Origin of the sequence: Pseudomonas putida, from assembly GCA_041071465.1 — a bacterium.
GTDB classification, from domain to species: domain Bacteria; phylum Pseudomonadota; class Gammaproteobacteria; order Pseudomonadales; family Pseudomonadaceae; genus Aquipseudomonas; species Aquipseudomonas putida_P.
This window is the reverse complement of record CP163498.1, coordinates 5,057,775-5,115,445: the sequence shown is the minus strand read 5'-3', so window position 1 is coordinate 5,115,445 and position 57,671 is coordinate 5,057,775. Positions and strand designations below refer to the sequence as shown.

Below are 57,671 nucleotides of genomic sequence, written 5' to 3'. Positions count from 1 at the left end.
AGTGACCATTTCAATTCATCTACCGGCTGAGCGAAACTTAAATCGTGAACGCTGATTATGCCTTTTTAGACATGATCATTGAGCAAACTACCAGAGCTGCTCCGACCCAGATATACCATTGCATGCCAACCTGGAGGTAAAGCGCCAGGAAGGCAGTAGAAAGAACAGGCGTAGCGTAACTGAGAACAGCAACTTGCTCATGGCAAGCTTTCTTCATCGCATGATCCCAGACATAAAACGCTCCTCCCATCGGCCCAATGCCCATGTACAGAATCGCCCAAAACTCGCTCGTGGTGAGCGAGGGCCAGTCAGCACCCGCTCGATACAATGCCAAGCAAACTGCGCCAGAAACAATGCAGAAAAGACCGACAGACACGCTTTTTACATTCGGATATTGCTTTGCCAGCAAAGAGTACACAGCCCAGAGAATTGCTGACACGAACGCGAGGAGGTACCCCAGCCAACTGCCTGCACCTACGGCATGATCTGGGTTGCAGCTGATGATGGCACCCGCGAAGCCAATAGCACCAGCCAGTATTGACTTGGCCGTCAGCTTCCCAGTGGAAACAAACAACGGTGCCAATACAACTATCAGCACAGGCCACAGATAGTGCAGCAGGCTCACGCCGATAGGATCAGCCAGCTGGAGCGCATAAAAATAAATAAGGTGATAGGCAAGCATGCAAAGCGTGCCCCACACAAAAAGCCGCCGCGGCATGCGCCAGAGCTTGATCCACGGCAAGCCAATTACTCCGCCAATGAATAGCGCGGCACCCGTAATAAACATAGGAGAGACGTCGCTGCAAAATGTGACGCTGACAGCAAGCGTGCTCCATATGATCACCGCCAGAACAGCAGGGATCATCGCGGAATTTGATTTAACGGTTGAAGTCTCTAGAGCGCTCATAACAGCCAGATTCCGCACGACGGATAAAAAAACCGGCAGCCCTGAGGCTGCCGGCAATGGACTTAGCCCTTCAGCGCTTGCTTATGCGCTTCGGCCATTTCGCCCATGCTGTTGAAGCGGAAGTCCACATTCGGCATGCGCGACGGTACGTGGGTAGCGCCATAACCTTCTTTACCGTGGCGACGGTAAATCCAGGCCGAAACCAGGCCAGCGTCGTTGGCAGGGATGTGGTCGTGGTACAGGCTTTCTGCGGTGTGCAGAATGTCTTTCTTCTCGATGCCGGCCTTAGCGAGAGCGTCGATCATGTAGGTGAAGTTGTTCGGGTTCGGCTTGTACGAACCAACGTCCTGCGCGGTGATGATGTGGTCGAACTCAACGCCCAGTTTAGCGTTGCTCAGCTTGAACTCGTTGCGGTCGATGTTCGACAGAATGACCAGCTTGTAGTGCTTTTTCAGGTACTGCAGCGCTTCAACGGTATCTGGGAAGGCAGGCCAGTTCTTGACCGAAGTACCGAATTCTTCACGTTCGGCAGCGTCAGGTTCCAGGCCCCACTCTTTGGCGATACGGTCATAAACGGCACGCAGGATGTCCTGGTACAGAGCACCCGGGGTTTCAGTTTGCTGAGGCGACTCGTTGCGGCCAAACACTTCCAGCAGTTCGTCGGAAGTGAAGGTCTTGCCAGTGCGCTTGGCCAGAGGTTGCAGTGCGTTGACGATGCCGGTTTCCCAGTCGATCAGGGTGCCGTAGCAGTCGAAGGTCAGCGCTTTGAAGTCGGTCAGTTGCATCTTGGTATCCTACTTTTAGGTTTACTTGTTTTGGGTCAGTCGCCACACGCAAGCGCGGCGACCAGGGGTTAGAAAATTTTGCTTCCGAGGGTTACCGCGCGCTCGGTGGTCAGGTAAACGACTTCACCTGGCTCACGGTCTACGCCCAGCATCAACACCTCGGAGGTGAAGCCTGCAATCTTCCTTGAGCCCAGATTGACGGCGCAAACGACCTGCTTACCGACAAGTTCTTCGGGGCTGTAGAGCTTGGTGTACTGAGCGCTGGTGGTCTTCTCACCCAGCTCACCAAAATTGATCCAGAACTTATAAGCTGGCTTGTTTGCTTTTTCATTGAGCTCTACTCGCACGACTTCGCCGACACGAATATCAACCTCATTGAACGCTTCAAACGGGGTCATAACCACTCCAGAATAATTGCGGTGCTAAAACGATAGACCGTCAGGCTCAGGCCTTGGCGGCAACCAGCGCACGCTCAAACATACCCAGCGCCTCAGCAACATCCTGCTCGGAAATCACCAGAGGGCAGATGAAGCGAACGACGTTACGGTAGACGCCACACTTGATGACCAGCAGACCTTCTTCACGGGCAGCATCAATCACGCGCTGGGCAGTGGCGGCATCGGGCTCTTTGGTATCGCGATCGGTAACGAACTCTACGGCGGCCATGGCGCCGGTGGCACGTACGTGACCAATGCCCTTGAAACGACCTTCCAGAGGCTTGAAGCCCTCCAGGAGCTGCGCACCAATGGCGCGGCTGCGCTCGGTCAGGTTCTCGGACTCGAAAATCTTGATGACTTCCAGTGCTGCTGCGCAGCCCAGTGGGTTACCGCCGTAGGTACCACCCAGACCACCAGGCAGAGGTGCATCCATAATTGCGGCACGACCTACAACACCCGAGATGGGCAGACCACCGGCCAGGCTCTTGGCGACAGTTACCAGGTCAGGCTGGATGCCCGAGTGCTCGAAGCCAAACATTTTGCCAGTACGACCGAAGCCAGTCTGGATCTCGTCGCAAATCAGAACGATGCCCAGTTCTTCGGTTTTCTTGCGCAGAGCACGCATGAATTCAACCGGCGCTTGAATGAAACCACCGTCACCTTGAACAGGCTCGATGATGATCGCCGCAACACGGTCAGCAGCACACTGAGTGTCGAAGACTTCTTGCAGAGCAGCGAGTGCCTTCTCGGTGGTAACACCGCGGTACTCGTTCGGGTACGGAGCATGGTAGATGTCCGGCGCGTAAGGGCCGAAGTTCTGGCGATATGGCTGGCTCATGCCAGTCAGGGTCATCCCCATCAGGGTGCGACCATGGAAACCACCGCGGAAGGCAATCACGCCAGGGCGGTTGGTATGGGCGCGAGCGATCTTGATCGCGTTCTCAACAGCTTCAGCACCAGTGGTCAGGAACACTGACTTATAGTGCTCCGGGCCGCCCACCAGATTATTCAGCTTGGCAGCCAGATCGGTGTACTGATCGTAGGCGGCAACCTGGAAGCAGATGTGCGAGAAGGTGTCTAACTGCTTGCGTACCGCTTCGACGACACGTGGGTGATTGTGACCGACGTTCAGTACGCCGATACCACCTACGAAGTCCAGGTACTTCTTACCCTGGTCATCCCACAGGTAAGCACCTGCCGCACGGCTCACGGTGATGGGGTGAGCGACTGCAACGCCATTGGAAACGTGCTGGGTGCGGGGCGATACAGACAGTTTTTGTTGAGAAGACATGGCATTCACCTTTGTGTGTCAGTGTGGCAATGCTATCCAGCTCATAGCGCTCTAACTACGCAGATGAAATAGGACTACCGCACTGATTGATCCTACTTAATATAGGATTTTTGAGAGAAGGGATTTGAGTCAGACGGAGGACTGCAAGAGATCAGTGGCCAAGCGCTCCGCGAACGCCTGACCACTTGGAAAAAAGGCGGCACCACAAGGTAGCCACCTTTATCTCAAGTCAGAGTCGACGAGGCATCACCGCTCGGTTGCAACGGCGTCCCGCGACCAGCTGACAGGCTTGGAGCGGCGCTTGGTGTAAATACCCGTTGCGACGATCACTAGAGCGAGCACAGCGGTAGAAGCCACCTCACCCGTGTGCTTTGGAAGTGTCAGCATCAATGCCAGGGCACCGGTGATGAAGATGATCACCAACCAGGTCAGCCACGGATAAAGCCACATTTTGAAGCCGAGCTCGTGGCCGCTTGCGATCAATTGCTTGCGCATGCGCAGCTGCGACACCGCAATAACCAGATACACCAGCAACGCAACGGCGCCCGAGGTCGCCAGCAGGAATGCAAAGACACTCTCTGGTGCGAAGTAGTTGATCGCAGTGGTGAGGAAGCCAATAGCCGTACTGGCCAGAACGGCTTTACGCGGGACGTTTGAAACGGTCGTAATCTTTAAGCCCTGAGGTGCATCACCACGCTTGGCCAAGGAGAAGAGCATCCGGGAAGCGGTATAGATAGCCGAGTTCAGGCAGCTTGCTACTGCGACTAATACCACGATGTCGACGATCAGTTTTGCGTACGGAATCTGCAGAAGTTCGAGGGCACGCTGGTAGGAGCCTACTACTGACAACTGTGCATCGTTCCAAGGCACGATAGACACCACCATGAAGATGGAGACGATGTAGAAGATACCGATCCGCCAGATCACCGAGTTGGTCGCCCGCGCGATCTGCTGAGCAGGATTTTTGGACTCTGCTGCGGCAATGGTGACAATCTCAGTACCCATGAAGCTGAACATCGTAGTAAGCAGTGCGCCCAGAACCGGGCCGTATCCATTGGGTGCGAAACCACCGTTGGCATTCATCGTAGCGATGAATCCTTCCACTTCGCGACCTGGGAGACCTCCAACCAGAGCGACGGCAGCCAACACGATGAAGGCCATGATCGCGACCACCTTCGATAGCGCGAACCAGAACTCAAACTCACCGTACTTGGCGACACTGAACAGGTTGGACAAGGTCAGCAAGGCCGTGATGGCTAAAGCGAACGCCCACGTTTCAATGCCTGGGAACCAGGTATTTAGGATTGCCGCAGCCGCAATAGCCTCAAGCGGAATCACAAGCACCCAGAACCACCAGTAAAGCCAACCAATGGAAAAGCCAGCCCACTGACCAATAGCCCTGTTGGCATAGGTCGAGAATGAGCCGGTATCGGGTGATGCGACGGCCATTTCACCAAGCATGCGCATGACCAGCACCACGAGTGTGCCAGCAGCGAGGTAGGAAAGAAGCACTGCTGGGCCGGCTGCAGCGATCGCGTGACCGGAGCCAACAAACAAGCCTGCACCGATTACACCCGCAATCGAGAGCATGGTGACATGGCGCTGCTTTAACCCAGGGGCAAGGTTTGAGCCTTCAGCATTGGCTGAGCGGGCTGGAGGGGGTGTATGGGACATCTAGACAAGCCTCGAGTTATTATTAGGCAGGCAAACAATTTCTGTAACTGACTAATCGGCTGTTGCACGACCGGCAGGCCCAATCCGTGGGACTTATGGTCGGGCATTGAACCGGATCAGCAGCTGCAGGAACTACCTACTCGAGGAACGAATTCAAGACGCTTTTTTTCTCCCACCCCTATCAGATGGCCATACCTACCCAGGCCTACTCGACTGCTTTAGACTGCCGCCTTGGCACGTACTGCACTGGTTTGTTTATCCAGCAAAGTAATCAGGAAGGTGTCCAAAAGCGAACTCCCAACACCCCGCCCCGCCGCACTCAGGCCCACCATGGGAATTACGCCCATGTCAGTGAGCTCGGTCAGGACGCCCGCCAATTGCTGGGCCCGGTGCTTGTTATGGAACACCACGGCATCCACTAGCACTTGAGCAGCTAGCTCACTGCAACTGTCGAAGCACTTCTTCCACTCCGACATCAGTTTCGTCTGAGAAACCACCATGGAGGCGTAGCCTGTTCGGTAGACCTGGTCGCCGGGATAATCTCCTTTAGCGTTCGGAGGCTCCCCCACTGCTACCACTACCCGATTACCTGCAAGCTTCAAACTGACTGCTGCCCGAGCCAGATCCACCAACTCCTGTTGGATCACCTTCCCTTTCGGATCTATCAAGGTGCCTTCCGACTGTGACACCAGATGTAACCCACACGAGGTTTTCAAAACTCGCCTACTCACACTACCTCCCTCATTGTCGAATGAAGCGCAGCCCCTTTTCGAAGGCGAGTCTCAACTGACAAGCAAACGCTTATTTATCGTCGGCGGCCAACACATACATCTGTGCAGCCACCTGCAACTTGAACTTATCGTCCGGATTGTCCAACGAGATGCCCAGCATCGACTCAATGCGCTCAACCCGATACCGCAGCGTACTGATGTGGATATCAAGCGCCTTGGCAGTGTTGAGGAGTTGGAAGCCCTCCCGGGCCAGCGTCAGCACAGTGTCAATCAAGGCATTGCCACGCTTGGGGTTACCCAGCGGCTCAATGAGCTTCTCTATCAACAAGCGCCTGGCATCGGAATCCCCCATGAGCGCTCTTGGGAACAGCACCTCGTCAAAATCATGCAGCTTGCCGGGCTTGAGCAGTGGCAGGAGTGCCAATACGTCCTCCGCCCCTTGAGCCATTCCAGTGACACCCTGATGCACGCGACTGACCGCCATGGCACTGCCTTCGGTTCGTACCGACCTCCAAATAGCGTCAGGTGAGTTTTCTGATGGAAGCAGGAAACTCACCTGATTGAGCGAGACAGACATGAGTGGAGCAATACCCATGCCCTGCATCGTCTGAGCGATCCGGTCAGCAATCTTGGTACGCCGATTAAATCCCTCCACCGACAGGGGGATAGGTTCATTCAACAGCACCAGGCAAACGCGGTAGTTTCGGTTCTCCCCCACCCGGACGCTTGCGCGCGCTCAATCGCGCTCGGTGTGGCCGAAAACTTCCCCTCCAGCAGGCCTGCCACGAAGGCATAACCCAGTCGAGTCTCCTGATCAGACAACTGTCGTTGGTACGTGAGGTGCAAAGCCGCGATGACTGCTGCATGCTCGAGCGCACGCGAATCCAACTCCTCAAAGTCAGCCTGCTCACTGTGCAACCAGACGACACCCATCACCTCGCCGCGAAGCCTGATGGCGCCCCCCAACCTCGGACGCTCCACCCCTTCAGTCACAACTTTTGGCGCGTTGGAGTCAAAGAAATCCGAAAGCGACTCAAGCTCTGTGATCTTTTTGACAAGCGCCCGCTCGACTGCCTCATCAATTCCAGAATCTGAGGCCCCTAAAACGGTGCCATCTACCGATACCACTGTTGCATTCTTGTCGAGAGCCGAATACAAGGCCTTCGCCAGCCCCTCAAGGTTGTTTCCCTCCAGAGCAGCCTCAGTCAAGGTACGATGAATGTGATCTGAACGACGGATCGTCTCGGCCTGAATGTTGATAATCCGAGCCAACACGTCATGCATGATTTCGCTGAACTGAATCTCCCACGGCAACTCGAGCAATGGCAGGTGACACCGGTTCGCTTCATCGATAGCAGCCTGAGTGAAGTGCTCTCGAAAATGCGGCACGGCAAGCACTACACCAGCCAAACCGATTTCGCTCAGCCGGCGCACCATAACCCGGCATTCCTCGTCATCAACCGGCCAGTTGTAGCCCGTAGTCAACAGAAGCTCGCCGGGCTTCAACCAATTGGTGATCTCAGGGTGATCGACGATGTGAACCCATGTGATTTCGCGATCCATGGCGGCTTCACCTGCCACCACCGTAGCCTCGCGTAACACTGTGTTTTCTATCGCTGCATCGAGCTTCATGACCTACCTATCCCACTCAAAAATAACAACACGACGGCATTCAATGGCTGCCAGGGCCGATCGACCATAGCAGCCAAACGGCTGAGAATGCCGCGTCTGGCACTACTAGCCCAGAATTTTGGCGAGATACTCAGCCAAGTGCATCGGTTCCCTGCCACTCACGTTCCGGATTTGTCCGCGGCAACTGAACCCATCAGCCACGACAGCCGCTTCCTGAGGGATCTTGTCGAGATGAGGCTTAAACTCTTTCTCACCGATGATTTTCGCAATCGGCGCGGTCTTGCTGTGGTAAGCGTAAGCGCCCGCCACGCCACAGCAACCTGCGGCAATCACCTGCCCTTTACCGCCCAGTTTCTCGAGGACGCCCTGCTCTCCCCCATGCCGCCACACGATTTCTGGTGGCAGTGGCCATGAATGCGAACGTCCTCATCAATCGAAGGCAACTCAAGCCCACGCCCCTTGATGAACTCACTCAAGGTCATGATCGATTTCTCAAGCTTCTTGGCGCGCTGATCCGTTGGGAACAGGCCCGGCATCTCATCTCGGAACACCGACAAACAACTCGGCTCAAGCACGATGACCGGAAGGCCCTCGTCAAGTACCGGTTCCAGCTGATCAAGAATCTGCTCGAGGTTGGACTTGGCCTGATCAATCATCCCGACGTCGTAGTAAGGCCGACCGCAGCACACGTGGCGCTTCATCAATTTCACGGTAAAGCCCAGCGCTTCGAGAACCGTTACGCCGGCCTCAAGCACCTTGGGTGTGAATCCATTGTTGAAGCTGTCGACCCACAACAGCACCTCGGTGCCAGCGCTTGCCCTTTCATTCTTCAGGATGCGCTTGGCCGTGGCGCTGCTGCGGAAGCTCTTGGAGGCAATCTTCGGGAACTTGGCTTCACGCGCCAGACCGAAGTAAGTGCCAGCCGTACGCACCAGGGGATTACCCATGGCGTAATTGAGCACGGGCGAAAGCTTGGTTGCATGAGGCAACCATTCGCCGATACGCCCAATCATGGCGTCCATCACCGGACGACGCTTCTCGCTGTAGTAGCGATTGAGGAACTCCGTTTTGTACCTGGCAATGTTCACGTTGGTTGGGCAATCGGTCTTGCAGCCTTTGCAGCTCAAACACAGATCAAGGGAGTCTTTGACCTCCTCGTTCTGCCACGCATCCTCGATGACATCACCCTTCAGCAGCTCGAAGAACAACCGGGCACGACCGCGGGTGGAGTACTTCTCTTCTCGCGTAGCCCTGAAGCTTGGGCACATCGTGCCACCATCCAGCGAACGGCACTTGCCCATCCCGATGCAGCGCTCGGTCTCACGGGCGAGACCCTTGTCACCTAAACGGGCGTCGTAGGTGAATTGGCTCGGGATATCACGGCGCTCATAGTCCGGGCCCAATCGCAGGTTGGCATCCACAGGCATAGCGTGGATGAGCTTACCTGGGTTCATCTTGTTCAGCGGATCCCAGATAGCCTTGAATTCGGCAAAGGCATTCATGATCTCGTCGGAGTACATGATGCGCAGGTATTCGCCCTTCGCCTGGCCATCACCATGCTCACCGGAAAGCGAACCGCCGTAGCGCACAACCAGGTGAGCAGCCTCATCCAGGAAGGCGCGCCAGTTATCCAGGCCATCCTGCGACTTGAGGTCAAAGGTGATGCGCGAGTGGATGCAGCCGTCACCGAAGTGGCCATAAAGGTTCGTCTTGTAGCCATAGCTACTGACGATGGACTTGAATTCGCGAAGGTATTTGCCGAGGTGCTCGGGCTCCACCGCGGCGTCTTCCCAACCTACAACAGGATCAGGCTCATTCGGATCCAGGCCGAGAGATGTCGCCGACGCGCCCGTCTCACGAATAGTCCAGATTCGATTCATCAACCCCGCATCACTGACCAGCCGCACACTTGGGCGCCCCGGCAACTCCGGCGCAATGTCGACAGCCTTCTGCGCGAATGCAATCGCCTCCTCAGTCGACAGGGCACCAAACTCGATCATCAACCATGCGTTGCCAGCTGGCAGCTCTGCAATATCAGCGAGCTTCATTCCGCGGACTTTGAGGCCATCAATGATGCCGTCATCCAATCCTTCCATCGCGATAGGATTGAGGGGCAGCAGCTGAGGTACCGAGTCCGCGGCGTAGTAGATTTCTTCGTAACCCAGCACTACCAACACGCGATGCGTTGGGTTTTTCACCAGGATCGTTTCGGCCTGCAGGACGGTGACACAGGTGCCTTCTACACCCACCAGCGCACGAGCAATGTTGAAACCGTTTTCAGGCAGTAACTGATCAAGGTTGTAACCGGAGACGCGACGTTTGAGCTTTGGGAAACCTTCACGAATCTGCTCTTCGTTACGATCAACCAGCTCTTTGAGCGCGCGTACGATTTCCGCGCGACGACCACCGGCCTTCATGTGTTCTTGGTAAGCCACCTCATCAGTAGGGCCCACCCAGAACCGCTCGCCGTCATAGGTTAGGATTTCCAGGCGCTCGATGTTCTCGACCGTTTTGCCCGCCATGACCGAGTGTGCACCGCAGGAATTGTTGCCAATCATCCCACCCAACGTGCAACGGCTATGGGTAGCCGGATCAGGGCCAAAAGTCAGCCCTACCTTCGCAGCCTCACCCTTCAACTGGTCGCAAATCACACCTGGCTCAACCCTGGCCAGACGCCTTGCTGGGTCGATTTCATGAATGGCATGCAGGTATTTGGAAGCATCGATCACGACCGCTGCGTTCACAGCCTGGCCGCACATGGAGGTACCAGCGCCTCGCGGCAGGATCGGAATGCCAGCCTCCTTGCAGAGGCGCACCGTGGTCACGATATCGTCGACGCTCCTGGGAATCACGATCCCAATGGGTAATTGACGATAGTTCGAAGCTTCAGAGGCGTAGATTGCGCGAGTGGCGGCATCGAATCGAACCTCCGCCGACGTTTGAGCCTCAAGCTTGGAGCGCAGGTTCAACAAGAGGTTAAGGTCGAACGGGATAGGATTATTTTTTGTCATTTGGAGAAGCCTGGTCTCGATCATCAGCACGGGAACGCAACGGCTCTATTGGAGGCACCCAAGGTAGAGCGACGGACGTTAGATACTGTAAGCCGAGAGCGCATCTGGCTCTACCAACTCAGAATAGGAACAATTTGCCTATTTATCCTTCTTTGAGAAGGAAGAAACCATTCTGAAATTAGCTTCCTATCCGAAAATGCAAAAGCCCCAGATCGCCTGCTAGCGACCCGGGGCCTCCTAACGATCAGCGACGACCTGGCTGCCTGTAGCCAAGCAGGACACCCATCAGACTGAACGCAGCAGCAATCATCACATAGAAGGCCGGCGCAGTAACCGTGCCCGTCGCACTGATCAGCCAAGTCAGAATCAGCGAGGCGAATCCGCCGAAAGTCATTACCGCCAGGTTGTAGGCCAGCGACAGGCCAGTAGAAAGCACCTTGGCCGGGAACGTTTCAGACAGGGCAGCCAAGATCGGGCCGGTATAGACCGCAATCAGCACACCGAATACAGCCTGGAACACGCACAGCGTGTACAGCGATGGAGCGCTAGCGATCATGTTGAACATAGGCCAGGCCAACAGCAGCATCGCCGCGGACGCCCCCACCAACAAGTACTTACGGCCGATCTTGTCCGAGATCCACCCGGTAATTGGCGAGCAGAACGTGATCACCCCACCCCCAACCATTGCCGCAATGAACGATGCCGATTGCGGAAGCTTGAGCACCTTGACCGAATAGGTGGGCATGTAGAACAGAATCACATAGATGCACACCGTCCACAGCACGATCATGGAGAAGCTGGCAATTGCTTGCCAAGGATAATCACAAAGCACATCGCGCAATGGCGTCTCGGTCAGATCCGAGGACTCCTCGAACACAGGCGACTCATGCAGATTGCGACGAATGAAGTAGCCGATCGGGCCGATCAAGATGCCGAACAGGAAAGGAATACGCCACCCCCAGCTCTCGACCTCTTCAGGACTCAGACCCAAGGTGATACCGGTACCGAAGCACGCACCCAGCAGCACAGCGAAGCCGATACTGGTTTGAATCCAGCTGGAGTAGTAAGCCTTCTTGCCCTCTGGCGCCTGCTCGGTGAGGTAGGCGGTAGCAGCCCCCATTTCCCCACCTGCAGAAATGCCTTGTAGCAGACGGGCAAAGACAATCATGCACGGAGCCAGCAGACCCGCCTGCTCGTAGGTTGGCGCCAGGCCAATCATTGCGGTACCCACACCCATCAGAATGATGGTGAGCGACAGCGCACCCTTGCGACCGTAGCGGTCTGAGTAGATACCAATCAGAACACCACCTACGGGACGGACAAGGAAGCCCACACCAAAGGTTGCCGCCGAGAGCATCAATGACGTCAAGTCATCTCCGGTAGGGAAAAACAGTTTGCCGATGATGATGGCAAAAAAACCATACACCATGAAGTCAAACCACTCGAATCCATTCCCTAGAACAGTGGCGATGATGGCCTTGCGCCGCATCGCATTCGCATCCACTGCATGACCAACATCTAAACTTACTGCACTCATTTTCGGATCCCCTGAGCCTTCTATGAAAGCCGCGCTTTTGTCGTTGTAGTAGGGTTCGTTCATTGAGCGCCGCCCGAAGGCACCTTGCTACCGCAACAAAATAGGAATTTTGGCCTCAATTTTCCTATTTTCTCTATTTCTACCTGTCTGAAGACGGAAATAATCAGCCGCCTCTCGCATCTCAGCTACTAAGAAACGACATGCCTTCACGGATAGGATTAAAGCCGAGGGGTAACCCATCCAGCTGAATGATTCCAGCCGCGCTAACAGGCCAGTTGCGATGACCCTCACCGAGCCAGAACCATGGTGACACCCGCTTACCAGATGAGATTCAGGCCACTTTTCTTACTGCCCATCTGCCCAGGGTCGCTAAACACCGTAGCACCCGCCTGAGCGGCTCCGCGCCAGCATCTAGACTGCTGCGTGAGCCGCGATCAGCTCCAACAGCATCGGCGAACCGTCGAGTTGGTAATCATTAAAATAATAGGAGGCAATGTGAAGACGAGCTCTGCGACACCCATCGAGGTCGGCGAGGAGATGGTGGCAGGCTTCGCCAAGAAAGGCCTAGGCCAAGTCAAGCCTGCTACACGCAGCGAGCGCGGATTTGGGCCTTTCAATCGCCTGGTATTGCGCGGCATTACGGTCATCGACGGCACCGGAGCTCCGCCTTGGGGCCCTGCCGACATCGTTGTAGAAAACGGCCTCATTACCGAAATCGCCGCTGTCGGCGTCCCCGGCTTACCCATAAACCCCGAACGCCGCCCTGCCAAAGGCGTGCACGAAATTGACTGCCACGGCAAATTCGCCACGCCCGGCTTCATCGACTGCCACGCCCACATCGGCACACCATTCCACGCCGAGAGCGGAGAGATGCTGCCTGCCGACTACGTCTACAAGCTGTGGCTCGCTCATGGCGTCACCTCGGTCAGGGAAGCAGGCTGCATGAATGGCCTGGCCTGGACATGCGAGCAGCAGAAGTCGGCTGCTGAGTATGCAATCGATGCCCCCAACCTCTACCCATACGTCTACTTCCCGGCGGTCAACGACTACCTGAAGGTGATCTACAACCCGGAACAGGGGCGCGAGTGGCTTCGCCAGGTTCGAGATAAAGGTGCGTGTGGTGTGAAATTCTTTGGCTCTCCTCCCGCGATCATGGAGGCCGCCCTGGATGAATGTAAAAAACTCGGCCTCAAGACGTGCTGCCACCACGCTCAGCTGTCCGTTGGACGAATGAATGCGCTAAAAACCGCCAAGTGGGGCCTGACCAGCACCGAACACTCCTACGGCCTGCCTGAGGCGCTGATGGAAGGCAGCACGTTGCAGTTCATCGATGATGACTACAACTACAACGACGAATACATTCGTTTTGCTACTGCCGGTAGAACCTTCCTTCAGGCAACCAAGCCTGGCAGCCAGAAGTGGAATGAGGTTCTCGAAGCATTCCTGGAGGTGGGTCACACGTTCGTTCCCACCATGAACGTTTATGACAGCAACCGGGATGTGATGAGAGCCCGCCGCGCTGACTGGCATGATGCGTACACCGATAGCACCTCCTGGAACTACTTCCAGCCCCAGCGCGGTGGCCATGGCGCATACTTCTTCCGCTGGTCGACCAAAAACGAACTGGAATGGAAGGAAAGCTTCAGGATCTGGATGCAGTTCCTGAATGAGTACAAAAATCGCGGCGGACGCGTTTGCCCAGGAAGCGACTCCGGCTTCATGTTCCAAGTGTACGGCTTCGGCTACGTGCGAGAGCTTGAGCTTCTGCAAGAGGCAGGCTTCAGCCCACAAGAGATGCTGCGCGCAGCAACGTTGCAGGGCGCCGAATTACTCGGCATCGAGCACAAGACCGGCACACTTGAAGTCGGAAAGGAAGCGGATATCCTCATCCACAATCAAAACCCCATGACTGACTTCAAGCTGCTCTACGGTACCGGTGCTGTTCGACTTAACGATGAGACCAATGTCGCCGAACGTAAGCGCTGCCTTGAATTCACCATCAAAGGGGGTGTGGTATTCGATACGGAGGAGTTGCTCAGCGATGTTCGTCAGATGGTTGGCGAAACCTGGAGCGACGATCAAAGACCTCGCGCGTAGGAGATGACCATGATCCCTCCGTCACGAGGTATCGACTTCTTTATTTTGACCGGCCCATTGGGTAGCGGCAAAACGACCTTGCTAGAGCAGCTCCTCCATCAGGAGGAGTCAGGCAGCGGCACTGCAGTCATCGTCAACGAAGCCGGCGTCGTCAATATTGACGGCGCTGTACTCGTTGAGTCAGCAAATGGCTTGGTCATCGAAACGCTCAGCAATGGGTGCGTATGCTGCAGCCTTGGAAACGATCTGGTTTCGACCGTGCAAGACCTGATCGAAACCAGGGCCAGGATGGATCTCCCGCCGTTTGATCACATCATCCTTGAGTGCAGCGGTCTATCCATGCCTGGCGAGGTGGTGAGATCACTGGCGGGCCTGGCACACCTACAAATGGCCGTCTCAATAATATGCGCATACGACTGCACCCATCCGCCACTCGGAGGGACGCAGCTTTCTGCTGCGGCTGCACAGTTGAGTGCAGCCCAAACCGTAGTGCTCACCAAGATTGATGAGGTCGATCAAAAGATGGTGAGCGATGCCCGGTCGAAGGTGGAGTACATCAATCCCTTCGCAACGATCGTCGAGGAGTTATCGCAGTCGGTGCGGAGCGAGAAAGCATTTGCAGCCGCATCGCATCGCCCCCTGGATGAGCCACTCCCCCAACGCAAGTTGATGCTCGCCACGGCTCATCCGCGAATCCATGTCTACCAGGCACGGCTCAGCGAACCAGATCCGGGTGACGCTATCGATTGGCTGGAGAACATCACAGGCTGCCTGGGCGAAAAACTCCTCAGGTGCAAAGCTTTGATATCAACGCCAGAACGCGATCTGCTGATGCAAACGGTCGGCACCGCGTTCTCTGCACCTCGCTTGCTGCGCCGGCAGCCCGAAGGAAACTCCGTGGCGATCTTCATCACCCTGGATTGCAACCTGGACGACCTTACGCAGATCCCCTGCGCATTCAGCGTCAGCTGGTTAGAAGAAGCGCGATAACCGGACGTGGCTCCTAGCCCTGCGCTTTGGAGCCTCTCCAACCCCCAGCCTCGCAGCTCGTGCTACCTCCAGCACGCCCCACACTACGGCTGTCATTGCCACAACATCACTCGCCCACCACCTCCTATGACAAGGTGGAATTCAGCCGATTGAAAACCTATCCAATGTAGATAGCACGACTCAGTGATCGTCGTTAGCATTCAAAGAAAGTGAGCGATAAATGATCAGACCGGGCGTTAAAAATGCTTTAGACCGCCCAGTGTATTGAGGATAACTGAGCGCTCACAAACACTTATTTAACCAAGTCACAGAACAGGAACGTCAAACAAGGATAAACCAACTTTTTTTCAAAGGATGCCCTTCAAGCAAAGAACAATAAAAATTGATACATCAGATCTAAGACTCACCACTGCCAACGCCATTATCAGGACAGCCAATTCTAGTCGCCATTGAAACTATCAATGCGCCTACCGCTGCCTGAACGAACAACAAAGTCAATAATAACGAGGCAAGAGCATGAAAAAGATCTTCAAGGCATCAACCGCCCTTCCCGCCGCCATTTCCATGGCCCTCTCCATGACCGCCGTGGCCGACATCAAAATTGGTGTCGGCGCGCCATTGACTGGGCCAAACGCGGCCTTCGGTGAACAAATCTGGCGCGGCGCGGAACAAGCTGCCAAGGACATCAACGCTAAAGGCGGAGTCAATGGTCAGCAGATTGTCCTGGTTAAAGGGGATGATGCGTGCGAACCCAAACAAGCTGTCGCCGCAGCCAACCAGATGGTGGACAGCGCCAAAGTCGTCGCGGTAATCGGCCACTACTGCTCCTCCTCCACGATTCCTGCCTCTGAAATCTATGACGAAGCCCAGATCGTCACTATTACTCCCGCCTCCTCGGCACCTAGCATCACTGAACGCGGATTGGTTGGCGTATTCCGCATGGCCGGTCGCGACGATCAGCAAGGACAGGTAGCAGCTGACTACATCGCCAAGAATCTAAAGGCGAAAACCGTCGCCGTAATTCACGACAAAGACACTTTCGGTCAAGGCGTAGCAGACACCACGAAGGCCTCGCTGAAGGCCGAAGGTGTGGAGACTGTGTTGTATGAAGGCCTGACTCGCGGGGAGAAGGACTTCAACGCCGTAGTCACCAAGATTCGCTCCTCGAAAGCCGACGCGGTGTACTTCGGCGGGTGCCACCCAGAAGCTGGCCCGCTGGTACGCCAGATGCGCGAACAAGGTGTCACCATCCCCTTCGTGACCACCGACTGCACCGTTACCGACCAGCTCGTCACAACTGCTGGGGGCAAGAAATACACTGACGGCGTGCTCATGACCTTCTACCCGGATCCACGCAACCTGGATTCCGGCAAGGCCGTGGTCAAGGAATTCCGGGATGCTGGGTATGAGCCTGAGAGCTACACCCTCTTCTCTTACGCCTCTCTTCAAGCGCTGGCCGCAGCGTTCAGTGCAACTGGCGGCACCGATGGAAACAAGGCGAGTGAATGGCTGAAATCCCACTCGGTCGACACTGTCCTCGGTAACAAAAGCTGGAACGCCAAAGGTGATCTCAAAGAGTCCCCGTACGTGATGTACAAATGGGACGCAGACGGGAAATTCGGTCAGCTCTGACGAAACCTTAGCAACGTGCAGGCTGACTCCAGCCTGCACCTCCTCCGCCCGTTTGGGGAAATTCTCGTGGACACATTCATTCAACAGCTAGTCAATGGACTAACGCTGGGCTCGGTCTATGGCCTGATCGCGATCGGCTACACCATGGTCTATGGCATCATCGGCATGATCAACTTCGCGCATGGCGAAGTGTATATGGTCTCCGCCTACCTGGCCGCCATCTCCATTGCCGTGCTGAGCTTCTTCGGTATCGACTCCTTCCCGCTGATCATTCTCGGCACCTTGATCTTCACCATCGTCGTAACCGGGGTCTACGGCCTGGCAATCGAACGCGTGGCCTACAAACCGCTGCGCAATTCTACGCGCCTCGCGCCGTTGATCTCTGCTATCGGCATTTCGCTCGTGCTGCAGAACTACGTGCAAATCAGCCAGGGGGCACGTCAACAGGGCGTTCCTACCCTGGTTGAAGGAACCCTTCGCTTCTCGGTCGGTGATGGTTTCGTAATGATCACCCATACCAAGCTATTCATCCTGGCAGCCGCCATTATCGGCATGCTCGCCCTCACCTTCGTGATCAAGAACACCCGCCTGGGCAGGATGTGCCGCGCCACTCAGCAAGACCGGAAAATGTCCCAGATTCTGGGCATCAACACTGACCGAGTGATCTCGTACGTGTTCGTCATCGGCGCCTCGATGGGCGCACTCGCGGGCGTGCTTATCACCCTCAACTACGGAACCTTCGACTTCTACGCAGGCTTCATCATTGGCATCAAGGCGTTCACGGCGGCGGTTCTTGGTGGCATTGGTTCACTGCCTGGCGCGATGCTGGGTGGTTTGATCCTGGGTGTCTCTGAAGCTCAGTTCTCCGGTGTGGTAAACGCTGACTACAAGGACGTGTTCAGTTTCTCCCTTCTCGTGATGATCCTCATCTTCCGCCCCCAAGGCCTCCTTGGCCGACCTCAAGTAACCAAGGTATGAAGCCGTGAGCGATAACATGAAAAGCATCGATATCAAGAAGGCCTTGATTGACACCGTACTGGCCGGGCTCGTCGCCTTGATCGTGTTCGGGCCAATCGTTGGTGTGGTTCTGCAAGGCTACGATTTCACCCCTCGTTTTGACCGCGTTGGTTGGCTTGTCGGAACGGTCATGGCGGGCCGACTTCTCCTGAGCCTATTCCTGCAGACAACTCCTGGGCGCTCGCTCATGGAGCGCTTCGATAGTGCCGGCAGCGGCGTTGGTGTCAAACCGCCAGGGCATGCATCCCACATGCGCTGAGTGTTGCCTGTGCTTGTGGTCATGGCATTGATCCTGCCGTTCTACGCAAACAAGTACCTGCTGACTGTCGTCATCCTGGGCCTCATTTACGTTCTGCTCGGTCTGGGTCTCAACATCGTGGTTGGTCTGGCCGGTCTGCTCGACCTGGGTTTCGTCGGCTTCTACGCGATCGGAGCCTACGGTCTCACGCTCGGCTACGAACACCTTGGCTTGGGCTTCTGGAGCATGCTGCCACTCGCTGCCTTGTTTGCAGCTTTTGCGGGAATGCTACTCGGATTCCCGGTGCTAAGAATGCATGGTGACTACCTGGCGATCGTCACCTTGGGGTTTGGGGAAATCATCAGGCTTGTGCTCACCAACTGGGTGTCGTTCACCAACGGCCCCAACGGCATGACTGCGCCCTCTCCTACCTTCTTCGGTCTTGAGTTCGCTCGACGTGCAAAGGATGGCGGTGTTCCCTACCACGAGTTCTTCGGGGTCACCTACAACTCGAATATGAAGTTCATCTTCATCTACACGGTACTGCTCCTGGTGGTTCTGTCCGTGCTGTACATCAAGCATCGTCTGACACGCATGCCTGTGGGCCGCGCCTGGGAAGCGCTTCGCGAGGATGAAATTGCGTGCCGCTCCATGGGCCTCAACCACGTTCTGGTGAAGTTGTCTGCGTTCATGATCGGCGCATCGACTGCCGGAATCGCGGGCGTCTTCTTCGCGACCTACCAGGGCTTTGTTAACCCCACCTCGTTCACCTTCTTCGAGTCAGCCCTGATTCTCGCCATCGTCGTACTGGGCGGCATGGGCTCTACCGTAGGCGTGGTGATCGCAGCATTCGTACTCACTATCGCACCTGAGTTGCTGCGCAGCTTTGCCGACTACCGCGTGCTGATGTTCGGCATCTTGATGGTACTCATGATGATTTGGCGCCCCCGCGGGCTGATTCGCATCAATCGCATCGGCATTGCACCACGCAAAGGAGTAGCCCCATGAAAGACAACATCCTCACCGTGGACAGTCTCATGATGCACTTCGGCGGCATCAAGGCACTCAACGATGTCAACTTCTCGATCAAGCGGCATTCGATTTCTGCGCTCATTGGCCCCAACGGCGCCGGCAAGACCACTGTCTTCAACTGCCTGACGGGCTTCTACTCAGCCACCGGCGGCAAAATCCTGCTCAACGCTCAAGGCAAGCAGACCGACGTCATCAAAGTATTGGGTGAGCCGTTCAAAGCTCAAGACTTCATCAACCCAGGCCAGTTTGGCTCGCGTGTCTGGTACAAGATGTTCGGCGGAACGCATCTGGTTAACCGTGCAGGGCTCGCGCGCACCTTCCAGAACATCCGGCTTTTCAAGGAAATGACCGTCCTGGAAAACCTGTTGGTCGCCCAGCACATGCTGGCTCAGCGCAACCTGCTGACCGGAATCCTGAATACCCCGGGCTATCGAAAAGCCGAGAGCAAGCTGCTCGATACAGCTTTCTACTGGCTGGAAGTGGTCGACCTAGTCGAGCACTGCAACAGGCTGGCAGGCGAACTTTCCTATGGCCAGCAGCGACGCCTGGAGATCGCTCGTGCGATGTGCACCGGCCCGGAACTGATCTGCCTCGACGAGCCTGCAGCGGGCTTGAACCCTGCTGAAACCATCGCCTTGAGCGGCATCATTCGCCGACTGCGCGATGACCATCAGCTCACCGTACTGTTGATTGAGCACGACATGGGCATGGTCATGAGCATCTCCGATCACATCATCGTGCTGGATCATGGGCTTGTCATCGCCCAAGGCACTCCGAGTGACATCAAGGATGACCAGAAGGTAATCGCAGCCTACCTCGGCGCGGAAGAGGAGGAAGTGGCATGAGCACCCAGATTCTGGCGTTCAAAGACGTAGACGTGCATTACGGGCCGATCAAGGCACTTCGCAAGGTCAATATGCACATCAACACGGGAGAAACGGTAAGCCTGATTGGCGCCAATGGCGCAGGCAAATCTACGCTCTTGATGTCGATCTTTGGCCAGCCTCGAGCAAGCAGCGGGCAGATTATTTATCAAGGCCAGGACATCACGCGCAAAAGCACGCATTTCGTTGCGTCCAATGGTATCGCTCAGTCACCCGAGGGCCGCCGCGTCTTCCCTGACATGACGGTTGAAGAAAACCTGTTAATGGGCACCATTCCGATCGGCATGAATCACGCCGAAGCAGATCGTGAGAGGATGTTTGATCTCTTCCCTCGCCTGCGTGAACGGCGTAATCAACGAGCAATGACGATGTCGGGCGGCGAACAGCAAATGCTGGCCATCGCGCGGGCTCTGATGAGCCGCCCCAAGCTTCTGCTGCTGGATGAGCCTTCATTGGGCTTGGCGCCGATCGTGGTGAAGCAGATCTTCTCCACACTCAGGGAGCTCGCAAAGTCCGGCATGACCATCTTCCTGGTCGAGCAGAATGCCAACCATGCCCTTCGCCTTAGCGATCGAGCCTATGTGATGGTGACAGGTGAAATCAGGATGACCGGGACAGGTGAGGAACTGCTGGGAAACAAGGAGGTACGGGAAGCGTACTTGGGCGGCCACTAAAATGACGAGGGAGGCTCATCAGAGCCTCTCTCTCCTCGAGACCGCCTTCAGTAGCCCTTGCTGCGATCCACGGCATTCAACAACGGCAGCCCTCTTCGCTCTCGGTAGAGATTTCGCGCAACCACATCAACTGCGCCTTTGACTTGCACATTGCTAGCAATATGAGGTGTTAGCAGCACACGAGGGTGTTGCCAGAAAGGATGGTCAGATTGAGGTGGCTCTTGATCGAGTACATCCAACACCGCTCCCCCTACCTTGCCAATCTCTAGTGCCGTCAACAGATCCTTCTCAACGACATGGGCCCCGCGACCAACATTCACTATCCCTGCCCCCATGGGTAGCGCACTGAGAGTACTGACGTTCAAGATTCCAGTCGTTTCAGGAGTAAGCGGTAACAGGTTGATCAGGATGTCGCATTGGGCAAGAAAGTCATGCAACTGATCAACGCCGACAAAACAGTGACCGCCTGGCACTTCTTTAGGGGAGCGGCTCCATGCGCTCATCTGAAAGCCCAGAGGCTTTAAGCGCTCAAGAGCTACTTGCCCCAGATTCCCAAGCCCCATGATGCCCACACGGCGCTCGCAGGCCGGAATGATAGGAAGTGGCGCCCAAGAGCGCTCGCTTTGGCTGAAATAGTAATCAAGCATGTCACGATGCAAGGCAAGTACGGCGAAGATCACATACTCGGCCATGATGTCAGCCATAGTGTCATCGACTAGCCTCACCAAGGAAACATGATCGGGAAGATTAGACAGATCGAACTGATCTACGCCCGCACCTGCCGAGTACAGCACCTTCAGATTGGGAAACTGCTCCATCAGCCGCGGCATTGGCTTCCAGGCGATGAGATACTGAACCTCATGCGCATCACCGACCTCAGGCCACTCGCGAAACTCAAGTTCGGGAGCACGATCCAGAAAAGCCTGACGCCATTCAGCTGCACTGCTGGGCTCTGCCATGTAAAGAATACACATGTCTAGCTCCTGATTTTCCGAATAGACATGATGCCCGCCGGCTCGCTACCAGTCCTTCACTCGAAAACACGATAAACGCCTTGGCTCATCCTACTTAATATTGGTAGTTCCACCTTGCCATTAGAGGCAGCCTGTAGGCGGTGCTAATCCAACAACCATGAAGGGACTTCTAATGGCAATCCATGCTTTCCTCCTGACATACAGCGTTTCTCCCGCGATTGAGCAAGATCGCGAGCATCAGAACCAAGCCGCGCGTCTGCGGCAAAAGCTCAACCGCGTTGAGCTTGAGGACTGGACGAAACTGCAGTCAGTGGAGACGGCGTTCTCCGGCATTATGCATTTGAGCCAAAGCATCCTCTCTAAGAAGCGCCAAGAAGCTCAAGACATAGCCTGGAATCAGTTCAAAGACGTGATGGACTCCCTCGGAGCTTATAGGGACACCAACATTCACGTCGCGCTGATGGTGCAGGGCCTTGGCGAACTGATCGAGTTGAGCATTTGATGTGAGTACTGCCCCCACTTAGCAACAAATGGGCCTTATCGATTGAGGCAAAACTCGTCAGGAGGGGCCCTCTCTTCCCCGCCAATCAAGCCCGGTGACCTCTGTAGACTTCCAACGCAGCGGCTCTGCTCAGACGCCGCGGCCAGTAGTACCCCTGCAACCTGGAGAAACCAGGAAAGATCATCGCTAGGAGCATTGGTTGGTCGAAGTTGAAGTACCGTGACGGCAACATCGGATGCTTCACTCAGACGCAGCTTGCCGCTGAGCGGGAGGCAGGCGGCCAGCGAGGGAATGACCTAGCCCTAACATAAAACCACGAAAAATGTGAATTACATCACGTTTCCAAGAAAGATTTGAAAGTCGCCTCTGTCAATTTTTTTTGAAAACGGAGTTCTATATTTGAGACCCAAAGAAAAGCGGGATCTACGCCCGCTCCTCTTCTTCGGTTTTCCCACGATCTTGGCCGCATGCTTTTCGTCCAGCTCTGCTTCTTACAGACTCGGCTCGTTTCACAAATGTCATAGCAGATGTGGGTTGGCCCGTTGGGCCCTGGGGGAATCGTCTCATTGGCCGTCAGGCCGCTGCTTTTCGTTTGGGTTCAAACCCAAGGCGCGCAGCGCTCAAGGGATCAATCCATTCATAGTGGGCTGAAATCCCCGGTCAGTGTCAGACAACAGGCTATGAGCCTGGCGATGATTCGCTTAGAGGCGCCATGAACGCCGCATAGCGCCCAATGGATCGCATCAAACGCCGATTTCGAAAGCCAGGAGATCCTCAGTGATGGGTTCCGGTGCCGACCCACTCAACACCAGTCGATGCTGTATGCCCCTGCAGATGTGCACCCAGAGACGCGATCGCAGCTCGATATGCCAGCCATGGTCGTAGTACCTGACATCCCGACGAGACTTTGCATTTAGGGCTACGACTAGGGACGAGTAACCATCCTCGCCTACCCATTCGGCAGTGATTCGAGCAGGCTCGTCTTTCCCGGGCTTGCGTTCATATTCGTCGAGCAGCCCGCTCAGAACATGAACGAATTCACCACCGCAGCAAGCCGAGGCGCGCCTCCAGATCTCAGTGGTGATGGTGCTATCCATTTCACGCGCTCGGTCGCCGAGGAAGCCATGATGACTGTTTTGGGCTATAGGTCAGAAATATACGCCAAAATCATGCTTTCCAACCCGCTAAGCTCACTTCTAAGCCTTGCTCGAGATGCGTCAGAGTCATGGGGTCAGACCCATGAACCTTCGACATTTTTGCTTTGCAGTCAACGTACTATTTAGTGCAAGGAGCCAACCGGGACTGTCTGGGTGTTTTTGAAAGCCGATAAGACAGATTCGAATTTTACCCTAGCGCGCCACTCGGGCTGACGAAAATCCAACGAAAGCGCGGTCTTCCTGGCCTCATCGTCCACAGCATGCCATGCCGCGCTCGTCCGGCTCTCCCAGGTCTCAGCGGCTAACAACAGCTCAATGACTTCGTCCGCCCACCCTTCCCCGCCGAAAACTTCTCGAGCAACGGCAAGCGCTGAATATTCGAGCCCTAGGTTTAGATGACCGATGTAATCAAGCATTCGGTAAAGAAGCCGTATAGCCTGAAATTTCGAGAGCTCCTCACTATCGCGCTTCTCTATGCTATGTCGAACATTCAAGCTACCACCGACAATTTCGAGCAACATCTTAATCTCGGACACTGGACACCTCTTTTTTTTGTTCTTTTAGTTCAGAATACTCTGGAGCTTGTGCCTGCACTACTTTATTGACGACCAACATCCCTCTTCACATCTGAAAAATCCTGCCGGCGACAGCCAACTCAATCACGCCCGAATCTACCACTAAAAACCCCAATCTAAGTGTTCAATAACATTAAGGCATTGCACCTAACTCAAGTCGAACGAGATCGACTGGCGCCCCTCTCCAAGGCATTAGCCAGTTCACCGAGCGCATCACGCAAATGGCTATCGGCCTGAGCACGATCCGGCCCCGACAGTAACTGGCGCGTATGGCTGAGTAACGCATCGAGATTCTTGACACTGAGGTCTAGCTCAATCAGGACGGGTGAATCACATGTGAGTTCGCCAACCTGCTCGAAGAAGATAGGGATCACACGGGTCTCATTAAAATCCCCAGGCTTTGGAGCCCCCAGCAAATAGCCATGGAAAACATTGCCGTGGATGACCACCACCATCAACAATTTGTTAGATTCGCAGCTCCTTTCCATGACCCACGCCTCCAAAAATCGTGGCGAGTCAGTCACATTAGCAACAAAAGCATTCAGTTCCTCCATCGACCTAGGCCATGTTTCATGTACCCACTTAACATCGTCAGAGACTGGGACTAGCAAACAACGACCTCCCCTCAAGGTCAGATTTGCACCCATGTGGCAGGAGCTAACGGGGGGCGGGTCGATATCACCTAACGGTACGATAAACAGCGCGCAGTTCATTTGCTTACCGCCAGAAAAACTGACCGCAATCCGAACCTCCATAGGCCCATCAATCTGGGGGAGCTCAACGCGAGGACAGGCAATTTCGGAGGTGTCTTCCACCGCTCGATGCCGGAGACAGAATCTGGCCCACTCAGCGCTTTTGACCTCGGCGTCGATTTCACCGGAAGCGGTGCCCAAGCAAGCTTCGGTCGAGGGGTTCACAGTGGCAGATAACTCGTTTTGCAAACCAGAGGAGTCCATGCCTTTCATGATATTCGGATGGCCTCGCCTAAGTAGTTACAATGGTACAAAGCATCACTTCACGGCTGGGTGTGCCTGTAGCTTGGAACCTACTGCGTCTACTAGACCTACAGCATCGGTCACATTAACAGGCATATCCCTGATCAATCCGGTCGAGCGTAGCCTTCACTCTCCGATATCCAGCCTCATTGCATGCGCACTCCAGTGCAGCTAAACCCCCAAGTGCGATGTGAGGGCGAGCCAACCAGGCATCGGCCTTGGCTTTGCTGCCAAACACCTGCTCGGCCTGACGTCGAATCAGCTCCTCAAAATTCGTTTCCGTTTTCATAGTTCCTTCGCCTTATTATCATTTATCTATTGGGCGACTGGTGCATTGGTTGCGTTCAGGCATTTTCCAAGGCTAGGAGTGCAGGAAGGCTCACATGTTTTCTTGTCCCTGGCCCGGCTAAGATGTAACTCGTATTCATGCTTTCAAAAGTGGAATCATCTAGTACACGCTGGAAGCTTGAGCGAATTGCACCTGCTCGGGAGCCTTCAGCCTTGCTGTCGTATACCACAGTGTGGGCAAAGACTACCGTTGGCTGTAGCCCGTTAGCTTTGAGATCATCTTCAACATCACTAGGCACCATGATGTCGAGTAGGAGCCAATCCCGAACAACATAGAATGGTCGGCCCTGATTATTTGCCCATGCCGTTTTCACAATCACGTCATCTGATTGATCGTCCCCATCAACGGGAAGGCCGTGCTCGGATAAAAAGTTTGCTAGCAACGCTGCTTCCACTGTGCCTACCTGATTCTTCTTAGCGCGCTTCATCTTGCATCGCTTCGTTGCGGGATATGCCGGGCTTAGTGAAGGGCACCTTCGAACTGAGGGCTTCCACCTTCCAGCGCCCAGTCGCAAACAACGTAAGTGCTTCCGTTTCTGGTTTGAAAAAGATGGTACGCACCATGCTCTATGCGCCGCCTGAGCGTAGAGGTACGGATTGTTGAACCATCTTGAAATCGGCCGCGGCTCTCGCGATACACGATGCCGACCAGGCAATTGATTGACTCATCGAACACGACACTGCAGAGGAAGCCTGTTATTGGGATACCAAAATTTGTGGCCATCGCCCGTTCTACATTGCCAGGCACCAACCCGGCGGATGTCTCTGCGGGTGACTGCTGGCTTGTCAATAAACCAAAATTGCTGGACATCTCAGTGCACCTGAAAAAGGCTGAACATACATTGATCGCCAGATCCGACCTGGTGCCCGTGCTTCAGCCGGCACCCAAATCTGGTCTTCTTGCGCATACGCATTACCCGTCATTCGTGGAAATCTCCCCGCCCAACCTGAACGAGTCCTATACCGCTGAGTAACCCATCACACTGATATGCGAGTGATCCTCGGCAACCTTCGATGTGACGAATTAGCGATATATTGAATGGGGCAGCTTTCTTTCCTCTCACACAGCCCCATATCTAGCGTCGGAGTGATGCCAAACCACCAGATCCCACAAGGATGACTATATACATTTGTGTGGGAGTGCGCAAACGCGGCATACCCTCCGCTTTTATCAGGGCGGATAAAATGAACCTGCGTGAAGCCTATGCGGCAGTCCTTCAGATGCTTAGAGATCAGCAAGCGCTGACGCAGTACGACGTAGCCAACGGCGTAACCCAGTCTCAGGTCAGCCGGCTCGAAAGCCGCCAATCCAACCCAACGCTGGAAACCAGCAGAGAGCTGGCAAATGCGTTGAATCTGCATCCTCTTGCATTCCTGGCCTTGGTACATGCAGCAGATGAGCAGAAGACGGCAAGAGAACTCCTCGACCAGGTGTTCGCAGAGCTCAAGCGTCTGGAAATGCTTGATGCTCCCCTGCCCCAAGCGCCCACCAAGAAAGCTCATCCTCGTACGCGCAGTGCTGAGGAAAGTCTGCGTAAGGTGCAGGCGCTCAAGGCTCAAGGTAAGAGCCAAGTCGAAGTCATCGAGCTTCTAGGAATGCCGCGCTCCACTGTCAGCCGCTATTGGCGCAAGGAGTGAGGGCTGCTACAGCGCGGCTGTAGGCCGGCAACTATGGGCGCCCGAATCAAATCTTTACACCACCCGCGTCGTGAGGTGTCATGGCTTTTAGCTATTGTGGCCTGCCCTAAGCGGTGGCGTAGGTCTTCAGAGCGGAATGACATCCCCAGTCAGCGAACCCCCAAAACTCAGCACGTATGCCAAAGGCGAGCTCTTTGAGCAGAAGGTGTTCGAATACCTGACCCGTGAGCTCAAGGCCGGCAGGCTTTTCTTCTCGCCCCAGTTCAGCACGATCCATCGCAAGCACAAGTACTTCTCCCGCGATCGAGACGATTACATTGTGTTCGATATCGCCATCGAGGCCAGGCTTCCCGGGCTCGAAAATCCCTCGATGATCATGTTGATCGAGTGCAAGCACTATGAAGGCTCCATTCCGATCAACGACGTCGAGGAGTTCAGCGCCAAGATTGGTCAGGTCACAGGCCACAACGCCAAAGGAATGTTCGTCTCAGCGAGTGCATTCCAATCCAGCGCGATGAACTTCGCCAGGAACAAAGGCATGGCGGTGGTTCGATGGTTGCGGGTAATCAGGTCGTCCGTTCGAAGTCGCCTGTAGTTGGAATCACACCGAATGTACTTAAAGTCGTTCATGCACTGCCTAGCGGCACTGCTAGCCGCGACCTAGTTCCCTGTTGATGTGAAGTCAGTCCATGCTGTGCTGCCGAGGATTCTGACATCCCCCAGAATCAGCGATTCGTTTTCCAGAACATGCACGTGGCCGGCCGCAGCGTCCTTCATCTTCTGCAAGGTGCGATCAAGGTGCCCGTCGTAATACGCGTGATCATCTGGGCAGCACTAGCAACTACGCAGGAGGCTACCCAGGTTGCTAACAATCTGATTTGCGACCTGCTCAGTGTCGAGCCCCTTGAGTGAAGCAATCGCCTGAATCGCATTCTTTACATCTGGAGGGGCTAACGGCTTACCACCCGCTTGCACGAACGGCCCATCTGTTTCTGTGAGCATACGATCAAGTGGCAGCGATGCCACGAGCGCCCGATGCTTCGTTGACTTCAACATCTCAATGTTGATCGAAAAGTAGCACCCGATATCCAGAGCCCGCCTGGCCTCAGTTGCACTGCCAGTGAACCAGTGAAGCACAACCCTCCCGCGATCAGGTGCAAGCAGGCGCTCGATGTGTCCCAGCACCTTTGCGGCAGTGCGGACGCTATGCACTGTAAGAATCTTGCCACCTTGTTCAGAACAGGCTGACAGGATCCGAGAGAAGACGCGCTCCTGCGCCTCGAAGTTGGAGTAGAATTTAGGGCCAGCATCGAGGCCAATTTCACCGATGTATCGTGTCCCCTCCAACAAACGCTCGAACAGTGCGAGCTCCCCTTCCCGCTCGGCTACCAGTTGCGGGTGCAAACCCAAAGCGACCCGTACATGCTTTGAAGTACTCGCCAACTCCTGATTTCGAGCCCAAGCCTTTGGAGTGGTAGTGACAGCGAGCGTGGCTACCCCTTCCCGATCGCATTCACGAATCAAGGCTTCATGGTTGGAATAGAGATCCAGGTGGCAGTGAAAATCCACCCATTTCGGACGCTCGCGCACTGCTTGGCTCATAGGGGTTGCGCCCTGATTCCAGTCAAATATCGATCTACTTCATTGAGGCCGTCCACATACACCTGCTCATACGCCTGGTGGTCGTCCGGATGGTCGATCAAGGGGCCTGGGATGTGAATGTCGAACCTCGAACTGTGCGGCGCTCTTTCCAGGCGGCGGATGGCCATCTGGAATGAACGCACATGTGCCCCGTCAGCCTTGTTAGTGTTCAAGACATCAGCGTGCAAGTCGGGAATCACATACGGGGTTGTATCATCGCCGCACCCATGAGCAATGGCCGCCCGCCGGATGATACAGGGAACGCAGAAGCCGCAGTGCTTGGGTTGCCGATTGGTCGGATCCCTTTGATATCGTGCCTTGCCCGGTGAGGAGCACGACATGGTTTTATGCACGTTTGCGCGGAGAAATTCGCCATCAACACAGTGCTCGGCCATCTGCCCCTTGGTGCGATGCCCATACATGTTGTGCAACCGCATCCGAAGCCCAAGGCCAGCAAAGAGCTCGTTCACGCGAGCCATGTAGTAGGGATGCGTCGTTCGGGTGCTCAGAGCGCCCAACCGCAGTGGATCCAGTGGCACATTCAAGGAGATCAGACCGTTCTCAGGTACATGGATCACCATCTCTTCGCCTGTGGCATCGGCCGCCAACGCCGCCAAGGCGAAGAACAGGAATGATCTACCTCGCAGCGTATCTTCACCCTTGGTGTTGGCCACGAGCCCCTGCGGGAAACCCACCCTGGCCTGTACCTGGTGGATCGCGCTGTCTGGGTATCGCTCCTGGAGCGCTTCCAGGCATTGATCCTGATACTTGCTGGTGCTGTTGGAGTCCCAGTAGTGGCTCACCAGTAGCGGAGACTCCCCTTGGGCCAGCAAGTCAATCGCGCCAATGAAGCTGTCCATACCACCAGAGAACAGACACACGCTTGTGGGAGTCGAGCTCCGAAAGAGTTCCACGATGGGTGCCAGCTCCTCCACGCCATCAGGCCGGGCACGGAAGAAGATCCTCCATCGATCGCCGGTTAAGAAATGCAAGGTCGAGGCAAGCAGCGCTGACATCGAAGTCCACAACGCAGGATCTGCCACAGGCACGTAAAGGTCGATCTCGCGCGTCCAGGCATTCTGGGATTCAGTCTTCCGGGATATCCGGGTATCAGCCGCCGTGAGTGCTCCGGCTACGAGGGCCAGGTCGATTGAAGTCTCACTGGGGCGCATGCCCTTACTCGCGAGTTGATCGATCGCTTGCCCGATACCAAAGCAGAGACGCTGGTAACCATCCAGGAATGAGATTGAGGTTTCACGGCTTCCTGGGTGCTGAATCTCGATCAGGTCAATATCACCGGCGCCGAGCCTGCAGATTATGCTGTGGTGTCTCATTGTGCTGCCTCCCCTGCAACGGCAATGATCTCAAACGCTGACTCGTAAATTCGGCTGATAACGCCCTGTATGTCCTGGTCAGTCAGCCCTGGCAATCCCTCCAGTCGATCGGATAGCCGACCGCGCGTGGCGCCGGTAATGAAGTCGTGAAGCTCAGTTTGCATACGCTCGACCGCGTCAACGTCATCGGGAATGGTCACGCCTCGCTGACCAAGGTCAGCCATAACCATCCCCTCAATCGACTGCGACACGAAATCTAGGAAAAATTCGTTCATCTGCTCGGGTGTCATTTCGTCGAACGTGGTTTCGCCGGACTCTACGAGCGCGATGACATTCTCGAGCATGGCCTGACGTGCCACCGCCTCGTCGATCGCCCCGCCGGCGGGACATACAAACTCAACCAGGGCCATGAACACTTCAGAAGATGGGCGGCCTGCCAGGCCATTCAGATTCAGCCGGCGCAATACCTCGGCAGCGCCGAAGCGCTGCACATCCCTGATGACGCCAAGCAGGCGACCAGCCGCTGCGCGGGACGCTCCCATTCGCCGGGCCGCACGTCCAGCCCCGCCTGTCCCGCTTCTCACATAGCTGGAGAGTGCCCTGCCCAACGCGCTGCGGCTTCCAGCTCTGGCAAAGCGGGTGAACTGTGTTCTAGCCGGCTGCAGCTTGGCCGTGCCATTGTTGTCTATAGGACGCTGCCCTGACTGACCTCCCTGCCCTGGCTGATTAGGATTGTTCGGACTGTTTGGATCGCTAGAAGGATTTGAGGGCTGCCCAGCTTCATCGGATTGACCCGGGTTGGTTGCAGGCGCCACATCATCCACCCAAGACGGAACCAGTCCAGAAACAGATCCCCCGTAACCTTTCGATGTTCCCATGCTGCATTCCTTAGCGTTTCGGGCCGAGATCCAACAATTGCTCAGCGGCTACTTTGAGTTTTTTGTTCTCGACCTGTGCGGCCCACTGTTCTTGAACGGCCTGGAGCGCTGATTTTGCGGCTGGCTCAACCAAGCACTCGCTCCAAGAGGACGCCGCCCAGCCACCCAGTCGCTCGACAGGTAGTCCCCGTATGAATTCGAGCAGTCGGTTTTGAAGCCGTGGCTGTTCTTTGACTAGGCCAACCAGACCGTCGATGCCCTGAGGGCGCTTATCGAAGATGTCTCCCTGGAGGATACGATCGCGGATCGCATCGAAGACTTCTTCAGAATCGGGAGCGGACAGCTCGCGCATGCCGTTGAGCACAGGCGCGCTCTTCAGCTTCATGCGTGGGCCCATCAAAGTCTCTACCAACGCTTCAAGCTGGCTGGTAGCTACGAAACCTGCGAGGGAGCTACGCTTGTCCCTGGTTACAAAGACGTAAGGCCTCAGATCAACACCGACGAGTGTCGGGTCGATCCGTGCCCAGTTGAGCGCCCAGTCACTTTTAAGCCATTGCTGAAGCTCAGCACCGATGGCCACGGCCACCTTGGGTTTAGCCTTTCGCTCACCCGTATCCTGCTCGTCATCCTCGACTTCGTGAGGCGCGGCCCTCGCCCGCTTCTCAAGCCCGGCGAGAGCCTCTGGTGCGCCGTCCTGCGCCAAGGATGCGAGCCTCGCGATCTGCTCGTAGAAATCGCTGTAAAAGCGCTCAGCCAACATGATCTTCGCGAGGATTGGCCGACTGATCTCGTTGCCAAACCCACGCTCTTCAGCGATCGCCTGGCGGAGCATCATGGAGTTCAGGAATCGCTTGATCTGGCGTGGGTTACCGCGCGTGCCTTCACTCAGGATCTTGGTGACATGGGCGCTGATGGTTATCGCCTGGCTAACCTCCTCGGTCAGCGTGCCGCCCATGGCCGTCTGCACGACGCTGCGCTCGAGCCCCTTGCTCTTCCACGGCCGCTTCATGTCCTCTCGGGCGATGTCCAGCAACGCTTGAAACTTGGAGTTATCAGCACCCAGGACATTCTCAAGCTGCAGCAAGGTGATGTAGACACGCGTCTCTGCCAATCCAAGCGCCGGGATGCGGAATGGTACCTGGATCAGCTTCTCGAGGTAATTGCGTGCGTAATTCGACGGGCCTGAGCTTTGCGGGAGGTCAGGGAAATGCTCACGCACTGCATATTCGATCATGGCTTCGTCTGCACCGATGACGAAGGCGGTGCGCTCAACGAACAAGAACAACCGGATCGCTTCCAACGTTTCGATTGCCGTCTTCGGCAAGCACCTGTCGAGGTCGTCCACGATGACAACGAGCTGGTCGATGTCGGCGGCGTCTAGCAGCTCTTTGAACTCCTCTCGGAATTTATGAATGTGCTCAGGGAGCTTCTCGGAGTCGTCACCGCCCTCCTTGAGGAAGTCACCGATCTTCTCGGCAGCACCCTTTAGATCATCCTTGCTTACATGATCCATTGGGTTTGTAACCACGGACGTGACCAGGTCATACACCCCCTTCAACTGATCCATGGTGGGGATGCCGGTCATGGCAGTGAACGCGAAGCCGCCGGCTTTGCGCGCGACCTTCAGCCAATCGACACGCTTGAGCACCTTGGCAGCAGCGGCTTTCACTTTTGCCGAGTTTGGCCTGGCTCGCTTCAGCTCATCGACGATCGTCTCGATGACTACCGTTTTGGCGTCTTCAAACCCTTCGAACGTCCAGCCGTTAAACCAGATGCAGCAGACACGATCGTTGGCTTTAAGCTCATCCTGCGTCATGCGCAGGACGCTGGACTTACCGGCACCCCAGTCCCCGTGAACACCAATGGTGATGGGGATGTCAGGCGTATCCTTGATGAGCTTCACAACCGTTTTGGAGATCGCGCTGTAGTACAGCAAGTCCGTTGCGGTTTCCTGGTCGTTTAAAAACACTGAGCTGTCCCTCGCCTGCAATGTGCTGATGGGGTGTAGTTATACAGGCAATGGGCCAGTAAGCGCCAACGTTAGCAGTGCTTGAATCGGCACATGGAGTGTTGTCAGGTGTCCTGATAAGCCGAAACCTGACAAGTTTCTACATGAGATATCGATTGTAACGAGCCAAAGCTTTGTTCATCAGCGAATCAAAGGCAGGTCTTGCAATGTAGCGCACTACGGCCTGGCTTCCATAAACTGAAGCTGGGTAGTCGTAGAAGAGATCCATGAACGCGTCGACCACATCAGCGGTCTGCTGCGTTTCAGTTAGACCATGAGCATTGATCCACACAAGCTTGGTTACACATGAGGATAACGGCCCGGACAGCATGAGCCGCAGAGTGCCTACCTTGTTCCTAAGTCGGTCATTCGCATGAAACCAGGCGAGTATTTTCCTCGACGGAAATAAAACGAACATCCCTACATCCGCTTTCGGCCCAAAAACTGCGCCATCTTGGGTGACGGCAAAGGGCATGGAGAACCGAACCTGTGTCACGAACTGCAGCAGCATATTTCCTCCGGATGATACCTATCGATCCCTGCCACCAAACGCTTCAATAAATTCTGCCAGGTAAGGACTGTAAATTTTGGTTGAGAGCTGTGTCAGTTGGACGAAGAGCTGCCTTCCATGCTCTGGAGTAAAGACGTTGGCAGACAGACCTAGCCCGGCTGCGCTATCAAAAAAGTAATAACGCCGATCAAATGACTGAAGATAGTGCTCCGCTTCTAGCCGCTCACGCTCTTCCAAAACATCCAAGATCAGGCCAGTCAACAGCACTGCCAATTGCCTACGCACTACCGAACCAATTAATGGCCCCAAGTGAAAATTATATCGAAAAAGCTGAGCATCAGTCCCAACCGATTGCTTAGGAAACAAAGAGGCAATTATGCCAAACCGGGGATAAAGAAATATCCTCATTAAAGTCTGAATTAAACGCCATTCAGCATCATCCCGCGCCCCACGATGCATTAATCTCAATACTGGACATAAAAGCCTGCAATGTCAGCAATGCGCTAGCCAGCTTGGGGGTCAGAGTAGAGTGGGGAAAAGCCACCGCACTTGGCTGTGCATGATAAGATGAAAAGATTTTCACTGCCATATTAAGCTTGTAGCCTTGTTTTCCAGGTGTGTCGAGCAACGGCGCTACGTGTATAGGACAAACAGTTTGAACTACTGAACACCACTCAGTGAGCATTGTGGGGAGTTTGAATGATCGAATGTGATCACAGAAGCATTCGTAGCAGAATGCACCACGATAAAAACGTGGTATAAGCCAAGAACTTTTCGGTGCAAAAACAGAAAGGTCAGAGCCTGTCATTCCAAGCCGTGCAAGCGCGCGACTGCTGAATCCGCTTGGCAAATAAAAGTCAGGATCGAAATCAGAATACTGCATAGAAGACTGATAGATCTCCAATAGATTATTAATGGGCCAGTCCGCAACAGTGGGAAGAGCTCCTTGGCGGTACAACCAGGATGTGAAGAGCTCATTCGAAACTGGATGGATGACATCATTCATTTTACATATACCCCGTTATTCCCACTTGCGCTTCAAAAGAGGATGACAAAGATACTGCATAGTTAAAGCGAGATTTCCCTCGGTGACTTCATACAGTTGCTTTATCTTAGGGCTCGACACATCGGGCAATCCAAGCGAGGCAGTGACGCCTTGAAAGTGATCAATGTACTGAGCTAAGCTTGAAAAGCTACGCAAATAATATTCATCACGCTTCTGGGGGGCCTCGATATCTTTGTGACGGATACTACGATCGCGATCCCATCTGGACAATGTCTGAGAAATGATCAAGCTTATACCCGGCAAAGTTGAAGCAATTTTGCTCAGATGCCCTATGGTCATTTTTCTCATTGGGATAGTTACAGCAAAATCATCGACATCTTCAATAAGGACTCCGACGATCGACTGCAGCGTTATTAGAGGAGATACAAAGGCTGGAATCGGTGCCCGGTGTGAGATACCCTCAGCTCCCAGCCCCAAATGATAGTAAAACGCCTCAAGCATGTTGCGACCACTTATCGCCGGCCTTGATGTGATCGGGATAAATGCTGCGCCCACAGAGTTCGCGACATTCTCCATCAATGTCGAAAGGCCTGCTCCTGGCTCGGCGTTTATTATTATTATGGTTGGCTCACACAGCGCCAACCGATCTGAGACCAGATCGTAAATTTCTTGCTGGCATGGAGTTAGCTTACTGTTGACTAGACAATTCTGCATTACGGTCACTCTTAGGAACATGGACGTTAAATCCGTATCGCATAGCTATGTCATGCAAACGAGGGAATTGCTCCAGCGTAATGCGCTCGACTCCCGAGTCAATTGCATCCATGGCGAGACATTTCATTATCTTGACAACGTTATCCATGATGCCGTACGACTCGGTATGGATTAGCGTTCTAATCTCAGCGTCTGAGAGGTCGGATTTGAGTTTAAGCGGAAGATGTGCCTCATAGGTTGCAATAAAATTAACGAAGTCTTGACCCATCTCCCAGTCCTTGATAGCAAACTGCACAAATCGTCGATCAATGATACGATCCAGCATGAGGACGCTACACGCCTCAGTATTTCCAAACGCAATTACGCATAATTTTAGAGTGCCCGACAAGTTACGCATCAGTGAAAGAAGCGTGCGTTTCTGAGCGTACGGTTGTAGAAGCGCATCATTTAGTTCATCAATGACGATGGCACAAATATTGTTCGCTTTAATGTACTTGAAAATAAGCTCTTCTTTGTCAGCAGTGCTACGGCGGCCGACCTCAATGCCAAACGCTTCCAAGATACGATCGTGTAGCTTGAAGCGATTAGTGTTCTCGGTCAGTTCGACAAATACCATTTTCCTGTCAGAGTTTGCGCTGAGAAATTTCAGCCGATGCCACGCAGCTGATTTCCCATCCCCACCCGCACCGTGTATAAAGATGCAAGACGTTTGAATTTGATTGCGGGTGTATGACATGTGGTTAATACACTCAAACATCAGGGCGAATTTTGGTGTGTCGATCCAAAAATCATGCCTGCAGATCTCAATACGCTCAGTCGCAGAGAGCTGAAGATTATGGCGAAATTCTGGTAACACGTGTTCGTATGATGAGAATGTGTCCATGATCATTTTTTGAACCTATCAATTATCAGTGTAGGCTGCAAAATCTCCGGCGCATCTCGACTACTTTCAATGATACGCGGCGGGCCAATTACTGGTTGGACTGCTGGGTGAGTAGGTAGCCGCTCCGTTTTCGCAGTGATATCTTTGGGTGGCCTTGGCTTTTTATTTGATTGAGTCTCAACCTCTACTGCTAGTTCGCGCTGCCTTTTTTGGGCCGCCAAAGCATACTCATCATCAATCAGCCCTCCAGGCGCGCTATGACCGACGTGTCGGGCACTAGACAAGGCTTTATGGCTGCTATAAGACTCCCAGTTGTTGGACAGGCGACTCTTGGTATATGTGCACGGGACATGTAGAAACCTCCCAGGAACCATAACCCAGATAGAATCTAGGTCATAAGGCTGAAACCTTATCTCCACATTTCTTGCACCAATATACGGGTCAAGCTCGATACTATAATATCTTCTGCCCTCAAAATTTATCCCATATGGTTGAATCGTGTGGTTGTAGGATGGCGCCAAAAAATCAAGCTCAAAGCGCTTCTTTTGATCCGGCCTAATTACCCTCTCATGATCTAGCAGCCCTTGTGAATCATAATGAAACCACGCCTGGCGCGGAGTGCTTTGCAAGCCTTCATGCACCGTTCCATGGTAAAGGATCGCTTGATCTAGCAAGTGCTTCCCACATTGAATTATGTCGTACTTAGCATCTTTTTCCGGAGTTAACCCCGCTCGCTGAATCACATTGCTACCTGTGGTTCCGGGAAGGAAGTGCACTTCCCCCATGAACGTTCCTACTACGCGCTCGATCAACCCGCCGTACCACTTTTTGTCGACTGGACGATGATCCCAATCCATCCCCCATCTGCTACATGTTGCAATGAATCGAGAACTCGTGAACTCAGCAGCGTTATCCGTATATATCAAAAAGGGGATGCCGTAAAATGGATATTCTTTGGGATCGATTCCATAGAGCCCTAAGAAATCAGACTTATCCTGGACTGCAAAGGCTAGCGCGCTTGCTACAGTTATTAAACCCGGGGGACGAAAGCTCAGGTACATCCCAAGTATCACCCTCGTTAGGGCACACATGATCATTGTCAACCAAGGACGCCCTACCAAAACATTACGATCAAATTCATCGACCAAAAGCATGTCAACCATGGTGTGATCCATCTGCACTTGCTGAAGTACACGCTCCATGATCTTTTTTTTGGGCTTCGGCTTGTATTTATTATCGCCCGCCTCCTTGCCATACTTCCTGTAATACTTTTCTTTTTCCGGCTTTGCAGCCACAAATTTCCTGCATTGATACTTGCTAGGCGGCAACTCATCTTCGGCACCAGTCCTTGTGCTCCCTTCCAAACTTTCGCTGATGACGCACTTGGCCCCTTATAATTCTCCTGAAACGAAAGCTCGAGAGCGCTGAACTGGCCCTGCGTTAGTTTATGACTACCCGGCTTTGTTCCGCGCTTCTTTCTCGTTAGGTCGAGATAGCTATTAGACTCTAGAAAGGATTTATAGAGATTGTAGAATTGACTCTTTTTGACACCCAAAAGCTCCATAGCTTTAGCTTGACCTATTAATCCCTCCCGCAGCTGCTTGAATATTGCATTGCGTTGCCATGCAAGTTTCAGCTCTTTATCACTCACATCGAGAGCTTCATACGGGGCAGCGGATTGAGTAACAGTGGGGTTGGCGGGCTTCCAAGGCCGTGGGATTTTCAGGGGTGGAACCTTAGTCCGTACCGGTTTGGAAGTATGGATCATTACGGCCGTGCGAATTTCTTTGCTCATCCTGATCGTCACTTGTCATGTCGAACTGAATGCAGGAGTCATCTGATGCACTCCTGACTCCTACATGCGTATTGATGACACTATTGGCTTGCCTCACTGAAATGGTAAAGCGGCGTTGTAAGACTGTTATTCCGGCCTGTACCAGAAACGCTTACATGAAACAATAGCTATCGCTTGGAGAAGATTTGGACTCGCCCCATCTAAACTTCTTCAACCGTACGCAGCACAGAGCTCACCATGAACGTGCAACTTAACCATTCATGCCTGGCATTAGCTCAATAGATGAGACCCTGAAGCTCTATAGTAAAAGCCTGGGTGTGAGTTGATGCTGACTGACAGTAGCCCAACGCACCGATGATCGCAACAGGATTTTCAAACCAAACTATCGCCAACAAATTGACAGTTCGAATAACAATTAAATTGATGAAAAATTCAGATAATATATTCTTCTAATTTCCCACATTTTTTTGACAACCAGAACAACAGCTTACGACAAAGAAAACTACTTAGCCGTAAATTGATTTTTGCAATAAATAGATAACTCGAAGAGTTATTGCACTTTATTTCTGATATATCCATTACATGAATCTGACATTTATGTTCTATACATCTGACCTCTCGCGTGCTCAGAATAAGACTCACGCTGCTGTTGCAATGGCTAGATCTTGTTCCGAAGCTGAAAGTACCTTGCCTGCACGCATTCTGGGCCTGGGGGCTTACCTCCCGAGCCTCGTTGGACAGAGCCACCACGATTCTAATAGGGTACTAAGAAAACGAGCCCGTTGAGTTCGGCGTCGGGATGAGGCTTGAGGGCTGACAGGGTCAGAGGTTAGGATTTGCCGATGTTGCTCTAGAGCCTGCCGGCATTCTGATATCGCTCTTGCAGTAACTACGGTGCAGTAGATGCTAGCCCAAAGCTCGAGCGCTCTAGGACGCGAAATGTTCAAACCGTTACACAGCGCTTAACAACGACTGATGCCAGCGAAGCTTCAGCAAGGCTGTCGACGTTTGAGGGTCACCTGAAATTGAATCGCCCTTGGTCTTGAAGTGAGCATCGGATATCGATTCCGGTTGTCGTACAACCGCTCAGATCTATACCTTAAAATACAGTCTTTAACTGGAAAAATGACTGGGATTCCAGTACTTAATTGGAAGATAGAAATCTGTTTTCCAACTAAAGAGTGCCGCGAATGTATTGACCTTTAAAATCAATGACCTATGTTACTCCGATTAACCGGTGACCGTCACACTATCTCTGATAGAAACGCCCTTGCCCACCCCAAGCGGGCTTCCTTCTGGAGCCACGTCGACTTCGCCACACGTGATTTGATCGTTTAACAAACTCCTGAGCCGGCCCGGTATATCCACCGGGCCGGTACGCAATCACTGATTGGCAAGCACGCGATCAATGACTACGAGCACTTCGCCCCCGCGTAGTTGCTCAGTCACCGCAACGATATCGGCGTAGAACGCGCGGTCTTCATTGGCCACTGGCACGCGACTGCGCACCAGTTCATAGAGCGCACGCGTGGCACTGGAGGCCTTGCCCACCTCATGAAAGTCCAGGGCCTGGCAGCCGACCAGGATCTCGATGGCTAGCACCGACTCCAGCTTGCGCGACACTTGGTACGCCTTTATGGCTGCGTTGAAGGCAAAGCTCACCGGGTCTTCTTGGTTGCCACAAGTGGAGACACTGTCGATGGTGGATGGGTGGGACAGCACCTTCATCTCCCCCACCAGCCCGGCGGCGGTGTATTGGATGATCATGTAGCCATTGTTGAGGCCGGGATTGCGCACCAGGAAGGCGGGCATTTCGCTGAAATGCGAGTTGACCATACGGTCGGTACGCCGCTCGGAGATCTTCGCCAGGTTGGTCATTGCGTTGCACAGCGTGTCCGCCGCCATGCCGATGTAGGAACCATCGAAGTTCGCCCCGGAGATGGCGATACCGTCATCGTCGCTGAGCGGGTAGATCACCGGGTTGTCGCCCGAGGAGCCGATCTCGTTGTCGATGCAGGCCTGGGCGTAGGCGATGAACTGCTTGGAGGCACCATGCACCTGGGGGATGGCGCGCAGGCTGTAGGTGTCTTGCAGGCGGTAGTCGATGTTCTCCTCGATCAGCTGGCTGTCACCCAGCAACTGCTTGATATAGCGAGCGGTCTGCGCCTGGGCGACATGGGCCTTGACCGAGTGGTAGCGCGGGTCGAAGGCCCGAATGGTGCCCTTGAGTACCTGCAGGGAAATGGCCGCGGCCACGTCCGCCGCCTGGGCCGCCTGGTTGGCGTTGTACTGCGCCAGGGTGGCGATGGCAGTGACCGAGGTCGTACCGTTGAGCATCGCCAGGCCTTCCTTGCACTGCAGTGTGATCGGTTGCATGCCCACTTGGCGCAATGCAGTCGCACCGTCCACCCATTCACCACCGGCAACGCTGGCCTTGCCTTCGCCGATCAGTACCAGCGCGAGATGGCCTTCAGGGCCGAGGTAACCGACCGAGCCCTCACTGGGGGCAAACGGCATCACATCGTTGTTGAGCAGCCCGGCAATCTGCTCCAGCAGCGCCATGCGTACACCCGAAAACCCCTTGCCCAAGCTGACCAGAATCATCAACTGCACGGCACGGACCTGTTCGCGGTTCAGCGGCTCGCCCACTGACACCGCGTGGGAGCGCACGATATTCACCTGCAGTGTTTGCGCGTCCTCAGGCGAAATCACATGCCGGACGTTGTCGCCAAAACCTGTAGTCACGCCATAGACCAAGCGGTTTTCGTCGAGGAAGCGTTCAATCAGCTGACGCGAACGTGAAACGCGGGCACGGTAGGCATCGGAGAAACTCACTTTCGCACCATAACGGGCGACCGCGATGAACGCTTCGAGGGAGGGTTTGGCATCGTCCAGTACTACGCTGGCGATATCTTGGGGTTGCATGCGCATGGCTGTGCTCTCTCTGCTCATTGGCTTTTTCAGGGTGTAGAACGCCTGCCCCGTTCCAGAACAGGCGAAAAAACGCGTTGTTTTCGGGGTGTCAGGCGTGGCTGAGGATGAACCGGCTGAAACGTTCGCAGTGCTGCTCGTTGAACATCTCCTGCGGCGTGCCCTGAGCCTCGATCAGCCCCTGGTTCATGAACACCACACGGTTGGAAACGCTGCGGGCAAAGCCCATTTCATGGGTGACCACCAGCATGGTCCTGCCCTCCTCGGCCAGCGAACGCATCACCTTCAGCACCTCGCCAACCAGCTCCGGGTCGAGCGCCGAGGTCGGCTCGTCGAACAGGATGACCCGCGGGCGCATCGCCAGGGTGCGGGCGATGGCCACACGCTGTTGCTGGCCACCGGACAGGAACGCCGGGTAGTGGTCGCGCTTGTCGGCCATGCCCACTTTTTCCAGTAACGCCTCGGCTTCATCGATGCACTCGGCGCGCGGACGCTTCTGTACATGCACCGGGCCTTCAATGACGTTCTGCAGCACCGTCATGTGCGACCACAGGCCGAAGCTCTGGAACACCATGCCCAGCTCCGGGCGCATGCGATCGACCTGGCGCCGGTTGGCGGGGACCAGCACCTGGTGGCGACCACGCTTGAACACCACCTGCTCGCCGGCAACACGGATCTCGCCGGCATCGGGGACTTCCAGCAGGTTGATGCAGCGCAGGAAAGTGCTCTTGCCCGAGCCGCTGGCGCCGAGTATCGACACCACGTCACCCTCGTGGGCGTCCAGCGAGATGCCCTTGAGCACCTCCAGGTTGCCGAAGGATTTGCGGATGTGTTTTACCTGCAGCACTGGATCTGTAGTCATGCCACTTATCCTCTACGTACGCTGAGTGCGTACTTTTTTGTTGTTTGACACGCGGTGACGGGCTGCCGGGGCGACAACCAGTGTTCGACCCACGCCAGGATGCGAACGATCAGGAAGTTCAGAACCAGGTAGATCAGCGCGGCACACAGGAACACCTCGAGCGTGCGGTAGGTTTCGGCGATGATCCGCTGCGCCACGCCGGACACTTCGTAGACGGTGACCAGGCTTGCCAGCGAGGTCGCCTTCATCATCAGAATGATCTCCGTCGAATAAGCCGGCAGGCAGCTGCGCAGGGCGATAGGGATGATGATCCGTCGCGCCAGCAACCAGCCCGACATGCCCGCAGCCCGCCCCGCTTCGATTTGCTGCGGCGGCACGGCCAGCAAACCGCCACGGAAAATTTCCGCCATGTAGCCTGCCGTACACAGCGCCAGGGCAATCACCGCGCAACTGAGCGGCTCGCGCAGCACCGGCCAGAGCAGGCTCTGGCGCACCTCGGGAAACTGGCTCAGCCCGTAGTAGAGCAGGAACATCTGGATCAGCAGCGGCGAGCCGCGGAACAGGAAGATGTAGCCGCGCGCCAGGTGACGCAGCGCAGCGACCTCGCACACCCGCATCCACACCACCAGCAAGGCCAGCAGCGTGCCGATGGCGACCGATGCGGCGAACAGCAGCAGCGTTGTCGGCAGCGCCCGCAACAGTTGCACCAGGGTGTCAGCAATGAAAGCGATATCTACAGACATGGTTGGCCCCCTTCAGCTGCGACGAAAAGTTCTGCCCACACGCAGTTCAGCGCGGGAGAAAACCAGGTTGGAAATGCCCGTCAACACCAGGTAGAGCGCGCAGCCAGTGATGAAGAACAACACGAACTGCCCGGTGGAGGCGGCGGCCACGCGGCTGGCGCGCATCAGTTCCACCAACCCCGTGACAGAAATCAGCGCCGAATCCTTCAGGGTGATCTGCCAGACGCCGCCGATGCCCGGCAAGGCGAAACGCAGGATCTGTGGCGCAATGATCCGGCGAAAGCGCAGCATCAGCGGCATGCCGATCGCCTTGGCCGCTTCCAGCTCGCTGCGCGACACCGCCTGGAACGCCCCGCGATACACTTCGGCCTGATAGGCGCCAGACACCACCCCGACCGCCAGCGCCCCCACCAGGAACGCCGGCATGCTGATAAAGCCCTCGGCACCGAACAGCCCGCCCACGCTGCTCACCAACGCCGAGCCGCCATAGAAAAACAGGTAGATCACCAACAGCTCCGGGATCCCCCGGAACACTGTGGTGTAGCCATCGCCCAGCCTCCGCAGCAGCCCGCTGGGGTGCAGCTTGGCGGCAGCGACGAGTGCACCCAGCACAGCACCGACCAGCAACGCCGCCAACGTCACCAGTACCGTCATGAGCGCGGCCATGAGCAACACACTGCCCCAGCCCTTTGCGCTAAAACCAATCAACTCGATCACCGTAGTCCACCTATAACCGTGTCAGAGAACCGCCGGCCCGCGCTGATGCGCGAGCGGCCTGTCGGTGCCTGGCGCCACTGGGGCGCCAGACGGACCGGGGTCATTGGGTGGGCGGCGTGAAGTCGTGCTTGAACCATTTGCGGCTGAGCTCGCTGATCGTGCCGTCGGCGATCAGCGAATCGATCGCAGCGTCGAGCTTGGCCTTGAGCTCCGGCTCGCCTGGACGTATACCGAAGGCCTCCCCTTCGCCCCAGATCGGCCCATTGATAGCCGGGCCGACCAGTACCAGCCCACTGTCGGCGCCGCGCTGCATTTCCCCGGAAAGGAAGCCGAGGTCTTCGAACACCACGTCGACACGGCCGTTCTTCAGGTCCATCAGCGGCTCGGGCGGGGTCTTGTATTCACGGATGGTCGCCACCTGGCCAAACTGGTCGCGGATGAACTTGCTGTATACGGTGCCGGAGACGATCCCGATCAGCTTGCCCTTGAGGCGTTTGCGCAGGTCATCCACCGCAGGCGTATCCAGCTCAGGGTTACCGCGCAAGTGCAAGGTACCGCTGCCCAGGTCGACAGCGCTGGACTGCAGCGCAATGAACGTGGCCGGGGCCTTGGTGTAAGGGCGGGAGAAGTCGATCACCTTGCGCCGCTCCGGGCTGATCGCCAGGGCGTCCATCACCACATCGAACTTGCCAGCCTTGAGCCCCGGGATCAGGCCATCCCAATCCTGGGCAACGATCGTGCAGCGGGCTTTCATGCGCTCGCACAAGACCTTGGCCATCTCCGGTTCGAAGCCATCGAAAGAGCCGTCTGGCAAGGTGCGGTTCCAGGGTTCATAAACGCCCTCCGTGGCGATCTGTATGTGGTTCCACTCCTTGGCGTGGGTGTTCAGCGAGAAACTGGCAAGCAACATCATCAGCGAGCAGGCGGCGAATCGAGTTTTTTTGTTGTTCATCTTTAATTCTCCGATGCGAAGCACGGTAAGGGGCACGCGAGGCAAGGCAAGTCTGGAGGTGGGCATCAGTGGATAGGCATCAGGCCTCTGGCGGGTTCATCATTGTCCGCGTGGTGCGGGCCTCTATTGATCGATCAGCGCCAACACCACCGGCGAGGTCGGCCGTGCGCAACACAACAACACCTGGCCAGGCTCAGGCGGCATCAACGGCGCCTCGCTGTACTCGACACTGCCGCTAAGCAGCGGGGTCAGGCAGCTGTTGCACAGCCCGGCGCGACAACTGAAGGGCGGCGCGAACCCGGCCTGCTCGGCACAGTCGAGCAGCGAGGGGCAGGCGGCATCCCAGGTCACGGACTGCCCCGACGGCTCGAAGCGCACGGTCAGGTCACCGGCGGGCGCAGGCTCCGGCGGCGCCACAGGGGGAGCAGCCGGGGCTTCGTCTTCATCGAGGATCGTGGCCGGGCCAAAGAACTCATAACGAATGCGCGCCCTGTCGATCCCCAGGCCACGCAGCAGCCGCCAGTTCGCCTGCATGAACGGGCGCGGGCCACACAGGTAGGCGTCGTAGTCATCGAGGGGCAGTAATGTCTGCAGGGTTTCCCGACTGACCAGCCCGCTGCTGTGATGGTGCGCACGTTTCAAGTCGTCATCGGTCGGCATCCGGTAGCAGAAGTGCACCACGATCCCAGCGCGCCTGGCGGCCACCGCCAACACCTCGTCGCGCAGGGCATGCACGGCGCCGTTCTCGCAGGCATGGATGAAGTACACCGGCCGCGTGGTACCAGCCAGACGATGCAGCATGCTCACCATGGGGGTCAGGCCCACCCCGCCGCTGAACAACAGCACAGGCCGCTCGCTGCTTTCGTCCAGTACGAACGTACCGGACGGGCCAGCGATTTCCAGTTGCTCGCCCACTTCCACTGCTTGATGCAAGAAGCTCGACCCCACGCCGGCCGGCAGGCCGGGCGAACGTGCCGGCGGCAATTCGTGCTTCACCGAGATGCGCAGTTGCGAGGGATCGCCCGGGTCGCCCGACAGGCTGTAGGCGCGCAGCACCTGTGGTCCTTCGGCCTGTGGTATGCGAACTACGATGAACTGCCCCGGGCGAAATGCCACCCGGCCCTGGTGCACGGCAGGTTCGAGTACGAACGAGGTTATCGACACGCTTTCTCGCACCTTCCTGGTCACCTGGAAGCGCGCAAAGCCCTTCACGGCGGGAATGGTGTCAAGCATGGGCTTTGACCTCGCGGGTATCGATCAGCTTGGCGGCGCCTGTCTGTTCTTCGCGGATCATGCGCTCCATGGCGCGACGAAAACGCAGCGGGCCTGAGTCGATGGCCAGGTCGATGTTGGCGGTCTGGCGGTTTTTCATGCCAGCATGCACAGCGGCGAGGATCACCCGGTCCTCCTCAAAAGCCCGGCGCACGTCAGCAGCGAACTGACGCGAGACGCTCTCACTGTCGGCATCGAAGTTACGCAACTGGAACCAGTAGTAACGGGTACGGTTTTCATCGACCGGCGTCATGAAGTTGTAGGAGTCCATCAAGAACGCTTTATCGTGCGCAGGTACAGCATCGCCGCCGTAGCCGGCCGGGGTATGGACCCCCTTGATGATCGCGTGCGCCGGGTAACGCACCTCGTAGTACTGCAAGCGATCGCAACGCCCCTGGAACTTCAGGTACTGCTGGTAGAACGGCGCAACGTCGATGTCGTACAGCCACCGCGACACAACTACGCCATCGTCCTTCTCCACGGTTTCCAGCGGCTGCGATTCGCAGGCCGAGGTGCCAAAGGTGCTCTGGTGCACCCAGGCGACATGAGAGGGGTCGAGCAGGTTGTCGGTCATGTACAGGTAATTGCAGTCGATTGTCATCGAATCGCCGCGGTTCAACCCCCAGTTCGGGTCATCCCACTCGGCAATGTTTAGAAGCTTGGCCGGGTCGGCCAGCGCCGGATCACCCATCCACAGCCATACCAGGCCATAGCGCTCCTCTACCGGGTAACTGCGCACCTTCGCCGTCTGAGGAATACGCGACACGCAAGCGGCCTTCACGCAGGCGCCAGCACTGTCAAACGTCAGCCCGTGGTAGCCACACTCGACCACATCACCCTGCAGGCGCCCCATCGACAACGGCAGCTTACGGTGCGGGCAAGCATCCTCCAGGGCAACGACGGCGCCGTCCGCCTTGCGATACAGCACGATGGCTTCGCCAAGGAGGATGGTCGGATGCAAGGCCTGCTTCACTTCGGTGTCCCAGGCGGCGGCGTACCAGGCGTTTCTCAAGAACATGGCGTGTAGCTCCTCTTGTTGTTATGCGAAGCGTCGCTTCTTGAGAAAAAGCCTATGCCCGGGGCGAACAAAAGAATAGATGTGCTTTTCTGTTGATTGCTTAAGTATTTCTAAACTAAAAATACACACCTTCCCTCCCCTACGAGGCGCACTCATGAGCCACCTGCCACCGTTACGCGCACTGGAAGTTTTCGAAGCCGTCGGCCTGTGCGGCGGCATCACCCAGGCCGCCAAGCGCCTGGGCATTTCCGCCGGTGCGGTCAGCCAGCAAATGAAGCTGCTGGAAGAAGCCGTGGGCCTTAGCCTTACCGCCAAGGAGGGCCAGCGCCTGCGCCTGAACGCAGCCGGCCAGCGTTTTCATGAAGGGTGCAGCCAGGCCTTCGAACGCCTGCGGGCGGCCTACGCGGAGCTGGAGCGCGGCAAGAACGCCAATAACCTCTACATCAGTGCCCTGCCCTCACTGCTGTCCAAGTGGCTGGCACCATTGGTGGCCGACTGGCAGCTGGAGCATCCACAACTGAGCGTCTACCTCGACGGCACCCACACCGAGCCTTCGGAGGCGCAAGCCAACGGCGTGGACTTTCGTCTCAGTTACGGAGAAGGCATTCACGATGACCAACACACCATCGAGCTGTTTCGTGATTGCGTGGTACCTGCCTGCAGCCCGGCGATGTTGGCGGGTACGGTGGAGCCACGCGAACTGCTGGCCCACCCACTGATCACCATCGACTGGCGACCGAAGTTCGACTCACCGCCGTCCTGGGAGCAGTGGTTTGCCGATGCCGGTGTCGGCGAGGTCATCATCCGCAACTACCGGATCTACTCCCTCTCCGCCATGGCAATTCAGGCGGCGATCGAGGAACAAGGCATCGTCCTGGCGCAGTATTCGATGATCCGCAGGGACCTGGATAGCGGCCGCCTGGTCATCCCGTGCATGCGTGCGTTGCCCATGCCGGCGGCGTATTACGTGACGTGGAACCAGAACAGCTTCCACCGTAGCCAGTGCCGGGCCTTTCAGCGGTGGTTGATAAATCAGGGTCGGGATCAGCAGGAAATGACGAATCAACTGCTAGGCGCTGAGAATGAGCCATCTTCTTAGAACGGCGCATATTCTGGCCTGTTTCTCTGTTTTCAAACGAAATTCAATTGCCGATGGACAAGCTGTGTGTCAGCGCAAAGCTGGCAGCCCCCCAACGGCGGCCAAGATTTCATCAAATACCACTCGAACCCTTCCCGGAACGGGGCCACGCTGAGGGCGATAGACGTACAACCCCCATGCCGGTGGCTCTTCGTCTTGCAACACCTGCACGAGTTTCCCGCTGGCAATGTAGGGGGCCGCCATGTAGTCCGCCAGTTGGGCGAAAGCGACCCCGGCCAGTGCGGCGCCTATTTCCATGTCGGCATTGTCGGCAATAAGCGTGGGCGCTGCGGGTATCCACTGCTGCCCCGCTTTGAAGTGCCAAGGCCACGGGCGTCCGGTATTGGTGTCCAGGGCTGCGGCGATGGGCAGGCCAACCAGCGCATCGATATCGCCAGGTGCGCCCACTTTCTCGATAAGGCGTGGAGCAGCAACGATGGGCAGCCTCATGTCGCCTGCTCTGCGTGCGATGAAGCGGCTATCGCGCATGAACCCGACCCTGACGCCAACGTCGATCCCGTCGTCAACCGTATTGCTGATGCGGTCGGACAAGCGCACATCCAAGGTGATCCTGGGATGACGCCCCGCAATACGCTCCAACGCCGGTAGAACTGCTCTGGTACCCAGGCTGTGCGGTGCGGTGATGCGCACCGTGCCCGACAGAGCATCCTGCTCGTCGGCCACAGGCGGTCGCCACAGATCCTCGAACCGCTCCAGCACAGGGCGCACCTGTTCCAGCAAGCCTTCGGCATAGGCGGTAATGCGGACCTGTCGCGTGCTCCGATGGAACAGCACCTCGCCGTAGTGCCTCTCCAGCTGCTGAATGGCTCGCGTGACGCCTTGAGGGGAGGTCCCCAGACGCACGGCTGCGTCGCGAAAACTGCTGCTTTCGGCCGCCACCCGAAATATGCGCAGCAGTTCGATATCTTTCGTCATTGCTCACGCCTCATGGCCAGGTTCGTCATATGCCAATTATTCCAAATATAGGAATTATAAAATCGCGACAATTCCATATACAACATCCCTGCCGTTTCCCAAACTGACAACACAGTGGAATGCTCCGCTCCTGAACCAGTTAGCAAGGAAACAACATCATGAAATCACGTGCCGCAGTCGCCTTCGGGCCTGGAAAGCCGCTTGAAATCGTTGAGATTGACGTCGAGCCGCCACGCAAAGGCGAAGTGCTCGTCAGGATCACCAATACTGGCGTTTGCCATACCGACGCCTTCACCCTGTCGGGCGACGACCCCGAAGGTCTGTTCCCGGCCGTACTGGGCCACGAAGGGGCGGGTATCGTGGTGGAGGTGGGTGAAGGTGTGACCAGCGTAAAACCTGGCGATCACGTCATTCCGCTGTACACCGCCGAATGCGGCGAATGCCTGTTCTGCAAGTCCGGCAAAACCAACCTGTGTGTTGCGGTTCGCGCCACCCAGGGCAAGGGGTTGATGCCCGATGGTACGACCCGTTTCTCGTACAACGGCCAGCCGCTTTACCACTACATGGGCTGCTCGACCTTCAGCGAATACACGGTGGTTGCCGAAGTCTCGCTGGCCAAGATAAACCCGAATGCCAATCCCGAGCATGTCTGCTTGCTGGGTTGCGGTGTGACTACCGGCATCGGTGCCGTTCACAACACGGCCAAAGTGCAGCCGGGCGACTCAGTGGCGATCTTCGGCCTCGGCGGCATCGGTCTCGCTGCGATTCAGGGTGCACGCCAGGCCAAGGCGGGTCGCATCATCGCCATCGACACCAATCCGGCGAAGTTCGAACTGGCTCGTACCTTCGGCGCCACCGAATGCCTTAACCCGAAGGACTTCGACAAGCCGATCCACGAGGTGCTCATCGAGATGACCGGCTGGGGTGTCGATCACACCTTCGAGTGCATCGGTAACGTCAACGTGATGCGTTCGGCCCTGGAAGCTGCCCACCGTGGTTGGGGCCAATCGATCGTCATCGGCGTGGCCGGTGCCGGCAAGGAAATCTCTACCCGTCCGTTCCAGCTGGTTACCGGCCGGACCTGGAAGGGCTCGGCTTTCGGCGGCGTCAAGGGTCGTACCCAACTCCCGGGCATGGTGGAAGACGCCATGAAAGGCGAGATCGATCTCGCCCCGTTCGTCACCCACACCATGGGCCTCGACGACATCAACAAGGCCTTCGACCTGATGCACGAAGGCAAGTCGATTCGCACGGTGATCCACTACTGATCGCCCACAAACCACTCAACACCAACCATCAAGGAAATCAATCATGTCCAATCCTGTCATCTCCGGCGACGGCATCTTCTCGCACGTCTTTATCGGTGCCGCCGATGTTCAGAAATCGGCCGCATTCTACGACGCCGCGCTGGGTGCCCTCGGCATCAACAACCTCGGCCCTTTCGGCAATGGGTGGGTGCTTTTCGGTCGCGAAAAGCCGGCTTTCATCATCGCCCGCCCGGGCAATGGTGAAGCGCCCTCCAGCAATGGCGTGACGATTGGCTTTGCGGCCGCCACTCCCGCCGAAGTGGACGCTTTCCACGTCGCCGGCCTTGCCGCAGGCGGCACCGACGAGGGGCAACCTGGCGCACGGGGTCACCTGCCGGGTGCCTATGCGGCCTACCTGCGCGATCCGGCCGGCAACAAGGTCTGTTCGTACACCTTCGTCTGAAAGCAACAAGGCTGAGGACGATATGAAAGGGTCAGCACAAGCCGCTGTACAGCGACGGTGCCAGCTCATGAAGAACAGCCCGCAGCCATGTGCGAAACGCATGGCTGCGGGCATAAGCCTTGAAGTGTGTTTTCGACCAATCAGAGATGAGGATCAAATGGCGATGGATTCGTTGCCCCAGGCCCGATCATATCCGGCATCCCTTTGAAACTTCTGCTAGTGCCTCATTAACGTCACCTCCACGAGCAACGCAATAAGGCACCTACACGCGCGCAGATACCAGCCAAAATCAGGACGTTGATTGATTTTCTAGTCCAGAAACGAGAGCTTCTATGCTGACGGTGCAAAATCTAATTGCAATTGATTCACTGAAACTGCAGGTTGTCGCCGGCATGGCAGGGAATGGGCATTGGGTGTCTCCTTTTATTATTGTTCAACGCTTGAACAGGAGACTAAGACGCCTTTGCGGTACTGGAAATCGTTAAATATTCAGGTTTCCGAGCCTGGTTTTGTACAAATGTATGACCCCAAATGCACCGACTTTGAAGCACGTTGGCGCTGCTTTGCCATGCTTGCCCGCAATGGTGTGGTCAAGACCAACGACACCGGTCTGACAGCATTACTCGAAGGCTAGGCTGCATTGATCGGCTGACCTGAATCGCCCCTCGACCGGATAGCTAGGGTCGGTGTAATACGGCGTGGAGCAATGCCCCGGCGGCACCAGGCTGTCGACAAAGCACTCGTCCTGCTCCTCGATACGCACCTGCAATGCCTTCAGGTAACCGTGCCACTGCGCTTCGGTGCGCGGCCCAGCGATGACCGAACTGACGCAGCGGTTATTGAGGACCCAGGCCAAGGCAAAGGCCGCACTGCTGATGCCGCGCGAGGCGGCGTGGGCAGCAACGGACTGGGCGATGTGCAGGGATTCGCGCCGCCATTCGGTTTGCCGGATGCGCTGGTCGCCACGCCCTGCCCGGCTGTCCGGCGGTGGCGGGCCTTCTGGGCGTACTTGCCGGTCAGTACGCCGCGCCAGCGGGCTGTAGGGCACAACGCCCAAACCGTAGTGATAGGCGGCAGGCAATTGTTCGACCTCGACGGTACGGTTGACCAGGTTGTATAGCGGCTGGCTGGCCACCGGCCGGTCCAGGCCCATCTCGTCGGCCAAACGCACTACCTCGGCAATGTACCAGCCGCGCAAGTTCGACACTGCGAAATAACGCACCTTTCCCTGACGGATCAGGTCGCCAACGGCGCGCACGCCCTCTGCCAGGGTCACACCGGGAACGGCACGGTGGAAGTAGAGGATATCGAGGTAGTCGGTGCCAAGGCGCTTGAGGCTCGCTTCGACGACCTGGTTGATCCATTTGCGCGACTGGCCCTGGCGGTTCGGGGCAGTGTCTACGGGTGAGCCGAACTTGCTGGCCAGCACCCAGTCGTCGCGCTGGGAGGCGATGCCCCGGCCGACGATACGCTCGGCGGCACCACCGGTGTAAACGTCGGCGGTGTCGATGAAGTTGACACCCTGAGCATGAGCGTGGGCAATGATGCGCTGGGCGGTCGGTTCGTCGGTGGCACCACCAAACATCATGGTGCCCAGGCACAAAGGGGAAACCTTCAGAGCACTGCGGCCCAAGTAGCGGTAGTCCATGAATATCACCGTGGGAAGGGTTGCAAGTATGCTGGCAGCGGCTGTGTCACGGGGCACGCTCGCATTGGCGCTGATGCGAGAGCCCCGTGCCAGGTGATCAATCCTGCTGGAACACCTCACGGGCACAGCGGAAGCTGTCCACCGCCGCCGGCACCCCGGCGTAGATCGCCGCCTGCAGGAACACCTCGCGGATTTCCGCCTTGCTCACGCCATTGTTCAGCGCGCCACGAATGTGCAATTTGAGCTCGTGAGGCCGGTTGAGCGCGGTCATGAACGCCAGGTTGAGCAGGCTGCGGGTGCGCCGGTCCAGGTCTGGTCGGTTCCATACATCGCCCCAGCAGTACTGCGACACCAGTTCCTGCATCGGCATGCCGAACTCATCGGCGTTGGCCAGCGCGGCGTCCACGTAGGCGTCGCCGAGTACTTCACGTCGGGTCTGCAGCCCGCGTTCAAACAGTTCCTGATTCATGCAAGGTTCTCCGTTTCGATTCTGCCTAAGCGCCGGGCGCCAGCCGCCCCGGCGTGACTGTCACTTGGCCGCGGCCACCCACTGATCGAACTGTGCCTGGTTGGCACCTATCCACTGGTCGGCGAGCTTGCGGATCATTTCCGGCGAGCCGCCCTCCTTGCCTATCGCCGCCTCCCACTGCGACCACACGGCAGTGGGGAAATGCACCTGCTGCATCAGTTGCCTGATCGCCGGGTTGTCCGCGAGGAACTGCTTGTTCGCAACCGTGTGGTAGTTCCATGAGCCCATGGCCATGCGGCACGGGTTGGCGTCGCCGGCGCAGCCCTCGACGTCCTTGACCAGCGCCGAGCCGTCGTTGGGAATGTCCGCTGGCAACGCATCCTTGGGCGTAGGCAGCCACAGCACGTCGCGGCCTGGCACCAGCGCATTGGTCACCCAGGACGGGCTCCAGGCGTAGAAGAACACTGGCTTGCTGCCCTTGACCTTGGTCACCACGTCGGCCATCAGCGCCTCGTACTTGCCACGCACCTGCCGCACCGTGCCGGTCAGTTCGAAGGCCTTCATCTGATAATCGATCACCTTGCCACAGCTCCACGCTGGGTCGCAGCTGGTCAACTCGGCCTTGCCGCCGGCGCCGAACAGCGCGGCGATCTTCGGATCTTTCAACTGTTCCAAGGTGGTGATGTTGTTGGCCAGTGCGGTCTTCTTGTCTATCAGATAGCCATTGATGCCACCGCCAATGATCATCCCCTCCCCGACCAGCTCAGCGTCCTTCGCCACGGCGCGAAAGCCGGGTTCGCGCTGTGGCAGGGTGATATCGGTGCCGATGTCCATGTCGTGTTGGGCCACGGCGGGGAAGAACAAGGTATTGTCCAGGGTGACCAGCTTGACCTTGTATCCCAGCGCCTTGAAGGCGTCGGAGACAATCTGCGCCACTACATAATTCCCCCCCAGGCTACTGTCCTGGGCATAGCGGATGGTCCGGCCATCACCGGGCAACCCTTCGGCCCGGGCGGTGCCTGTCAGGGCCAGAAGTACGGCGGCACAGGCGAGCGTCTTGTGGAACATGTTCATCGTTGTCTACCTTCTTCTTATGCTCGTTATCGGGTTGTGACACACACGCAAACGCATCAAGCAAGGTGCTGTGGCTCAATGCCCCTGGGACAGCAGGCGTTCGCCGCGCAGACAGCGGCGAAGCACGCTTTTCAACGTCAGACCATTGCCTGGCCGAGGTGCACCCAGTGCCTGGGAAAAACGGTCGAGCATGATCGCCAGCAGCACGATGGCGATGCCACCGACCGCCGCGCCGCCAACGTCGAGCCGGCCGATACCCTGCAGCACCACCAGGCCAAGGCCCTCGGCGCCAATCATCGAAATCACCACCGACATCACCATGGCGGTCAGCACCGTCTGGTTCAGGCCGCCGAGGATAGTCGGCATTGCCAGCGGCAACTGCACCTCCCACAACAGCTGCCACTTGTTGGCCCCGAACGCCTGGCCGGCTTCGACGATCTCGCTGTCGACCATACAAATCCCCAACTGGGTGAAGCGGATCAGCGGCGGCATCGCTGCAGTGGCAACCGCCACTTCACCGGGCACGTTGCCGACACCGAACAGCATCACCACCGGCACCAGGTACACGAAGGTCGGCGTGGTCTGCATCACATCCAGCACCGGGCGCACCACCATCCATGCAGCAGGGCTACGTGCGCACCAGATGCCAATGGGGATACCGATTACCGCGCAGAACACGATGGCCGTGGTAATCAGCGACAGCGTGGTCATCGCCTCCGACCACACCCCAAGCACTGCGATGGTCACGTAGGCGGCAACGCTGAACAGCGCCACTCGCAGGTTGGCCAAGCGCCAGAACAACACGAAGGTCAGCAGCACCATCACCGGGAACGGCATGGCATGGAAAGCACCGTCGACGAAGTTGAGCAACTGCTCGATCGGCCATTTCAGGCTGGAGAAAAAGGGACGGAAGTTCTCCGCCAGCCACTGCACGCCGTTTTGTATCCAGTCGGCGATGGGGAACACCGCCAGGTCGTTGGCTTCAAGCATGTCGCACCTCCACGCCCTGAGCGGCGCCAATCCGGGCCAGAATATGCCCCGCATCCAGGAACCCGAGCAGCCGCCCGGCCTCGTCTGTCACCCCCACCGGCTGGCCACCGATGCACTGCGGCGCCACGTCCACCAGCCGTGCCGTGCTCGGCACGCAAATGAAGCCGGCTGCGGGCTGAGGTGCCTGCTGGCCGCTGCAGGCCAGGGCGACCTGCTGCTGGCTGAGGATGCCCAGCAGCCGCTGATCGCCATCGACCAGGAAGCCTGGCCCCAGATTGCTGGCACCCAGCAGGGTGCGGCCTTCGCCGCGCCAGACCGGTGTCAGCGCGGTCATCACAGAAGCGGCGTCGAACACCCGAGCGCGGTCGACCTCGCGGGTGAAGCCGGCGACGTACTCGCTGCCGGGCTCCATGACGATCGACTGTGGCGTACCTTCGCGGACCACCCGCCCTTCGGACATGATGGCGATGCGCGAGCCAAGCTTGAGCGCTTCCTGAAAGTCGTGGGTGATGAACAGGATGGTCTTGTTCAGGGTGCGTTGCAGGCGCAGCAGTTCGTCCTGCATCTCGCTGCGGATCAGCGGGTCGAGGGCGCTGAATGCCTCGTCCATGATCAGCACGTCAGCGTCTGTTGCCAGGGCGCGGGCCAAGCCGACGCGCTGGCGCATACCGCCACTGAGTTCATGGGGCATGTGGTAGGCCCACTTGCCCAGGCCCACTACCGCCAGCACCTCTTCGGCCCGGGCGCGGCGCTGGGCCGGCGCGGTGCCGCGCATCTTCAAGCCGAACTCGACGTTCTCGATCACCCGCCGGTTGGGCAGCAGGCCAAAGTGTTGAAACACCATGGAGATCCGCGAGCGGCGCACCTCACGCAGGCCCTCCTCGTCCAGTGCGCAGAGATCTTCGCCATCAAGCAGGATGCGCCCGGCGCTGGGCTCGTTAAGGCGGTTGATGCAGCGCGCCAGGGTAGATTTGCCCGAGCCGGACAGGCCCATGATCATGTAGATCGAGCCGGACGGGATGCGCAGCGACACGTCGTCCACGCCCACCACCTGGCTCAGGGTTTCCAGCACCTCGGCGCGGCCCTTGCCTTCGTGCAACATCGCCAGCGCGGGGCCGGGCTTGTCGCTGAACACCTTGTAGAGATTCTCGATGACCAATCGGTCAGTCATGGCTGCGACTCCTCGTGCAAGTTCGGATGGCCCGCGAACCGAGCTCGCGGGGACACGGCAGTCGATGAAGGCCCGGCCTCACGCAAGGCGGCCAGGTGGAGGGATATCGAACCGCTTTTTATTCGGGGGATGCGTTTTTCGATGTTCATTGCCAGCACTCTCGTAGCAAACAGAATCTCACTGACCGGACCGACGCCCCCACCGCAGCGGGGTTGGTGACGTGTCCGTCCACTCACTGATCGTCCATGAAGAACTCATGCAATAGGCCGGCGACCTGCCTCGGTGCCTCGATCAGGATCGAGTGGCGCAACCCCGGCAGGATTTCGAGCCTGGAGCCTGGGATGCATTCGTGCATGAACGTCGCCATGCGCGGGTTGGACCCCTGGTCCTGCTCGCCGGTGGCGATCAGGGTCGGTACCTGGATCTGGTCGATGAAACCGCCATAGTCGGTCTCGGCCAGCACCCGGTACGCGGCCGCATAGCACTGAGGGTCGTTCTCGGCGTCACGCTGGCGCAGGCAGGCGATCAGGTCCGGATTGCACGCCTGGAAATCTTCCGACAGCCAGCGCGACAACGAGGCATCATGGTGCGAGCCGCGCTCGCCCTCCTGCAACGCCGCCAGGCGCTCCAGCACCCGCGCGCGTTCCTCGCGAGTGCGCCCAGAGACCGTGGCCAGCAGCGCCAGGCGCCGCAGCCGGTGTGGGTGCTGCAAGGCCAGACGCTGGGCAATCAGGCCGCCCAGCGAGAAACCGGCCAGGTCGAAGGTGTCGAAGCCCACATGGGCGGCCAACGCCAAGGTGTCACCGACGAAGTCGTCGATCTCGTAGCGGCCGTACACCCGCGAGGAATGCCCGTGGCCGCGCAGGTCGAAGGTGAGGATGCGAAAGTCCTCGACCAGGTGGCTGGCAACCGCGTCCCAGGCCTCCAGGTACGAGCCCACACCGTGGATGCACACCAGCGGGCGCGTACCGCGCCCTTGCAGGCGGTAGTTCAGTTCGATGCCGCCGGTGGCCAGGGTGCCCTGGATCACGCCCGATGGGTCGGAGGTTTGCGTCAGCATATGCGCTCCCTGTCCGTCTCAACCGGCCTGACGCGCGGCGGCGCGACGGGCGAAATGCGGCATGACTTCGTCGATGAACAGGCGCAGCGTCTTCTCCTGCAACTCGTATGGCAGGTTGAAGGCCAACCCGAGGCAGAACTGGTCCACCCCTTGCGCCTCGTACACTTCCAGCTTGCGAATGATCTCGTCGGGGGTACCGAACATCAGGTTCTCGCGGATCGCCTCCGGGTTGTAGCTGTCGCGGTTGGCCACCCGTTCATAGGGTACCGCCTCGGGAAAGCCGTTGTTCACGGTGCCGATGTTCTGCATCAGGTTCTCGAAGGCGCGGCCGTAGTCGATGCTGTGGCGCACGGCCACTTCCCAGTCCTGCTCACGGTCGTAGACACAGGTGCGGCGCTGCATCATGAAACGCGGACGCGGCACCTCGGGATGGTCGGCCACCGCCTTGCGGAACTTCTCACCCAGCACGACGACTTCGCTGGCAGGTGCTGACAACGGCGTGGAGAGGATGTTGGCGCCTACGCTGACGGCCCAGTCAAAGCTTGCCGGGTCGCGGGTGGCGACCCAAATTGGCGGATGTGGCTGCTGCAGCGGCTTGGGTACCGAGGTTGCGACCGGGAACTTCCAGTAGTGGCCATCGTGGGCATAATCCCCCTGCCAGAGCTTCTTCACCGCAGGCAACAACTCTTTCATGTAGGCCACACCTTCCTGCTGCGGAATGCCCCCGGCCATGCGGTCGAACTCATACTGGTAGGCACCGCGGGCGATGCCGAACTCCAGACGCCCGCCTGTCAGGTGGTCACACAAGGCGGACTCGCCAGCCAGGCGGATCGGCGACCAATACGGCGCCACCAACGTCGAGGTACCGAGGCGAATGTTCTGCGTGTGCTGGGCCAGCCAGGTCAGGGTAATAAACGGGTTGGGCGAGATCGTGCACTCCAGCGTATGGTGCTCGGCGGTCCACAGGGTCTCGAAGCCACCCTCATCGGCCATGCGCACCAGCTTGAGGAAGTTGTGGATCTTGTCGCTCATCCGCTCCTCAGGGTTGAAGCGCTCCATGCTCAGGGAAACTGCGAATTTCATTGCTGTTGTCTCCAGTCGTGTGGGGTTGGGCGCGCGCATTCAGCGCAGGCGGATGACGAATGGGTCCTGCAGGGTTTCGGAATAGTCCACCAGCACGTTTTTCAGCCGCGAGAACTCACGCATCACCTCGAAGCCGCCGCGAATGCCATAGCCGCTGTTCTTCATGCCGCCGTTCGACGACATGTAGGCCGTCGAGCGATAGGTGTTGATCCATACCGTGCCGGCGTCGACGTCACGGGCAAAGCGCATGGCGCGGCTGATGTCTCGGGTCCAGACACCTGCGGCAAGGCCGTACTCGGTGTCGTTGGCCAGTTCAATCAACTGCGCTTCGGTGTCGAAGGGAATGACCCCGACTACCGGGCCGAAGAT

At 56.8% G+C, this 57,671-nt stretch carries 54 protein-coding genes and 2 pseudogenes (1 of these 56 only partly in view); 14 read left to right on the top strand and 42 right to left on the bottom strand.

From position 1 onward, the window contains the following. Nucleotides 1-55: 55 nt before the first annotated feature. From AB5975_23490 to AB5975_23445, 10 genes are all read right to left on the bottom strand, one after another. Nucleotides 56-907, bottom strand: coding sequence for a DMT family transporter (locus tag AB5975_23490; protein XDR19456.1), 852 nt, complete (start codon nucleotides 905-907; stop codon nucleotides 56-58). 62 nt (nucleotides 908-969) lie between these two features. Beyond that, nucleotides 970-1,692, bottom strand: coding sequence for a haloacid dehalogenase type II (locus AB5975_23485; protein ID XDR19455.1), 723 nt, complete (start codon nucleotides 1,690-1,692; stop codon nucleotides 970-972). Nucleotides 1,693-1,760: 68 nt separating this feature from the next. After that, nucleotides 1,761-2,090 (bottom strand): tRNA-binding protein, encoded by a 330-nt coding sequence (locus AB5975_23480; protein ID XDR19454.1) that lies wholly within the window; start codon nucleotides 2,088-2,090, stop codon nucleotides 1,761-1,763. A gap of 46 nt (nucleotides 2,091-2,136) precedes the next feature. Then, nucleotides 2,137-3,420 (bottom strand): 4-aminobutyrate--2-oxoglutarate transaminase, encoded by a 1,284-nt coding sequence (gene gabT / locus AB5975_23475; protein ID XDR19453.1) that lies wholly within the window; start codon nucleotides 3,418-3,420, stop codon nucleotides 2,137-2,139. A 246-nt stretch (nucleotides 3,421-3,666) separates the two neighbouring features. Further along, a complete protein-coding gene (gabP, locus tag AB5975_23470; GenBank protein ID XDR19452.1) occupies nucleotides 3,667-5,094 on the bottom strand; it encodes a GABA permease in 1,428 nt (475 codons plus the stop codon). Between the two features lie 218 nt (nucleotides 5,095-5,312). Continuing rightward, complete coding sequence (locus AB5975_23465) at nucleotides 5,313-5,762, bottom strand: hypothetical protein (protein ID XDR19451.1); 450 nt, start codon at nucleotides 5,760-5,762, stop codon at nucleotides 5,313-5,315. Nucleotides 5,763-5,895: 133 nt separating this feature from the next. After that, entirely contained in the window at nucleotides 5,896-6,504 is a 609-nt protein-coding gene (locus tag AB5975_23460) for a PucR family transcriptional regulator (GenBank protein ID XDR19450.1), read from the bottom strand. Continuing rightward, nucleotides 6,501-7,457 (bottom strand): PucR family transcriptional regulator ligand-binding domain-containing protein, encoded by a 957-nt coding sequence (locus AB5975_23455; GenBank protein XDR19449.1) that lies wholly within the window; start codon nucleotides 7,455-7,457, stop codon nucleotides 6,501-6,503. Before AB5975_23455 ends, AB5975_23460 begins: the two co-directional genes overlap by 4 nt. Before the next feature lie 329 nt (nucleotides 7,458-7,786). Next, nucleotides 7,787-10,492: an FAD-binding and (Fe-S)-binding domain-containing protein gene (locus tag AB5975_23450; protein ID XDR23020.1), complete on the bottom strand. Its 2,706-nt coding sequence runs from the start codon at nucleotides 10,490-10,492 to the stop codon at nucleotides 7,787-7,789. A 220-nt stretch (nucleotides 10,493-10,712) separates the two neighbouring features. Then, nucleotides 10,713-11,957, bottom strand: coding sequence for an MFS transporter (locus AB5975_23445; GenBank protein ID XDR23019.1), 1,245 nt, complete (start codon nucleotides 11,955-11,957; stop codon nucleotides 10,713-10,715). A gap of 471 nt (nucleotides 11,958-12,428) precedes the next feature. Here AB5975_23445 and AB5975_23440 point away from each other — a divergent pair, with 471 nt between their 5' ends. From AB5975_23440 to AB5975_23410, 7 genes and pseudogenes are all read left to right on the top strand, one after another. Next, nucleotides 12,429-14,102: an amidohydrolase family protein gene (locus AB5975_23440; GenBank protein XDR19448.1), complete on the top strand. Its 1,674-nt coding sequence runs from the start codon at nucleotides 12,429-12,431 to the stop codon at nucleotides 14,100-14,102. A gap of 9 nt (nucleotides 14,103-14,111) precedes the next feature. Next, complete coding sequence (locus AB5975_23435) at nucleotides 14,112-15,092, top strand: GTP-binding protein (protein XDR19447.1); 981 nt, start codon at nucleotides 14,112-14,114, stop codon at nucleotides 15,090-15,092. Between the two features lie 516 nt (nucleotides 15,093-15,608). Next, nucleotides 15,609-16,724, top strand: coding sequence for a branched-chain amino acid ABC transporter substrate-binding protein (locus AB5975_23430; GenBank protein ID XDR19446.1), 1,116 nt, complete (start codon nucleotides 15,609-15,611; stop codon nucleotides 16,722-16,724). A gap of 60 nt (nucleotides 16,725-16,784) precedes the next feature. Continuing rightward, nucleotides 16,785-17,702, top strand: coding sequence for a branched-chain amino acid ABC transporter permease LivH (locus AB5975_23425; GenBank protein ID XDR23018.1), 918 nt, complete (start codon nucleotides 16,785-16,787; stop codon nucleotides 17,700-17,702). 16 nt (nucleotides 17,703-17,718) lie between these two features. Further along, nucleotides 17,719-18,987 (top strand): annotated as a pseudogene (livM, locus tag AB5975_23420) (high-affinity branched-chain amino acid ABC transporter permease LivM). Further along, entirely contained in the window at nucleotides 18,984-19,856 is an 873-nt protein-coding gene (locus AB5975_23415) for an ABC transporter ATP-binding protein (GenBank protein ID XDR19445.1), read from the top strand. Before livM ends, AB5975_23415 begins: the two are co-directional and overlap by 4 nt. Then, the gene (locus AB5975_23410) at nucleotides 19,853-20,569 is read left to right on the top strand and encodes an ABC transporter ATP-binding protein (GenBank protein XDR19444.1); all 717 of its coding nucleotides are present in this window, start codon (nucleotides 19,853-19,855) and stop codon (nucleotides 20,567-20,569) included. Before AB5975_23415 ends, AB5975_23410 begins: the two co-directional genes overlap by 4 nt. 47 nt (nucleotides 20,570-20,616) lie before the next feature. On the opposite strand, the gene AB5975_23405 is transcribed toward AB5975_23410, so the two are convergent. Further along, complete coding sequence (locus AB5975_23405; GenBank protein XDR19443.1) at nucleotides 20,617-21,543, bottom strand: 2-hydroxyacid dehydrogenase; 927 nt, start codon at nucleotides 21,541-21,543, stop codon at nucleotides 20,617-20,619. Nucleotides 21,544-21,715: 172 nt separating this feature from the next. Here AB5975_23405 and AB5975_23400 point away from each other — a divergent pair, with 172 nt between their 5' ends. Continuing rightward, entirely contained in the window at nucleotides 21,716-22,045 is a 330-nt protein-coding gene (locus AB5975_23400) for a hypothetical protein (GenBank protein ID XDR19442.1), read from the top strand. Nucleotides 22,046-23,324: 1,279 nt separating this feature from the next. Here the strand turns inward: AB5975_23400 and AB5975_23395 are convergent. From AB5975_23395 to AB5975_23380, 4 genes are all read right to left on the bottom strand, one after another. Beyond that, complete coding sequence (locus AB5975_23395) at nucleotides 23,325-23,738, bottom strand: hypothetical protein (GenBank protein ID XDR19441.1); 414 nt, start codon at nucleotides 23,736-23,738, stop codon at nucleotides 23,325-23,327. A 191-nt stretch (nucleotides 23,739-23,929) separates the two neighbouring features. After that, complete coding sequence (locus AB5975_23390; GenBank protein ID XDR19440.1) at nucleotides 23,930-24,331, bottom strand: hypothetical protein; 402 nt, start codon at nucleotides 24,329-24,331, stop codon at nucleotides 23,930-23,932. A gap of 526 nt (nucleotides 24,332-24,857) precedes the next feature. Further along, complete coding sequence (locus AB5975_23385; GenBank protein XDR19439.1) at nucleotides 24,858-25,061, bottom strand: antitoxin Xre/MbcA/ParS toxin-binding domain-containing protein; 204 nt, start codon at nucleotides 25,059-25,061, stop codon at nucleotides 24,858-24,860. Between the two features lie 55 nt (nucleotides 25,062-25,116). Then, nucleotides 25,117-25,548 carry a hypothetical protein gene (locus tag AB5975_23380; GenBank protein ID XDR19438.1) on the bottom strand — a complete coding sequence of 144 codons (432 nt, stop codon included), beginning with the start codon at nucleotides 25,546-25,548 and terminating at the stop codon, nucleotides 25,117-25,119. A gap of 288 nt (nucleotides 25,549-25,836) precedes the next feature. Here AB5975_23380 and AB5975_23375 point away from each other — a divergent pair, with 288 nt between their 5' ends. From AB5975_23375 to AB5975_23365, 3 genes are all read left to right on the top strand, one after another. Beyond that, the gene (locus tag AB5975_23375) at nucleotides 25,837-26,094 is read left to right on the top strand and encodes a hypothetical protein (GenBank protein ID XDR19437.1); all 258 of its coding nucleotides are present in this window, start codon (nucleotides 25,837-25,839) and stop codon (nucleotides 26,092-26,094) included. A 211-nt stretch (nucleotides 26,095-26,305) separates the two neighbouring features. Further along, the gene (locus tag AB5975_23370; GenBank protein ID XDR19436.1) at nucleotides 26,306-26,758 is read left to right on the top strand and encodes a helix-turn-helix domain-containing protein; all 453 of its coding nucleotides are present in this window, start codon (nucleotides 26,306-26,308) and stop codon (nucleotides 26,756-26,758) included. A 136-nt stretch (nucleotides 26,759-26,894) separates the two neighbouring features. Continuing rightward, nucleotides 26,895-27,353, top strand: coding sequence for a restriction endonuclease (locus AB5975_23365; GenBank protein ID XDR19435.1), 459 nt, complete (start codon nucleotides 26,895-26,897; stop codon nucleotides 27,351-27,353). Here the strand turns inward: AB5975_23365 and AB5975_23360 are convergent. From AB5975_23360 to AB5975_23275, 18 genes and pseudogenes are all read right to left on the bottom strand, one after another. Then, nucleotides 27,311-27,580: pseudogene (locus tag AB5975_23360) on the bottom strand (serine/threonine protein phosphatase). The gene AB5975_23365 and the pseudogene AB5975_23360 overlap by 43 nt on opposite strands. A gap of 12 nt (nucleotides 27,581-27,592) precedes the next feature. Further along, nucleotides 27,593-28,360, bottom strand: coding sequence for a Qat anti-phage system TatD family nuclease QatD (gene qatD / locus AB5975_23355; GenBank protein ID XDR19434.1), 768 nt, complete (start codon nucleotides 28,358-28,360; stop codon nucleotides 27,593-27,595). Continuing rightward, on the bottom strand, nucleotides 28,357-29,733 hold the full coding sequence (qatC, locus tag AB5975_23350) for a Qat anti-phage system QueC-like protein QatC (GenBank protein ID XDR19433.1): 1,377 nt from the start codon (nucleotides 29,731-29,733) through the stop codon (nucleotides 28,357-28,359). Before qatC ends, qatD begins: the two co-directional genes overlap by 4 nt. Beyond that, the gene (gene qatB, locus AB5975_23345; GenBank protein XDR19432.1) at nucleotides 29,730-30,611 is read right to left on the bottom strand and encodes a Qat anti-phage system associated protein QatB; all 882 of its coding nucleotides are present in this window, start codon (nucleotides 30,609-30,611) and stop codon (nucleotides 29,730-29,732) included. Before qatB ends, qatC begins: the two co-directional genes overlap by 4 nt. A gap of 10 nt (nucleotides 30,612-30,621) precedes the next feature. Then, nucleotides 30,622-32,580, bottom strand: coding sequence for a Qat anti-phage system ATPase QatA (gene qatA, locus AB5975_23340; protein XDR19431.1), 1,959 nt, complete (start codon nucleotides 32,578-32,580; stop codon nucleotides 30,622-30,624). Nucleotides 32,581-32,719: 139 nt separating this feature from the next. Further along, complete coding sequence (locus tag AB5975_23335) at nucleotides 32,720-33,130, bottom strand: hypothetical protein (protein ID XDR19430.1); 411 nt, start codon at nucleotides 33,128-33,130, stop codon at nucleotides 32,720-32,722. 18 nt (nucleotides 33,131-33,148) lie between these two features. Beyond that, nucleotides 33,149-33,391, bottom strand: a complete 243-nt coding sequence (locus AB5975_23330; protein ID XDR19429.1) for a hypothetical protein — start codon at nucleotides 33,389-33,391, stop codon at nucleotides 33,149-33,151. 175 nt (nucleotides 33,392-33,566) lie between these two features. Beyond that, nucleotides 33,567-34,136, bottom strand: coding sequence for a hypothetical protein (locus AB5975_23325; protein XDR19428.1), 570 nt, complete (start codon nucleotides 34,134-34,136; stop codon nucleotides 33,567-33,569). A gap of 15 nt (nucleotides 34,137-34,151) precedes the next feature. Next, entirely contained in the window at nucleotides 34,152-34,715 is a 564-nt protein-coding gene (locus AB5975_23320) for a hypothetical protein (GenBank protein XDR19427.1), read from the bottom strand. A gap of 109 nt (nucleotides 34,716-34,824) precedes the next feature. Beyond that, nucleotides 34,825-35,739: a TniB family NTP-binding protein gene (locus tag AB5975_23315; GenBank protein XDR19426.1), complete on the bottom strand. Its 915-nt coding sequence runs from the start codon at nucleotides 35,737-35,739 to the stop codon at nucleotides 34,825-34,827. After that, on the bottom strand, nucleotides 35,736-37,028 hold the full coding sequence (locus AB5975_23310) for a Mu transposase C-terminal domain-containing protein (protein XDR19425.1): 1,293 nt from the start codon (nucleotides 37,026-37,028) through the stop codon (nucleotides 35,736-35,738). The genes AB5975_23315 and AB5975_23310 overlap by 4 nt, the downstream gene beginning before the upstream one ends. 1,883 nt (nucleotides 37,029-38,911) lie before the next feature. Then, on the bottom strand, nucleotides 38,912-40,459 hold the full coding sequence (hutH, locus tag AB5975_23305) for a histidine ammonia-lyase (protein ID XDR19424.1): 1,548 nt from the start codon (nucleotides 40,457-40,459) through the stop codon (nucleotides 38,912-38,914). A gap of 91 nt (nucleotides 40,460-40,550) precedes the next feature. After that, a complete protein-coding gene (locus AB5975_23300) occupies nucleotides 40,551-41,321 on the bottom strand; it encodes an ABC transporter ATP-binding protein (protein XDR19423.1) in 771 nt (256 codons plus the stop codon). A gap of 5 nt (nucleotides 41,322-41,326) precedes the next feature. Next, nucleotides 41,327-42,064, bottom strand: coding sequence for an ABC transporter permease (locus tag AB5975_23295; GenBank protein XDR19422.1), 738 nt, complete (start codon nucleotides 42,062-42,064; stop codon nucleotides 41,327-41,329). Between the two features lie 12 nt (nucleotides 42,065-42,076). Continuing rightward, nucleotides 42,077-42,781, bottom strand: coding sequence for an ABC transporter permease (locus AB5975_23290; protein XDR19421.1), 705 nt, complete (start codon nucleotides 42,779-42,781; stop codon nucleotides 42,077-42,079). A gap of 100 nt (nucleotides 42,782-42,881) precedes the next feature. Next, the gene (locus AB5975_23285) at nucleotides 42,882-43,733 is read right to left on the bottom strand and encodes a transporter substrate-binding domain-containing protein (GenBank protein ID XDR19420.1); all 852 of its coding nucleotides are present in this window, start codon (nucleotides 43,731-43,733) and stop codon (nucleotides 42,882-42,884) included. 123 nt (nucleotides 43,734-43,856) lie between these two features. Beyond that, nucleotides 43,857-44,966, bottom strand: a complete 1,110-nt coding sequence (locus AB5975_23280) for an FAD-binding oxidoreductase (GenBank protein XDR19419.1) — start codon at nucleotides 44,964-44,966, stop codon at nucleotides 43,857-43,859. After that, complete coding sequence (locus tag AB5975_23275) at nucleotides 44,959-46,023, bottom strand: Rieske 2Fe-2S domain-containing protein (protein XDR19418.1); 1,065 nt, start codon at nucleotides 46,021-46,023, stop codon at nucleotides 44,959-44,961. Before AB5975_23275 ends, AB5975_23280 begins: the two co-directional genes overlap by 8 nt. A 154-nt stretch (nucleotides 46,024-46,177) precedes the next feature. Here AB5975_23275 and AB5975_23270 point away from each other — a divergent pair, with 154 nt between their 5' ends. Continuing rightward, nucleotides 46,178-47,122 (top strand): LysR substrate-binding domain-containing protein, encoded by a 945-nt coding sequence (locus AB5975_23270; GenBank protein ID XDR19417.1) that lies wholly within the window; start codon nucleotides 46,178-46,180, stop codon nucleotides 47,120-47,122. A 69-nt stretch (nucleotides 47,123-47,191) separates the two neighbouring features. Here the strand turns inward: AB5975_23270 and AB5975_23265 are convergent, their stop codons facing one another. After that, a complete protein-coding gene (locus AB5975_23265; GenBank protein ID XDR19416.1) occupies nucleotides 47,192-48,097 on the bottom strand; it encodes a LysR family transcriptional regulator in 906 nt (301 codons plus the stop codon). 158 nt (nucleotides 48,098-48,255) lie between these two features. On the opposite strand from AB5975_23265, the gene AB5975_23260 reads away from it, so the two are divergent. Then, the gene (locus AB5975_23260) at nucleotides 48,256-49,365 is read left to right on the top strand and encodes an S-(hydroxymethyl)glutathione dehydrogenase/class III alcohol dehydrogenase (protein XDR19415.1); all 1,110 of its coding nucleotides are present in this window, start codon (nucleotides 48,256-48,258) and stop codon (nucleotides 49,363-49,365) included. Between the two features lie 43 nt (nucleotides 49,366-49,408). Continuing rightward, on the top strand, nucleotides 49,409-49,807 hold the full coding sequence (locus AB5975_23255; protein XDR19414.1) for a VOC family protein: 399 nt from the start codon (nucleotides 49,409-49,411) through the stop codon (nucleotides 49,805-49,807). 619 nt (nucleotides 49,808-50,426) lie between these two features. Here the strand turns inward: AB5975_23255 and AB5975_23250 are convergent. The 8 genes from AB5975_23250 to AB5975_23215 form a co-directional block, all read right to left on the bottom strand. Next, entirely contained in the window at nucleotides 50,427-51,455 is a 1,029-nt protein-coding gene (locus tag AB5975_23250; protein ID XDR19413.1) for an aldo/keto reductase, read from the bottom strand. A gap of 97 nt (nucleotides 51,456-51,552) precedes the next feature. After that, nucleotides 51,553-51,924, bottom strand: a complete 372-nt coding sequence (locus tag AB5975_23245; protein XDR19412.1) for a carboxymuconolactone decarboxylase family protein — start codon at nucleotides 51,922-51,924, stop codon at nucleotides 51,553-51,555. A 60-nt stretch (nucleotides 51,925-51,984) separates the two neighbouring features. After that, nucleotides 51,985-52,998, bottom strand: a complete 1,014-nt coding sequence (proX, locus tag AB5975_23240) for a glycine betaine/L-proline ABC transporter substrate-binding protein ProX (protein XDR19411.1) — start codon at nucleotides 52,996-52,998, stop codon at nucleotides 51,985-51,987. Between the two features lie 75 nt (nucleotides 52,999-53,073). Next, nucleotides 53,074-53,988 carry an ABC transporter permease gene (locus tag AB5975_23235; GenBank protein XDR19410.1) on the bottom strand — a complete coding sequence of 305 codons (915 nt, stop codon included), beginning with the start codon at nucleotides 53,986-53,988 and terminating at the stop codon, nucleotides 53,074-53,076. Continuing rightward, nucleotides 53,981-55,159, bottom strand: a complete 1,179-nt coding sequence (locus AB5975_23230; GenBank protein XDR19409.1) for a glycine betaine/L-proline ABC transporter ATP-binding protein — start codon at nucleotides 55,157-55,159, stop codon at nucleotides 53,981-53,983. The genes AB5975_23235 and AB5975_23230 overlap by 8 nt, the downstream gene beginning before the upstream one ends. Nucleotides 55,160-55,391: 232 nt before the next feature. Continuing rightward, entirely contained in the window at nucleotides 55,392-56,219 is an 828-nt protein-coding gene (locus AB5975_23225; protein ID XDR19408.1) for an alpha/beta fold hydrolase, read from the bottom strand. 18 nt (nucleotides 56,220-56,237) lie between these two features. Continuing rightward, the gene (locus tag AB5975_23220; GenBank protein XDR19407.1) at nucleotides 56,238-57,302 is read right to left on the bottom strand and encodes an LLM class flavin-dependent oxidoreductase; all 1,065 of its coding nucleotides are present in this window, start codon (nucleotides 57,300-57,302) and stop codon (nucleotides 56,238-56,240) included. Nucleotides 57,303-57,341: 39 nt separating this feature from the next. Continuing rightward, nucleotides 57,342-57,671, bottom strand: the final stretch of a protein-coding gene (locus AB5975_23215) for an aldehyde dehydrogenase (protein XDR23017.1). The gene runs 1,161 nt beyond the window's last position; only the last 330 of its 1,491 coding nucleotides appear in the window; the start codon falls outside the window, past its right edge; its stop codon occupies nucleotides 57,342-57,344.

What these genes read in the sequence shown, in the direction of transcription:
- qatD (XDR19434.1), bottom strand. Translation starts at nt 28,360, where the DNA reads ATGAGCCAAGCAGTGCGCGAGCGTCCGAAATGGGTGGATTTTCACTGC.
- AB5975_23280 (XDR19419.1), bottom strand. Translation starts at nt 44,966, where the DNA reads ATGCTTGACACCATTCCCGCCGTGAAGGGCTTTGCGCGCTTCCAGGTG.
- AB5975_23455 (XDR19449.1), bottom strand. Translation starts at nt 7,457, where the DNA reads ATGAAGCTCGATGCAGCGATAGAAAACACAGTGTTACGCGAGGCTACG.
- AB5975_23295 (XDR19422.1), bottom strand. Translation starts at nt 42,064, where the DNA reads ATGTCTGTAGATATCGCTTTCATTGCTGACACCCTGGTGCAACTGTTG.
- AB5975_23265 (XDR19416.1), bottom strand. Translation starts at nt 48,097, where the DNA reads ATGACGAAAGATATCGAACTGCTGCGCATATTTCGGGTGGCGGCCGAA.
- AB5975_23415 (XDR19445.1), top strand. Translation starts at nt 18,984, where the DNA reads ATGAAAGACAACATCCTCACCGTGGACAGTCTCATGATGCACTTCGGC.
- AB5975_23410 (XDR19444.1), top strand. Translation starts at nt 19,853, where the DNA reads ATGAGCACCCAGATTCTGGCGTTCAAAGACGTAGACGTGCATTACGGG.
- AB5975_23225 (XDR19408.1), bottom strand. Translation starts at nt 56,219, where the DNA reads ATGCTGACGCAAACCTCCGACCCATCGGGCGTGATCCAGGGCACCCTG.
- AB5975_23235 (XDR19410.1), bottom strand. Translation starts at nt 53,988, where the DNA reads ATGCTTGAAGCCAACGACCTGGCGGTGTTCCCCATCGCCGACTGGATA.
- AB5975_23435 (XDR19447.1), top strand. Translation starts at nt 14,112, where the DNA reads ATGATCCCTCCGTCACGAGGTATCGACTTCTTTATTTTGACCGGCCCA.
- gabP (XDR19452.1), bottom strand. Translation starts at nt 5,094, where the DNA reads ATGTCCCATACACCCCCTCCAGCCCGCTCAGCCAATGCTGAAGGCTCA.
- AB5975_23485 (XDR19455.1), bottom strand. Translation starts at nt 1,692, where the DNA reads ATGCAACTGACCGACTTCAAAGCGCTGACCTTCGACTGCTACGGCACC.
- qatB (XDR19432.1), bottom strand. Translation starts at nt 30,611, where the DNA reads ATGGGAACATCGAAAGGTTACGGGGGATCTGTTTCTGGACTGGTTCCG.
- AB5975_23490 (XDR19456.1), bottom strand. Translation starts at nt 907, where the DNA reads ATGAGCGCTCTAGAGACTTCAACCGTTAAATCAAATTCCGCGATGATC.
- AB5975_23430 (XDR19446.1), top strand. Translation starts at nt 15,609, where the DNA reads ATGAAAAAGATCTTCAAGGCATCAACCGCCCTTCCCGCCGCCATTTCC.
- AB5975_23325 (XDR19428.1), bottom strand. Translation starts at nt 34,136, where the DNA reads ATGAATGATGTCATCCATCCAGTTTCGAATGAGCTCTTCACATCCTGG.
- AB5975_23335 (XDR19430.1), bottom strand. Translation starts at nt 33,130, where the DNA reads ATGCTGCTGCAGTTCGTGACACAGGTTCGGTTCTCCATGCCCTTTGCC.
- AB5975_23380 (XDR19438.1), bottom strand. Translation starts at nt 25,548, where the DNA reads ATGAAGCGCGCTAAGAAGAATCAGGTAGGCACAGTGGAAGCAGCGTTG.
- AB5975_23370 (XDR19436.1), top strand. Translation starts at nt 26,306, where the DNA reads ATGAACCTGCGTGAAGCCTATGCGGCAGTCCTTCAGATGCTTAGAGAT.
- AB5975_23270 (XDR19417.1), top strand. Translation starts at nt 46,178, where the DNA reads ATGAGCCACCTGCCACCGTTACGCGCACTGGAAGTTTTCGAAGCCGTC.
- AB5975_23405 (XDR19443.1), bottom strand. Translation starts at nt 21,543, where the DNA reads ATGTGTATTCTTTACATGGCAGAGCCCAGCAGTGCAGCTGAATGGCGT.
- AB5975_23285 (XDR19420.1), bottom strand. Translation starts at nt 43,733, where the DNA reads ATGAACAACAAAAAAACTCGATTCGCCGCCTGCTCGCTGATGATGTTG.
- hutH (XDR19424.1), bottom strand. Translation starts at nt 40,459, where the DNA reads ATGCGCATGCAACCCCAAGATATCGCCAGCGTAGTACTGGACGATGCC.
- AB5975_23385 (XDR19439.1), bottom strand. Translation starts at nt 25,061, where the DNA reads ATGAAAACGGAAACGAATTTTGAGGAGCTGATTCGACGTCAGGCCGAG.
- gabT (XDR19453.1), bottom strand. Translation starts at nt 3,420, where the DNA reads ATGTCTTCTCAACAAAAACTGTCTGTATCGCCCCGCACCCAGCACGTT.
- AB5975_23230 (XDR19409.1), bottom strand. Translation starts at nt 55,159, where the DNA reads ATGACTGACCGATTGGTCATCGAGAATCTCTACAAGGTGTTCAGCGAC.
- AB5975_23275 (XDR19418.1), bottom strand. Translation starts at nt 46,023, where the DNA reads ATGTTCTTGAGAAACGCCTGGTACGCCGCCGCCTGGGACACCGAAGTG.
- AB5975_23390 (XDR19440.1), bottom strand. Translation starts at nt 24,331, where the DNA reads ATGGAGGAACTGAATGCTTTTGTTGCTAATGTGACTGACTCGCCACGA.
- AB5975_23315 (XDR19426.1), bottom strand. Translation starts at nt 35,739, where the DNA reads ATGATCATGGACACATTCTCATCATACGAACACGTGTTACCAGAATTT.
- AB5975_23445 (XDR23019.1), bottom strand. Translation starts at nt 11,957, where the DNA reads ATGCGGCGCAAGGCCATCATCGCCACTGTTCTAGGGAATGGATTCGAG.
- AB5975_23220 (XDR19407.1), bottom strand. Translation starts at nt 57,302, where the DNA reads ATGAAATTCGCAGTTTCCCTGAGCATGGAGCGCTTCAACCCTGAGGAG.
- AB5975_23400 (XDR19442.1), top strand. Translation starts at nt 21,716, where the DNA reads ATGGCAATCCATGCTTTCCTCCTGACATACAGCGTTTCTCCCGCGATT.
- AB5975_23300 (XDR19423.1), bottom strand. Translation starts at nt 41,321, where the DNA reads ATGACTACAGATCCAGTGCTGCAGGTAAAACACATCCGCAAATCCTTC.
- AB5975_23450 (XDR23020.1), bottom strand. Translation starts at nt 10,492, where the DNA reads ATGATCGAGACCAGGCTTCTCCAAATGACAAAAAATAATCCTATCCCG.
- AB5975_23255 (XDR19414.1), top strand. Translation starts at nt 49,409, where the DNA reads ATGTCCAATCCTGTCATCTCCGGCGACGGCATCTTCTCGCACGTCTTT.
- AB5975_23245 (XDR19412.1), bottom strand. Translation starts at nt 51,924, where the DNA reads ATGAATCAGGAACTGTTTGAACGCGGGCTGCAGACCCGACGTGAAGTA.
- qatC (XDR19433.1), bottom strand. Translation starts at nt 29,733, where the DNA reads ATGAGACACCACAGCATAATCTGCAGGCTCGGCGCCGGTGATATTGAC.
- AB5975_23250 (XDR19413.1), bottom strand. Translation starts at nt 51,455, where the DNA reads ATGGACTACCGCTACTTGGGCCGCAGTGCTCTGAAGGTTTCCCCTTTG.
- AB5975_23260 (XDR19415.1), top strand. Translation starts at nt 48,256, where the DNA reads ATGAAATCACGTGCCGCAGTCGCCTTCGGGCCTGGAAAGCCGCTTGAA.
- AB5975_23365 (XDR19435.1), top strand. Translation starts at nt 26,895, where the DNA reads ATGACATCCCCAGTCAGCGAACCCCCAAAACTCAGCACGTATGCCAAA.
- AB5975_23480 (XDR19454.1), bottom strand. Translation starts at nt 2,090, where the DNA reads ATGACCCCGTTTGAAGCGTTCAATGAGGTTGATATTCGTGTCGGCGAA.
- proX (XDR19411.1), bottom strand. Translation starts at nt 52,998, where the DNA reads ATGAACATGTTCCACAAGACGCTCGCCTGTGCCGCCGTACTTCTGGCC.